The organism is uncultured Streptomyces sp. (assembly GCF_947488945.1).
GTDB lineage: Bacteria > Actinomycetota > Actinomycetes > Streptomycetales > Streptomycetaceae > Streptomyces.
The window spans coordinates 457,038-508,194 of record NZ_CANLBS010000004.1 but is presented as its reverse complement, the minus strand read 5'-3'; the positions used below and the strand labels follow the sequence as shown (position 1 = coordinate 508,194).

At 74.5% G+C, this 51,157-nt stretch carries 46 protein-coding genes (1 of these 46 running past the window's edge); 15 read left to right on the top strand and 31 right to left on the bottom strand.

Annotated features, from left to right (window positions below):
* Positions 1 to 85 (top strand): carbohydrate-binding domain-containing protein (locus tag Q0994_RS08930; RefSeq protein ID WP_299531351.1); only part of this gene is annotated, 85 nt, incomplete at its 5' end.
* 414 nt (positions 86 to 499) lie between these two features.
* Here Q0994_RS08930 and Q0994_RS08925 read toward each other — a convergent pair.
* The 3 genes from Q0994_RS08925 to Q0994_RS08915 form a co-directional block, all read right to left on the bottom strand.
* Positions 500 to 2,188 (bottom strand): DEAD/DEAH box helicase, encoded by a 1,689-nt coding sequence (locus tag Q0994_RS08925; RefSeq protein ID WP_299531282.1) that lies wholly within the window; start codon positions 2,186 to 2,188, stop codon positions 500 to 502.
* Positions 2,189 to 2,389: 201 nt separating this feature from the next.
* Positions 2,390 to 2,593 (bottom strand): cold-shock protein, encoded by a 204-nt coding sequence (locus Q0994_RS08920; RefSeq protein ID WP_003969786.1) that lies wholly within the window; start codon positions 2,591 to 2,593, stop codon positions 2,390 to 2,392.
* A gap of 551 nt (positions 2,594 to 3,144) precedes the next feature.
* The gene (locus tag Q0994_RS08915) at positions 3,145 to 3,882 is read right to left on the bottom strand and encodes a VWA domain-containing protein (protein WP_299531236.1); all 738 of its coding nucleotides are present in this window, start codon (positions 3,880 to 3,882) and stop codon (positions 3,145 to 3,147) included.
* 233 nt (positions 3,883 to 4,115) lie between these two features.
* Between Q0994_RS08915 and Q0994_RS08910 the strand changes: the two genes are divergently transcribed.
* Positions 4,116 to 5,018, top strand: a complete 903-nt coding sequence (locus Q0994_RS08910) for a rhomboid family intramembrane serine protease (protein WP_299531233.1) — start codon at positions 4,116 to 4,118, stop codon at positions 5,016 to 5,018.
* A 157-nt stretch (positions 5,019 to 5,175) separates the two neighbouring features.
* Here the strand turns inward: Q0994_RS08910 and Q0994_RS08905 are convergent, their stop codons facing one another.
* From Q0994_RS08905 to Q0994_RS08895, 3 genes are all read right to left on the bottom strand, one after another.
* Complete coding sequence (locus Q0994_RS08905; RefSeq protein WP_299531230.1) at positions 5,176 to 6,636, bottom strand: glutamate synthase subunit beta; 1,461 nt, start codon at positions 6,634 to 6,636, stop codon at positions 5,176 to 5,178.
* Positions 6,629 to 11,188 (bottom strand): glutamate synthase large subunit, encoded by a 4,560-nt coding sequence (gene gltB, locus Q0994_RS08900; protein ID WP_299531228.1) that lies wholly within the window; start codon positions 11,186 to 11,188, stop codon positions 6,629 to 6,631. The genes Q0994_RS08905 and gltB overlap by 8 nt, the downstream gene beginning before the upstream one ends.
* A 426-nt stretch (positions 11,189 to 11,614) precedes the next feature.
* Positions 11,615 to 12,349 carry a VIT1/CCC1 transporter family protein gene (locus tag Q0994_RS08895; RefSeq protein WP_299531226.1) on the bottom strand — a complete coding sequence of 245 codons (735 nt, stop codon included), beginning with the start codon at positions 12,347 to 12,349 and terminating at the stop codon, positions 11,615 to 11,617.
* 272 nt (positions 12,350 to 12,621) lie between these two features.
* Here Q0994_RS08895 and Q0994_RS08890 point away from each other — a divergent pair, with 272 nt between their 5' ends.
* The 7 genes from Q0994_RS08890 to Q0994_RS08860 all read left to right on the top strand — a co-directional run bounded on the left by Q0994_RS08890 (position 12,622) and on the right by Q0994_RS08860 (position 20,945).
* A complete protein-coding gene (locus Q0994_RS08890; protein ID WP_299531224.1) occupies positions 12,622 to 14,220 on the top strand; it encodes an ADP-ribosylglycohydrolase family protein in 1,599 nt (532 codons plus the stop codon).
* Positions 14,217 to 15,482, top strand: coding sequence for an ADP-ribosylglycohydrolase family protein (locus Q0994_RS08885; protein ID WP_299531221.1), 1,266 nt, complete (start codon positions 14,217 to 14,219; stop codon positions 15,480 to 15,482). The genes Q0994_RS08890 and Q0994_RS08885 overlap by 4 nt, the downstream gene beginning before the upstream one ends.
* On the top strand, positions 15,427 to 16,611 hold the full coding sequence (locus tag Q0994_RS08880; RefSeq protein WP_299531219.1) for an ADP-ribosylglycohydrolase family protein: 1,185 nt from the start codon (positions 15,427 to 15,429) through the stop codon (positions 16,609 to 16,611). The genes Q0994_RS08885 and Q0994_RS08880 overlap by 56 nt, the downstream gene beginning before the upstream one ends.
* Positions 16,608 to 17,975, top strand: a complete 1,368-nt coding sequence (locus tag Q0994_RS08875; RefSeq protein WP_299531217.1) for an ADP-ribosylglycohydrolase family protein — start codon at positions 16,608 to 16,610, stop codon at positions 17,973 to 17,975. The genes Q0994_RS08880 and Q0994_RS08875 overlap by 4 nt, the downstream gene beginning before the upstream one ends.
* The gene (gene rbsK, locus Q0994_RS08870; RefSeq protein WP_299531214.1) at positions 17,972 to 18,856 is read left to right on the top strand and encodes a ribokinase; all 885 of its coding nucleotides are present in this window, start codon (positions 17,972 to 17,974) and stop codon (positions 18,854 to 18,856) included. The genes Q0994_RS08875 and rbsK overlap by 4 nt, the downstream gene beginning before the upstream one ends.
* Positions 18,853 to 20,058 (top strand): CaiB/BaiF CoA-transferase family protein, encoded by a 1,206-nt coding sequence (locus Q0994_RS08865; RefSeq protein WP_299531211.1) that lies wholly within the window; start codon positions 18,853 to 18,855, stop codon positions 20,056 to 20,058. Before rbsK ends, Q0994_RS08865 begins: the two co-directional genes overlap by 4 nt.
* Positions 20,059 to 20,135: 77 nt before the next feature.
* The gene (locus Q0994_RS08860; RefSeq protein ID WP_299531349.1) at positions 20,136 to 20,945 is read left to right on the top strand and encodes a CoA ester lyase; all 810 of its coding nucleotides are present in this window, start codon (positions 20,136 to 20,138) and stop codon (positions 20,943 to 20,945) included.
* A 70-nt stretch (positions 20,946 to 21,015) separates the two neighbouring features.
* On the opposite strand, the gene lgt is transcribed toward Q0994_RS08860, so the two are convergent.
* From lgt to hisI, 11 genes are all read right to left on the bottom strand, one after another.
* Complete coding sequence (lgt, locus tag Q0994_RS08855; RefSeq protein WP_299531209.1) at positions 21,016 to 22,017, bottom strand: prolipoprotein diacylglyceryl transferase; 1,002 nt, start codon at positions 22,015 to 22,017, stop codon at positions 21,016 to 21,018.
* A gap of 99 nt (positions 22,018 to 22,116) precedes the next feature.
* The gene (locus Q0994_RS08850; protein WP_299531206.1) at positions 22,117 to 22,938 is read right to left on the bottom strand and encodes a thioredoxin domain-containing protein; all 822 of its coding nucleotides are present in this window, start codon (positions 22,936 to 22,938) and stop codon (positions 22,117 to 22,119) included.
* Between the two features lie 76 nt (positions 22,939 to 23,014).
* On the bottom strand, positions 23,015 to 23,827 hold the full coding sequence (gene trpA, locus Q0994_RS08845; RefSeq protein WP_299531204.1) for a tryptophan synthase subunit alpha: 813 nt from the start codon (positions 23,825 to 23,827) through the stop codon (positions 23,015 to 23,017).
* On the bottom strand, positions 23,824 to 25,110 hold the full coding sequence (gene trpB / locus Q0994_RS08840; protein WP_299531201.1) for a tryptophan synthase subunit beta: 1,287 nt from the start codon (positions 25,108 to 25,110) through the stop codon (positions 23,824 to 23,826). The genes trpA and trpB overlap by 4 nt, the downstream gene beginning before the upstream one ends.
* A 153-nt stretch (positions 25,111 to 25,263) precedes the next feature.
* Entirely contained in the window at positions 25,264 to 25,449 is a 186-nt protein-coding gene (locus Q0994_RS34145) for a tryptophan biosynthesis modulator TrpM (RefSeq protein WP_363325538.1), read from the bottom strand.
* Positions 25,450 to 25,496: 47 nt separating this feature from the next.
* Positions 25,497 to 26,306, bottom strand: coding sequence for an indole-3-glycerol phosphate synthase TrpC (gene trpC, locus Q0994_RS08835; protein ID WP_299531198.1), 810 nt, complete (start codon positions 26,304 to 26,306; stop codon positions 25,497 to 25,499).
* A 122-nt stretch (positions 26,307 to 26,428) separates the two neighbouring features.
* Positions 26,429 to 26,932, bottom strand: coding sequence for a DUF2752 domain-containing protein (locus Q0994_RS08830; protein WP_299531196.1), 504 nt, complete (start codon positions 26,930 to 26,932; stop codon positions 26,429 to 26,431).
* Between the two features lie 126 nt (positions 26,933 to 27,058).
* On the bottom strand, positions 27,059 to 27,310 hold the full coding sequence (locus tag Q0994_RS08825) for an HGxxPAAW family protein (RefSeq protein WP_299531193.1): 252 nt from the start codon (positions 27,308 to 27,310) through the stop codon (positions 27,059 to 27,061).
* A gap of 105 nt (positions 27,311 to 27,415) precedes the next feature.
* A complete protein-coding gene (locus Q0994_RS08820) occupies positions 27,416 to 28,075 on the bottom strand; it encodes a TIGR02234 family membrane protein (RefSeq protein ID WP_299531191.1) in 660 nt (219 codons plus the stop codon).
* Positions 28,075 to 29,583: an anthranilate synthase component I gene (locus Q0994_RS08815; RefSeq protein WP_299531189.1), complete on the bottom strand. Its 1,509-nt coding sequence runs from the start codon at positions 29,581 to 29,583 to the stop codon at positions 28,075 to 28,077. Before Q0994_RS08815 ends, Q0994_RS08820 begins: the two co-directional genes overlap by 1 nt.
* Positions 29,584 to 29,594: 11 nt before the next feature.
* Positions 29,595 to 30,005, bottom strand: coding sequence for a phosphoribosyl-AMP cyclohydrolase (gene hisI, locus Q0994_RS08810; protein ID WP_299531186.1), 411 nt, complete (start codon positions 30,003 to 30,005; stop codon positions 29,595 to 29,597).
* Positions 30,006 to 30,090: 85 nt separating this feature from the next.
* Between hisI and Q0994_RS08805 the strand changes: the two genes are divergently transcribed.
* Positions 30,091 to 30,723: a TIGR03085 family metal-binding protein gene (locus Q0994_RS08805; RefSeq protein WP_299531184.1), complete on the top strand. Its 633-nt coding sequence runs from the start codon at positions 30,091 to 30,093 to the stop codon at positions 30,721 to 30,723.
* A gap of 175 nt (positions 30,724 to 30,898) precedes the next feature.
* Here Q0994_RS08805 and Q0994_RS08800 read toward each other — a convergent pair whose 3' ends face one another.
* The 3 genes from Q0994_RS08800 to Q0994_RS08790 all read right to left on the bottom strand — a co-directional run bounded on the left by Q0994_RS08800 (position 30,899) and on the right by Q0994_RS08790 (position 37,302).
* Entirely contained in the window at positions 30,899 to 32,548 is a 1,650-nt protein-coding gene (locus Q0994_RS08800; protein WP_299531182.1) for a cation acetate symporter, read from the bottom strand.
* 259 nt (positions 32,549 to 32,807) lie between these two features.
* The gene (locus Q0994_RS08795) at positions 32,808 to 34,136 is read right to left on the bottom strand and encodes a CdaR family transcriptional regulator (RefSeq protein ID WP_299531180.1); all 1,329 of its coding nucleotides are present in this window, start codon (positions 34,134 to 34,136) and stop codon (positions 32,808 to 32,810) included.
* Between the two features lie 280 nt (positions 34,137 to 34,416).
* On the bottom strand, positions 34,417 to 37,302 hold the full coding sequence (locus Q0994_RS08790; RefSeq protein ID WP_299531178.1) for a LuxR family transcriptional regulator: 2,886 nt from the start codon (positions 37,300 to 37,302) through the stop codon (positions 34,417 to 34,419).
* Positions 37,303 to 37,463: 161 nt separating this feature from the next.
* On the opposite strand from Q0994_RS08790, the gene Q0994_RS08785 reads away from it, so the two are divergent.
* Positions 37,464 to 38,237, top strand: coding sequence for an alpha/beta fold hydrolase (locus Q0994_RS08785; protein WP_299531176.1), 774 nt, complete (start codon positions 37,464 to 37,466; stop codon positions 38,235 to 38,237).
* Between the two features lie 96 nt (positions 38,238 to 38,333).
* Here the strand turns inward: Q0994_RS08785 and Q0994_RS08780 are convergent, their stop codons facing one another.
* From Q0994_RS08780 to hisD, 9 genes are all read right to left on the bottom strand, one after another.
* Positions 38,334 to 39,263 (bottom strand): alpha/beta hydrolase, encoded by a 930-nt coding sequence (locus Q0994_RS08780; RefSeq protein WP_299531174.1) that lies wholly within the window; start codon positions 39,261 to 39,263, stop codon positions 38,334 to 38,336.
* Between the two features lie 186 nt (positions 39,264 to 39,449).
* Entirely contained in the window at positions 39,450 to 40,205 is a 756-nt protein-coding gene (gene hisF / locus Q0994_RS08775; RefSeq protein WP_299531172.1) for an imidazole glycerol phosphate synthase subunit HisF, read from the bottom strand.
* Positions 40,202 to 40,579: a RidA family protein gene (locus Q0994_RS08770; protein ID WP_299531347.1), complete on the bottom strand. Its 378-nt coding sequence runs from the start codon at positions 40,577 to 40,579 to the stop codon at positions 40,202 to 40,204. Before Q0994_RS08770 ends, hisF begins: the two co-directional genes overlap by 4 nt.
* Before the next feature lie 131 nt (positions 40,580 to 40,710).
* Complete coding sequence (priA, locus tag Q0994_RS08765; protein ID WP_299531169.1) at positions 40,711 to 41,436, bottom strand: bifunctional 1-(5-phosphoribosyl)-5-((5-phosphoribosylamino)methylideneamino)imidazole-4-carboxamide isomerase/phosphoribosylanthranilate isomerase PriA; 726 nt, start codon at positions 41,434 to 41,436, stop codon at positions 40,711 to 40,713.
* A complete protein-coding gene (gene hisH / locus Q0994_RS08760; RefSeq protein ID WP_299531167.1) occupies positions 41,436 to 42,077 on the bottom strand; it encodes an imidazole glycerol phosphate synthase subunit HisH in 642 nt (213 codons plus the stop codon). Before hisH ends, priA begins: the two co-directional genes overlap by 1 nt.
* 33 nt (positions 42,078 to 42,110) lie before the next feature.
* Positions 42,111 to 42,278 carry a hypothetical protein gene (locus tag Q0994_RS08755; protein ID WP_299531164.1) on the bottom strand — a complete coding sequence of 56 codons (168 nt, stop codon included), beginning with the start codon at positions 42,276 to 42,278 and terminating at the stop codon, positions 42,111 to 42,113.
* Entirely contained in the window at positions 42,275 to 42,877 is a 603-nt protein-coding gene (gene hisB, locus Q0994_RS08750; RefSeq protein ID WP_299531162.1) for an imidazoleglycerol-phosphate dehydratase HisB, read from the bottom strand. The genes Q0994_RS08755 and hisB overlap by 4 nt, the downstream gene beginning before the upstream one ends.
* The gene (locus Q0994_RS08745) at positions 42,874 to 44,037 is read right to left on the bottom strand and encodes a histidinol-phosphate transaminase (RefSeq protein ID WP_299531159.1); all 1,164 of its coding nucleotides are present in this window, start codon (positions 44,035 to 44,037) and stop codon (positions 42,874 to 42,876) included. Before Q0994_RS08745 ends, hisB begins: the two co-directional genes overlap by 4 nt.
* Positions 44,034 to 45,365 (bottom strand): histidinol dehydrogenase, encoded by a 1,332-nt coding sequence (gene hisD, locus Q0994_RS08740; protein WP_299531157.1) that lies wholly within the window; start codon positions 45,363 to 45,365, stop codon positions 44,034 to 44,036. Before hisD ends, Q0994_RS08745 begins: the two co-directional genes overlap by 4 nt.
* 157 nt (positions 45,366 to 45,522) lie before the next feature.
* Here hisD and Q0994_RS08735 point away from each other — a divergent pair, with 157 nt between their 5' ends.
* The 4 genes from Q0994_RS08735 (at position 45,523) to ybaK (ending at position 49,753) form a co-directional block, all read left to right on the top strand.
* On the top strand, positions 45,523 to 47,124 hold the full coding sequence (locus Q0994_RS08735) for an oxidoreductase (protein WP_299531154.1): 1,602 nt from the start codon (positions 45,523 to 45,525) through the stop codon (positions 47,122 to 47,124).
* A gap of 253 nt (positions 47,125 to 47,377) precedes the next feature.
* Entirely contained in the window at positions 47,378 to 48,415 is a 1,038-nt protein-coding gene (locus tag Q0994_RS08730; RefSeq protein ID WP_299531151.1) for a hypothetical protein, read from the top strand.
* A 5-nt stretch (positions 48,416 to 48,420) separates the two neighbouring features.
* On the top strand, positions 48,421 to 49,167 hold the full coding sequence (locus Q0994_RS08725) for an LON peptidase substrate-binding domain-containing protein (RefSeq protein WP_299531149.1): 747 nt from the start codon (positions 48,421 to 48,423) through the stop codon (positions 49,165 to 49,167).
* An 88-nt stretch (positions 49,168 to 49,255) separates the two neighbouring features.
* Positions 49,256 to 49,753, top strand: a complete 498-nt coding sequence (gene ybaK / locus Q0994_RS08720) for a Cys-tRNA(Pro) deacylase (protein ID WP_299531147.1) — start codon at positions 49,256 to 49,258, stop codon at positions 49,751 to 49,753.
* A gap of 123 nt (positions 49,754 to 49,876) precedes the next feature.
* Here ybaK and Q0994_RS08715 read toward each other — a convergent pair whose 3' ends face one another.
* A complete protein-coding gene (locus Q0994_RS08715) occupies positions 49,877 to 50,671 on the bottom strand; it encodes an ABC transporter permease (protein WP_299531144.1) in 795 nt (264 codons plus the stop codon).
* A gap of 121 nt (positions 50,672 to 50,792) precedes the next feature.
* A protein-coding gene (locus Q0994_RS08710) for an ABC transporter permease (RefSeq protein WP_299531142.1) crosses the window boundary here: on the bottom strand, positions 50,793 to 51,157 show its end. Its footprint extends 505 nt past the window's final position; only the last 365 of its 870 coding nucleotides appear in the window; its start codon lies off the right edge, out of view — the gene reads right to left on this strand; its stop codon occupies positions 50,793 to 50,795.

The window sequence follows — 51,157 nt, the reverse complement described above, 5'->3', positions numbered from 1 at the left end:
GTACTGCGTCTCCGGCGCCTCGGACCCCGACGGTGACGGCTGGGGCTGGGAGAACAACCGCTCCTGCGTGGTCCGCGCCGGCTGAGAAGCGGCCCGGAGCTCCCCGCCGGGCCCGGTCGCCCTCCCCCGCTGACGCCGGCCGAGGGGCCGGCTCCCGACCGGTCCCGACGACCGGCCGAGGGCCGGCCCCGGATCCGCGCGTCGATGGACTCGATGGGAGCGGCGGTGCGGACGATCCGGCGGATCGCGGTGCCGAAGCGGGGGATGCACTCCTTTCGGGCGTTCTCCCGGAGCCGGACGATCGCCGGAAAGCATTGCTTCCCGCCAGGGACCGCGTTGGTAGCGCTCCGGCAAACCCGGGCGCAGGAACCGGGCGGTGGCCGGCTGCCCGGTTCGGTGAGAGATTGCCGGTCCGCCGCGAGGGCGACGCCGCCGGGGCCCGGCCGACGCACGTGTCACGGCGTCGACCGGGCCCCAGCCTCTGTGGTGCGGCGGTGGATCAGGCCGTGCGGCGTCCACGGGCGGCGGGGGCGCCGCCGGAGCGGGCCGCCGAGCCGCCGCGCGCGGGTGCGCCTCGGCGGGCGGCGGTGCGTCCGCCGCCCTCGCCGCGCTGCTCACCGGTGCGCTGGCCGCCGCCGGTGCGCTCGCCGGTGCGCTGGGCGCCGACGGTCGCGGCGGGGCCGCCGCTGCCGCTGCCGCCGCGACGGCCGCGACCGCGGCTGCCGGAGCGGGCGGGGGCCGCGCCGGTGCCGGTACCGCGGGTGCGCGGCTTGGGCGGGGTCGGCTGCGGGACCTCGACGACGACCGCGATGCCGGACGGCTCGCGGGCGCCGGTGATGCGGGTCAGTTCCTCGTCGCTGGACTTCACCCGGGTGGTGACGGGGGCGATGCCGGCGTCCTGCATGAGGCGGGTCATCTCCCGCTTCTCCTCGGGCAGGACGAGGGTGACGACGCTGCCGGACTCGCCGGCGCGGGCGGTGCGCCCGCCCCGGTGCAGGTAGTCCTTGTGGTCGGTGGGCGGGTCGACGTTGACGACGAGGTCGAGGTCGTCGACGTGGATGCCGCGGGCGGCGACGTTCGTCGCGACCAGCGCGGTGACCTGCCCGTTCTTGAACTGGTCCAGGGTGCGGTTGCGCTGCGGCTGGGACCGGCCGCCGTGCAGGGCCGCGGCGTGCACACCGGCGGCCAGCAGCCGCTTGGCGAAGCGGTCGGCGGCGCGCTTGGTGTCCACGAACATGATCACGCGTCCGTCGCGGGCGGCGATCCGGGTGGCGACGGCCTTCTTGTCGGTCTCGTCCGCGACGTGCAGCACGTGGTGCTCCATCGTGGTCACGGCGCCGGCCGACGGGTCGACGGAGTGGACGACCGGGTCGGTCAGGAACATCTTGACCAGGCGGTCGATGTTCTTGTCGAGGGTCGCGGAGAAGAGCATCCGCTGGCCGTCCTCCTCGACCTGCTTGAGGAGCGCCACGACCTGCGGCATGAAGCCCATGTCGGCCATCTGGTCGGCCTCGTCGAGGACGGTGATGGAGACCTCGTCCAGGCGGCAGTCGCCGCGCTCGATGAGGTCCTTCAGCCGGCCGGGGGTCGCCACGACGACCTCCGCGCCGCGGCGCAGGGTGGCGGACTGCTTGGTGATCGACATGCCGCCGACGACGGTGGCCATCCGCAGGTTCACGGCGGTGGCGTACGGGGTGAGGGCGTCGGTGACCTGCTGGGCCAGCTCACGGGTGGGGACCAGGACGAGCGCCAGCGGGGCGCGGGGCTCGCTGCGGCGGCCGGCGGTGCGGGCCAGCAGGGCGAGGCCGAAGGCGAGGGTCTTGCCGGAGCCGGTGCGTCCGCGGCCGAGGATGTCGCGGCCGGCGAGCGAGTTCGGCAGCGTGGCGCCCTGGATGGGGAACGGGGCGGTGACGCCCTGCGCGGCGAGGGTCTTCAGCAGCGCCGCGGGCACGTCGAGCGCGTCGAACGCGTCGACGGACGGCAGCGCGGGGGTGAGCGTCTCGGGCAGCGCGAACTCGCCGGTCTGGGCGGGCTTGCGACGGGCCGGGGCCTTGGCGGCGCCTCGGCCGCCGCCCCGGGACTGGCCGCCGCCGGCCGGAGCCTGGGCCTGGCCGCGTCCGCGGACGGGGCGGGTGCGTGCGGGGCGGTCCTGGCGATCGGACCGGTCCTGGCGTTCGAAGCGGGTCATACGGAGTGCCCTCCTGGAAATGTCCTGGGGGGATTGCCGTGTGATGCGTCGGACTGCTTGACGTGCGCCCCAGGATGCGGCACGAAGCGGGAAGGGTCCGAAGAAAGGGTGTCGTCCGGACGGCGGTGTCCGCAGACAACACAAACCGGGGCCCGCACCTTCACGGTGCGGGCCCCGGTTGCGAGGTACGCGTCCGGGCGATTAGGCCGGGACGATGTTCTCCGCCTGCGGGCCCTTCTGGCCCTGCGTGACGTCGAAGGAGACCTTCTGGCCCTCCTGGAGCTCACGGAAGCCCGAGGTGGCGATGTTGGAGTAGTGGGCGAAGACGTCGGCGCCGCCGCCGTCCTGCTCGATGAAGCCGAAGCCCTTTTCCGAGTTGAACCACTTCACGGTTCCAGTAGCCATGTCGTTCTCCTTAAGAGGTGCAGTGCCGGAAATCCGCACTTTACGAATTCCAAGTCGCCGCATTGAGCCCCACCCGGAGAAAGCCGGCAAAACAATAATGCGCCTGAGGAAGCATTCCCGTCAGGCGCACATAAAGTTCATGGGTACCAAAACTGCAACGCCACTACCGTAGCACGTCGTCCCGGCCCGTGGCGGGATCGGACGCGCCGGGATGTCGAAGATTTTTCGCGGCGCGCGCCGGGTGGCCGGACGGAGGGCGGCGCGACCCAGGCGTACGGGGCCGGGGCGGGGCCGCGCAGGTGGGAGCCATGGCGGGGCGGGACCGGTCGGCGGTGCGGGCGGCGGCCGGGTGGTGCGGGCGGTGCCCGGTCTCACCCGCACGGGCGGTGCCGCGCTCCGGCGCACGCCCTGCCCGCGCCCTGCCCCGCGATGCCCGGAACCACGGAATCCGCCGAGGGGACTGGGCCGTACGGGTGGCCCGCCCGTCACGGCCCCTCCCCCGCGGCGTCCCGGCCCCGCGCCGCCCGTCACCGCCGTCGGCGCGCGTGGGGTCAGCGGACGATCCCGCGGGCGCGGGCGGCGGTGAGCCAGTGCGGGAACACGGACACCAGCCGGTCGTAGAACTCCGCGTCCGGGACGGCGCGCGGGTCGGCGCCGGCGTGGAAGAAGCCGGCGTTGTCGACGGCGCGGCGGGCGGGGACGGGGAGTTCGTCCAGCTTGCGCAGGAAGTCGAACTGGGTGCTGCGGGTGTTGCCGAAGCCGACGAACTGCCAGAAGAGGGGGAGTTCGGCCGCCTTGCAGAGGTAGCGCTCGGCGGCGGGTTTGTCGGTCGGGCCGCCGTCCGTCTGGAAGACCACGAGGGCGGGATCGGTGGAACCGCTGTCGAGGTAGTGGTCGATGACGGTGTCCATGGCGAGGTGGTAGCTGGTCCTGCCCATGTGGCCGAGGCCGGCCACGACGCGGTCGATCCGGCCGCGGTGGTCGTCGAGGGAGATGTCGGTGACGGCGTCCACGTCGGTGGAGAAGAAGACCACCGGGACGCGGCCGTCGTCGTCGAGGTGTGCGGACAGGCCGAGCACCCGGTCGGCGAAGGCCTGGACGCTGCCGTCCTTGTAGTAGTCCCGCATGGAGCCGGAGTGGTCGAGCACGAGGTAGACCGCCGCCCGGTGGCCGGTCAGCCCGTGCTTGTCCAGGGAGATCCGGGCGCGCTCGTAGTGCTCCACGAGGGCGGGCGCGGTGTCGCGCACCTTCTCCAGGCTGATGGCGGGGGCGGCCGGTACGACGGTCATGCTCTCTCCGTTCCCGGCGTCGGCCGGGTCCTGGGCGGCAACCGGTCCCGCGCGAGGGGGCGTCGGCCGCGGCGACGGGGTGTGCGGTGCGAGCGTAGGCGCCGGGGGCGGGCCGGGGGAACCGGGGACCGACGCCCCGGTGGGTCCGGCGCTCCCCCGTCCTCGCTATCTTGATCGCCGTCGGGCCGTGTTCCGCGCCGACCGCACCGCCACGCCCAGCGAAGGAGCCGGCCATGGAGGCCGCCGCGTGTTATCGCCATCCGTCCCACGAGACGTATGTGAGCTGTGTCCGCTGCGAGCGGCCCATATGCACCGACTGCATGACGGTGGCCTCGGTCGGCCACCAGTGCCCCGGGTGCGTGAAGGAGGGGCGGCAGTCGGTGCGCCGGGCGCGCACCGTGTTCGGCGGGGCGGTGACCTCCGCCGTCACGCCGGTGGTGACGTACGCGCTGATCGCGCTGAACGTGGTCGCGTACGTCATGGAGGTGGTGCGCCCCGAGGTGGTCGAGCGGTTCGGGATGCTCGGGGCGGTGCTGACCGGGCCGGACGGGGCGCTCTACTACTACGAGGGCGTGAGCGCGCCGGGGTTCGAGCTGACCGGGGTGGCGGGCGGTGAGTGGTACCGGCTGCTGACCGGCGCGTTCCTGCACCTGGAGCCCGACCAGTCGTTCGGCGTGATGCATCTGGTCTTCAACATGCTGGCGCTGTGGAACCTCGGCCGGATGGTGGAGGGCCGGCTCGGCCGGTCCCGGTTCCTGGGGCTGTACCTGCTGTCGGCGGTGGGCGGTTCGGTGCTGGTGTACGCGCTGGCGCCGGAGACGCTGACGGTCGGCGCGTCCGGGGCGGTCTTCGGACTGGCTGCGGCGTTCTGGGTGATCAGTCGGCGGCTGAACCACGACATGGGGCCGGTCAACCGGTTCCTGGCGGGGCTCCTGCTGTGGATGGTGGTCTCGGCCCTGTTCACCTCGTGGCAGGGGCACCTGGGCGGGCTGCTGACCGGGGCGCTGGTGACGGCGGGCCTGGCGTACGCGCCGCCGCGACTGCGCACCGGGCCGGTGCAGGCGCTGGGCGGGGTGCTGCTGCTGGGGCTGCTGGCGCTCGTGGTGGTGGCGCGGACGGCCGCGCTGACCGGCTGACGCGGCGCGGCGGCCCCGCCGGACCGTGTTCGGCCCCGGACGCGCCACGGCGCCCACCGTCCGGTCGGGGACTGGGTGGGCGCCGCGTTCAGTTCCGTACGCCGTTGTACGGGACGTCTGCCCCGGGGCCGGCGGACCGGCCCCGGAAGGTGAGGGGTCAGACCATCAGGGAGCGGTCCGTGGGGCGGACCGGGGCCGGCAGGGCGCTGGTCCCGGTGAGGAAGCGGTCGACGCCGCGGGCCGCGGACCGGCCTTCGGCGATCGCCCAGACGATGAGCGACTGGCCGCGGCCGGCGTCGCCGGCGACGTAGACGCCGGGGACGTTGGTGGCGTACTGGGCGTCGCGGGCGATGTTGCCGCGCTCGTCCAGGCCGAGGCCGAACTGGGAGACGAGGCCGTTGGCCTGGTCGGTGCCGGTGAAGCCCATGGCGAGGGTGACGAGCTGTGCCGGGACGACCCGCTCGGTGCCGGTCTTCTGCTCCAGCTTGCCGTCCTTGAACTCCACCTCGATGAGGTGCAGGGACTGGACGTTGCCGTCCTCGTCGCCCTCGAAGTGGGTGGTGGAGACGGAGTAGAGCCGCTCGCCGCCCTCCTCGTGCGCGGAGGTGACCTTGTAGAGCATGGGGAAGGTCGGCCAGGGCTGGTTGGCGTTCCGCTCCTCGCCGGGCCGGGGCATGATCTCCAGCTGGGTGACCGAGAGGGCGCCCTGGCGGTGGGCGGTGCCGACGCAGTCGGCGCCGGTGTCGCCGCCGCCGATGACGACGACGTGCTTGCCCGCGGCGGTGATCGGGGAGACGGTGAGGTCGCCCTCCTGCACCTTGTTGGCGAGCGGCAGGTACTCCATGGCGAAGTGGACGCCGCGCAGCTCGCGGCCGGGGACGGGCAGGTCGCGGGAGACGGTGGCTCCGGCGGCGACGACGACCGCGTCGTAGCGGCGGCGCAGCGCGGCGGCGTCTATGTCGCGGCCGACCTCGACGCCGGTGCGGAACTTGGTGCCCTCCGCGCGCATCTGCTCGATGCGGCGGTTGATGTGCGACTTCTCCATCTTGAACTCGGGGATGCCGTAGCGCAGCAGTCCGCCGATGCGGTCGGCGCGCTCGTACACGACCACGGTGTGGCCGGCCCGGGTGAGCTGCTGGGCGGCGGCGAGTCCGGCGGGGCCGGAGCCGATGACGGCGACGGTCTTGCCGGACAGGCGCTCGGGCGGCTGCGGGGTGACGTCGCCGCTGTCCCACGCCTTGTCGATGATGGAGACTTCGACGTTCTTGATGGTGACGGCCGGCTGGTTGATGCCGAGGACGCACGCCGACTCGCACGGGGCGGGGCAGAGCCGCCCGGTGAACTCGGGGAAGTTGTTGGTGGCGTGCAGGCGCTCGGACGCGGCGGTCCAGTCCTCGCGGTAGGCGAAGTCGTTCCACTCGGGGATGAGGTTGCCGAGCGGACAGCCCTGGTGGCAGAACGGGATGCCGCAGTCCATGCAGCGGCCCGCCTGCTTGCTGATGATGGGGAGCAGCGAACCGGGAACGTAGACCTCGTTCCAGTCCTTGACGCGCTCCGCCACGGGGCGGGTCTCGGCGACCTCGCGGCCGGTGGTCAGGAAGCCCTTGGGGTCAGCCATTGGTCGCCGCCTCCATCATCTTCTCGGTGGTCTCCTGCTCGGAGAGACCGGCGAGCTCAGCGGCGTCCTTGGCGGCGAGCACTGCCTTGTAGGTGGACGGGATGATCTTGCTGAAGCGGGTGACCGCGGTGTCCCACTCGGCCAGGAGCTTCTCGGCGACGGTGGAGCCGGTCTCCTCCTGGTGGCGGCGCACCACGTCGTGCAGCCACCGTACGTCGGTCTCGTCGAGCTGCTCGACGGCGCCGAGGTTGCCGGCGTTGACGTTGTCGGGGTCGAGGTCGATGACGTACGCGACGCCGCCGGACATGCCGGCCGCGAAGTTGCGGCCGGTCTCGCCGAGGACGACGGCGTGGCCGCCGGTCATGTACTCGCAGCCGTGGTCGCCGACGCCTTCGGAGACGACGGTGGCGCCGGAGTTGCGGACGCAGAAGCGTTCGCCGGTCCGGCCGCGGAGGAACAGCTCGCCGCCGGTGGCGCCGTAGCCGATGGTGTTGCCCGCGATGGTGGAGTACTCGGCGAGGTGGTCGGCGCCGCGGTCGGGGCGGACCACGACGCGGCCGCCGGAGAGGCCCTTGCCGACGTAGTCGTTGGCGTCGCCCTCCAGGCGGAGCGTGACGCCGGCCGGGAGGAAGGCGCCGAAGGACTGGCCGGCCGAGCCGGTGAAGGTGATGTCGATGGTGTTCTCGGGCAGGCCCGCACCGCCGAACTTCTTGGTCACCTCGTGGCCGAGCATGGTGCCGACGGTCCGGTTGATGTTGCGGATCGGGACCTGGGCGCGGACCGGCTGGGCCGCTTCGGCGCTCTCGGCGCCGAGGGCGTCGGCGGCGAGCTTGATCAGCTCGTTGTCGAGCGCCTTGGCGAGGCCGTGGTCCTGGGTGTGGATCTGGTGGCGGACCGCGCCCTCGGGCAGCTCGGGCACGTGGAAGAGCGGGGCGAGATCGAGGCCCTGGGCCTTCCAGTGGGTGATCGCGCGGTCCGTGTCGAGGAGTTCGGCGTGGCCGACGGCCTCCTCGATGGTGCGGAAGCCCAGCTCGGCGAGGATCTCGCGGACCTCTTCGGCGATGAACTCGAAGAAGTTGACGATGTACTCGGCCTTGCCGGAGAACCGCTCGCGGAGCACCGGGTTCTGGGTGGCGATGCCGACCGGACAGGTGTCGAGGTGGCAGACGCGCATCATGACGCAGCCGGAGACGACCAGGGGCGCGGTGGCGAAGCCGAACTCCTCGGCGCCGAGGAGCGCGGCGATGACGACGTCGCGGCCGGTCTTCAGCTGGCCGTCGGTCTGGACGACGATGCGGTCGCGCAGGCCGTTGAGGAGCAGGGTCTGCTGGGTCTCGGCGAGGCCGAGTTCCCAGGGGCCGCCCGCGTGCTTCAGGGAGGTGAGCGGGGAGGCTCCGGTGCCGCCGTCGTGGCCGGAGACGAGGACGACGTCCGCGTGGGCCTTGGAGACGCCGGCCGCGACCGTGCCGACGCCGACCTCGGAGACCAGCTTCACGTGGATGCGGGCCGCCGGGTTGGCGTTCTTGAGGTCGTGGATGAGCTGGGCGAGGTCTTCGATGGAGTAGATGTCGTGGTGCGGGGGCGGCGAGATGAGGCCGACGCCCGGGGTGGAGTGGCGGGTCTTGGCGACCCACGGGTAGACCTTGTGGCCGGGGAGCTGACCGCCCTCGCCGGGCTTGGCGCCCTGCGCCATCTTGATCTGGATGTCGTCCGCGTTGACCAGGTACTCGCTGGTGACGCCGAAGCGGCCGGAGGCGACCTGCTTGATGGACGAGCGGCGCGCCGGGTCGTGGAGCCGGTCGGCGTCCTCGCCGCCCTCACCGGTGTTCGACTTGCCGCCGAGCTGGTTCATGGCGATGGCGAGCGTCTCGTGGGCCTCGCCGGAGATGGAGCCGTAGCTCATCGCGCCGGTGGAGAACCGCTTGACGATCTCCGAGACGGGCTCGACCTCGTCGATCGCGATCGGGGTCCGGCCGGAGGCGAAGCCGAAGAGGCCGCGGAGCGTCATGAGGCGCTCGGACTGCTCGTTGACCCGGCCGGTGTACTTCTTGAAGATGTCGTAGCGCCGGTTGCGGGTGGCGTGCTGGAGGCGGAAGACGGTCTCCGGGTCGAACAGGTGCGGTTCGCCCTCGCGGCGCCACTGGTACTCGCCGCCGATCTCCAGCGCGCGGTGCGAGGCGGCGATGCCGGAGGCGGGGTAGGCCTTGGTGTGGCGCTCCGCTACCTCCTTGGCGACGATGTCGAGGCCGGCGCCGCCGATCTTGGTGGCGGTGCCGTTGAAGTACTTCGCGACGAACGCCTCGTCGAGGCCGACGGCCTCGAAGACCTGGGCGCCGCGGTAGGAGGCGACGGTGGAGATGCCCATCTTGGACATGACCTTGAGGACGCCCTTGCCGAGGCCGTAGATCAGGTTGCGGATGGCCTGCTCGGGCTCGATGCCCTCGATGAAGGTGCCGGCCCGCACGAGGTCCTCGACGGACTCCATGGCGAGGTAGGGGTTGACCGCGGCGGCGCCGTAGCCGATCAGCAGCGCGACGTGGTGAACCTCGCGGACGTCCCCGGCCTCGACCAGCAGCCCGACCTGGGTGCGCTGCTTGGTGCGGATGAGGTGGTGGTGGACGGCGGAGGTGAGCAGCAGCGACGGGATCGGGGCGTGCTCGGCGTCGGAGTGCCGGTCGGACAGCACGATGAGGCGGGCGCCGTCCTCTATGGCGTCGTCGACCTCGGTGCAGATGGCCTCGATGCGGGCGGCGAGCGCGTCGCCGCCGCCGCTGACGCGGTAGAGGCCGGCGAGCGTGGCGGACTTGAGGCCCGGCATGTCGCCGTCGGCGTTGATGTGTATCAGCTTGGCGAGCTCGTCGTTGTCGATCACCGGGAACGGCAGCGTGACGCTGCGGCACGTCGCGGCGGTCGGCTCCAGGATGTTGCCCTGCGGGCCGAGCGAGGAGCGCAGCGAGGTGACGAGCTCCTCGCGGATGGCGTCCAGCGGCGGGTTGGTGACCTGGGCGAAGAGCTGGGTGAAGTAGTCGAAGAGCAGCCGCGGACGGGCGGAGAGCGCGGCGATGGGCGAGTCGGTGCCCATGGAGCCGAGCGGCTCGCCGCCGGTGCGGGCCATCGGCGCGAGGATGACGCGGAGTTCTTCCTCGGTGTAGCCGAAGGTCTGCTGGCGGCGGGTGACGGAGGCGTGGGTGTGGACGATGTGCTCGCGCTCGGGCAGGTCGCCGAGCTCGATCTCGCCGGTCTCCAGCCACTCCTCGTACGGCTGCTGGGCGGCCAGGCCGGCCTTGATCTCGTCGTCCTCGACGATGCGGTGCTCGGCGGTGTCGACGAGGAACATCTTGCCGGGCTGGAGGCGGCCCTTGCGGACGACCTTCGCGGGGTCGATGTCGAGGACGCCGACCTCGGAGGAGAGGACGACGAGGCCGTCGTCGGTGACCCAGTAGCGGCCGGGGCGCAGACCGTTGCGGTCGAGGACCGCGCCGACCTGGACGCCGTCGGTGAAGGTGACGCAGGCGGGGCCGTCCCAGGGCTCCATCATCGTCGCGTGGTACTGGTAGAACGCCCGGCGGGCGGGGTCCATGGAGTCGTGGTTCTCCCACGCCTCGGGGACCATCATCAGCACCGAGTGGGGCAGTGACCGGCCGGCGAGGTGGAGCAGCTCCAGGACCTCGTCGAAGGAGGCGGAGTCGGAGGCGTCCGGGGTGCAGACGGGGAAGATCCGGTCGAGGTCCGCGTCGCCGAAGAGGCGTGAGGCGAGCTGGGACTCGCGGGCCTTCATCCAGTTGCGGTTGCCCTTGACCGTGTTGATCTCGCCGTTGTGCGCGACGAAGCGGTACGGGTGTGCGAGCGGCCAGCTGGGGAAGGTGTTGGTGGAGAAGCGCGAGTGGACCAGGGCGACGGCGGTGGCGAACCGGCGGTCGGAGAGGTCGGGGAAGAACGGCTCCAGCTGGCCGGTGGTGAGCATGCCCTTGTAGACGAGGGTGCGCGAGGAGAGCGAGGGGAAGTACACCCCGGCCTCCCGCTCGGCGCGCTTGCGCAGCACGAACGCCTTGCGGTCGAGCACGATGCCGGTGCTGTGGCCGTCGGCGACAAAGACCTGCCGGAATTCCGGCATGGTGGCGCGGGCGCCGTTGCCGAGGAGAGCGGGGGCCACCGGGACCTCGCGCCAGCCGAGGACGTCGAGGTGCTCCTCGGCGGCGAGCTTCTCGATCTTCCGCACGGCCGCGGCGGGGTCGTCGGCGGGGAGGAAGGCGATGCCGACCGCGTAGCCGCCGGCCTCGGGGAGGTCGAAGGCGGTCTCGTCGCGCAGGAAGGCGTCGGGGACCTGGAGCAGGATGCCGGCGCCGTCGCCCGAGTCGGGCTCGGATCCGGTGGCGCCGCGGTGTTCGAGGTTGCGCAGTACGGTCAACGCCTGCTCGACCAGCTCATGGCTGGCCACACCCGTCAGAGTGGCCACGAACCCGACACCGCAGGCGTCGTGTTCGTTACGGGGGTCGTACATACCCTGCTGGGCGGGGCGACCGTCCATGGGCGACCAGGCGTCGGAACGCATGGGCTCTCCCGTCGTCGTCGTGGCATATGCAAGTGCCGAGGGACGACGTTGGCCCTCTGCGAAATTTCGTGCAGGTTACATAATGAAGGCGCTTCTCGGGAAGCGGATAGCCCATTCCAACATGCGGACATCGACTGCGACAGTCGGCAGTTGGGGGGTCACCGACCGGCGGATCGGCGCCTCGGAGCACAGAGAGCAGGCGTCGTTGCCCGCGTGTCTACGGCTCATGCCCAACGGCAAAGGAATCGAAACCGTCGGGTAACGATTACTTATGTAGTGCCCTGCATACAGTCTCATTTTACGTCCGCGCGACGGTTTCCGCCCAGAGGCGACCGCCAGGATGAACGTCACACACGTTTCAGGACTGTTGCGCCTTGCTTTCTGCGCCTTCTGCTGTCACGCGCCCGACCGCCCGCACGACCGGCGTCAGCCGCCCACCGCCACGCCGAACAGCGCGCCCAGGCCGTAGGTGAGCGCCGCGGCGGTGCCGCCGAGCAGGAGCTGCCGCAGACCGCTGAACCACCAGCTCCGAGCGGTGACCCGGGCGACCACCGCGCCGCAGCCGAACAGCCCGAGAAGCGCCAGCAGCACCGCCGGCCACAGGGCCGTCGCGCCCAGCAGGAAGGGCAGCACCGGCAGCAGCGCGCCCAGGGCGAACGCCCCGAACGAGGAGGCGGCGGCGACCAGCGGCGACGGCAGGTCGCCGGGATCGATGCCCAGCTCCTCGCGGGCGTGGATCTCCAGCGCCTGCTCCGGGTCGGCCGACAGCTGCCGGGCGACCTCCGTGGCCAGGGCGGGCTCGACGCCCCGGGAGACGTACAAGTCGGCCAGTTCGCGCATCTCGTCCTTGGGGTGCTTGCGCAACTCACGGCGCTCGACGTCGAGTTCCGCCTCCACCAGCTCGCGCTGCGAGGCCACCGAGGTGTACTCCCCCGCCGCCATCGAGAAGGCGCCCGCGGCCAGGCCCGCGAGACCGGTGATCACGATCGTCCGGTGCGAGACGTCGCCGCCCGCCACGCCCGTCATCAGGGCGAGGTTGGAGACCAGGCCGTCCATCGCGCCGAACACCGCCGGACGCAGCCAGCCGCCGTTGACGTCGCGGTGGGTGTGGTTGTCGCGGTGCGCCTCGTGCAGGACGGCGTCGGTCTCGATGATGGACATGGCTCTCCCGTGTGTATCCGGCGGTGGGAGCAGGCGTTCCACCACCGTCCGACGAGTTCGAAAGTACGCGCGAAAAACGGCCCCCGCCAGCAAGGCAGGCCGTCCTTACCTGCCCTCTGACCAGGTAAGGAACGCCTTGCCGAAGTGCCGGGACACGCGGTCGCCGCCGTCATCCGACTGGCCCTTTTATGCGACCGGACGGCCTTGCCCGGCAGCTCGCGTGGGACAAATCCGACGGGGGGCGAATCGTGTACGAACGAAGGATCTGATCCATGGAACCGATCGCGGGCAAGGACCGGGGCAGGGGCGCGCTGCTCGGGCTCGCCGTGGGGGACGCGCTCGGCGCGCCGGCGGAGAATCTGCGGCCCTCGGAGATCCGCCGGCGGTGGGGGCGGATCGAGGGGTTCGTCAGCGACGACCCCGCGGGCACCGACGACACGGAGTACGCGATCTTCTCGGGCCTGCTGCTGGCCCGGCACGGTTCGGACCTCACCGTGGCGGACGTCGACCGTGCCTGGCACCACTGGATCGCGGATCTGGACGAGGGGCCGTTCCGGGGCGCCGGGTTCAGCGAGCGCGGCACGCTGGAGAACCTGCGGCGGGGGCTGGCCGCACCGATCTCGGCGCAGCACCGGCACGCCTGGAGCGACGGCCTCGCCATGCGGGCGGCCCCGTTCGGGGTGTTCGCGGCGGGCCGGCCCGCGGAGGCGGCGCGGCTGGTCGCGGTCGACGGGCAGGTCAGCCACGACGGCGAGGGCATCTACGGCGGGCAGGCGGTCGCGGCGGGGGTGGCGGCGGCGATGGTGGGGGCCGGACCCGCCTCGGTGATCGCGGCCGCGCTGTCGGTGGTGCCGATGGACTCCTGGACCGCCCGGTCGCTGCGCCGGGCGGTGACGGCCGCCCAGCGGCCCCACCCGGACCGGCTGACCGCGGAGCGCGCGGTCCGGTCGGCGGTGGTGATCGGCGGCTACCCCTGGACGGACCTGGCGCCGGAGGCGGTGGGGCTGGCCTTCGGGGCGTTCACCGCGGCGCGCGGCGACTTCCGCGCGGCGGTGCTGATGGCGGTGAACATGGGCCGCGACGCGGACACCACGGCGGCGGTCGCCGGGGCGCTGGCGGGCGCGGCGCAGGGCGTCGGCGCCATCCCCGAGGAGTGGGCGTCGGCGATCGGCCCGGTCCGGGGCAGCTGCCTGCCGTCGATGCGCGGGTACCACGTGCTCGACGTGGCGGACCTGCTGACGGAGGCGGGCGAGCACGGCACGGGCCCGGACGCGGCGGACGGGCGGACGGCCGGGGCGGACGGGACGGACCCGCTGCCGGACGGGCGGACGGTCGGGGCGGGGCGCGGGGCGGCGGCGGTCGCGGCGGACGGGACGGCGGGGCGGCCCGGAGCGGCGGGCGGCGGGGGCTCGGGCGCGTCCGGGGTTCCGGTCGGCCCGAGGGCCTCGGGGGACGTCGGCGCTCCGGCCGTTTCGGGGGCCTCGGTCGCTTCGAGGGCCTCGGTCGTTTCGAGGGCCGTGGCAACTTCGGGTACCGGGGCCGTTGCGCGCACCACGGCCGCTTCGGGTACCACGGCCACCGCCTCCGGCGCTCCGGTCGCGTCGCCGGGGACCACGGCCGCTACGGAGACTCCGGCCGCTGCGGGGACCGCGGCGACGGGGGCCGGCCGGGGCGGGGAGCGGCGGGTGCGGGCGCGGGCGGCGATGCGGCGGGCCGAGGGCGGGGACGCGCCGGATCCGGATGCCGAACGTCCCGAGGGCCCGCGGGACGCGACGGAGGACAGCGGTCAGGGACACCCGGAGCAGCCGGAACCGGCACCCGCCGGCCCGGCGCGCACCGGCCTCGGCTCCCGCGAGGGGGCGTTGCGATGAGCACGGCACGCACCGGGACCGGGGAGCGCGCCGCCACCGCCCGCCCCCGCACCGCCGCGCGGACCGCCCCCTCGACGCGGGCCCGGATCGAGGGGCTGCTGCTCGGCCTGGCGTCCGGGGACGCGGCCGGCTGGCCCGCCGCCCGCCACCGGGCGGCCCGGATGCCGGAGTGGACCCGCCGGCTCACCCGCGAACTGGACACCTTCGCCGAGCTGAACGCGACCACCACGCTGCCGGTCCCGATCGCGCTGAACCAGCCGCCGGAACCGCTGCGGCTCGGCCCCTCCGACGACGCCGAATGGGCCGCGTTCGCCGCCGGGACGGTGCTGGCGGCCGCCGCGGACGAGGCGCACGGCCTCTCCCCCGCGCGGCGCACCCGCGACGCGGTGGACCGGGCGTGGAACGCGCTGGCCGCGAAGGTCGCGGCCGCCAGCGACCGGGCGCCCGAGGTGGAGGCGGCGGTACTGCCGCTGCGCGCGCGGATCTCCGTACGCGCGGGGCTCGGGAATCTGGCGGCAGGGCTGCGGCCGCCCGCCACCGGTCACGACAATCCGCACTACTTCGACGACGCGGCCTGCGTGCGGGCGGCGGTGCTCGCGGTGGTGCACATCGGTGACCCGGACCGGGCGGCCTCGCTCGCCGAGTTCGACGCGCGCTACACCCAGGACGGCGACGGGGTGCACGGGGCGCGGGCGATCGCCGCCGCCGTGGCCATGGCGCTGGCGGGCGGCGATGTGACCGCGGCGGTGGACGCGGCGCTCGCGCAGCTCCCCGAGGGGACCGAGATCGCCCGCAACGCCGTCCACGCGGTCCGCCTGGCACGGGACTTCGCCGGTGAGCCCGCCGGGGCGTTCTCGCTCGTCCCGGTGCTGGAGCACCAGATCGTCGACCACGTCTACAGCTACGGGATCGCCGCCGCCGAGACCGTGCCGGTGGCCCTCGCCCTGGCCACGGCGGCCCGCGGCGAGATCGCCCAGGCGGTGCCCGCCGCCGCCTGCCTGTCGCGGGTCGCCGACTCCGCGCCCGCCCTGGCCGGGGCGCTGACCGGTGCGCTCGGCGGGATCGGCACCGTGCCCTCGGGCTGGCGGGAGGCGTGCCGCATCCTCGCGGGGTGCGCGCTGCCCCGGTTCGCGGGGACGGATCTGATCGAACTCGCCGGGCTGCTCGCAGCCACGGAACCGGCCGCCGCTGGGGGACAATTCGCCCATGACGTCCACAACGGTTACTCCTCGTCCCGCGGTCGGCACGCTCACCCTCGATGACCGCATCACCGGCGCCCTCGTCGGCGCCGCCGTCGGCGACGCCCTCGGGGGCCCGGTCGAAGGCTGGACCCCCGAGCAGATCGTGGAGCGCCACGGCGGCCGGGTGAACGGGATCGTCGGCCCGTGGCACGGCGACGAGTGGCGCACCGCGCGCCCGATCGCGCCGTACCACAAGGGCGACGGCCACGTCACCGACGACACCTTGATGACCCATGCGCTGGTGCGGGTGTACGGCACGGTCCGCGACCACCTCGACGCGTACGCCGTGGCCCGGCACCTCGTCCCCGACCTGCTGTCGAACCCCCGCTGGATCCCGGAGCTGGAGGCCGAGGCGCTGCCGCTGCAACGGATCTTCCTCGCCGAGAAGTGGCTGGTCGCCCGGTTGCACTACGGGCACGTCGACCCGCGCGAGGCCGGGTCGGGCAACATCGTCAACTGCGGTGCGGCGATGTACATGGCGCCGGTGGGCCTGGTGAACGCGGGCCATCCGGAGGCCGCGTACGCCGAGGCGCTGGAGATCGCGGCGCCGCACCAGTCGAGCTACGGGCGGGAGGCGGCCGGGGTGTTCGCCGCGGCGGTCGCCGCCGCCTGCGCCCCGGGGGCGACGCCCGACCGGGTGGTGGAGGCGTGCCTGGCGCTGGCGAAGGACGGCACCCGGTCCGCGATCGACGCGGTGTGCGAAGTGGCCGTGCGGTACGACGACTTCGAGGCGGCGCTGGCGCCGCTGCGGGAGGCGGTGGAACCGTTCGACACGGTGGGACCCGACTACCGGGCGCCCTCGCTGGGGGCCCGGCGGCCGTCCCGGCTGCACGCCATCGAGGAGCTGCCGGTGGCGCTCGGGATGCTGCTGGTCGGGGACGGCGACTTCCGCCGGACGGTGCTCGGTTCGGTGAACTACGGCCGGGACTGCGACTCGATCGCCACCATGGGCGGGGCGATCGCCGGCGCCCTGCGCGGGGAGGCGGACGTACCCGCCGAGTGGGCCGACGCGGTCGCCGAGGGCAGCCGGCTCGACCTGCGCGCACCGGCCCGGACGCTGGCGCAGGTGGCCCGGGAGGTCTTCGCCCGCGACTGCGCCCGCCGCCGCACCCACGAGGCGGCGTTCGAGGCCCTGGCGGGTGGCCGGTGAACGTCCGGCTGACCTGGGCCCAGCCCGAGGACCTGGTCGGACACGAGTTGCGGCAGGCCGCGCAGGACGGCCGGGACGCCGCGGACGTCGCGCGCCGGTGGTACGCCGCCGGGGGCAGGGACGCGCCGGAACGCGCGGGCGCTTCCACTCCCTGGGCCTCCCCGGCGCTGCGGGCGCTGGCCGGGGAGCTGCTGGACGAGCTGGCGTTGCTGCCCGCCCCTTCGGAGGTCGACGAGCCGACCGGGCTGGCGGAGATCCGGGCCGCCTGCCCCGACTGGCCAGCGCCGCGCAACGGAGCGAAGGCCGCCGACCCCGACCGGCTGCACGCCGCGTGGCTCGGGCGGGCGGCGGGATGCCTGCTCGGGAAGCCGGTGGAGAAGCTGCCGCTGGAGGGCATCCGGGCGCTGGGCCGGGCCACCGGCAACTGGCCGGTGGCCGACTGGTTCACCGCCCGCGGGGTGGACCCGGCGCTGCTGGCCGCCCACCCGTGGAACCGGCGCTCGGGCCCCACCTCGCTGGCCGAGAACATCGACGGGATGCCGGAGGACGACGACCTCAACTTCCCGCTGCTGGCGCTGCTGCTGCTGCGCCGTCACGGGCGGGGCTTCACCACCGGCGACGTGGCCTCGCTCTGGCTGGACGAACTGCCGGCCGGCCGCGTCTTCACCGCCGAACGGGTCGCGTACCGCAATCTGCTGGCGGGCGTCGAACCGCCGGACACGGCCCGGCTGCGCAACCCGTTCCGGGAGTGGATCGGCGCGCAGATCCGGGCCGACGTGCACGGCTGGACCCACCCCGGCGACCCGGCGGCGGCCGCCGCCCAGGTGCACCGGGACGCGGTCCTCACCCACACCGCGAACGGCGTCTACGGGGCGATGTTCACCGCCGCGGCGCTCGCCGAGGCGGCCGGCGGCGGGGCCGACGTGCACGCCGCGCTGGCCGCCGGGCTCCGCGTGGTGCCGCCGCGTTCGCGGTACGCCGCCGCCGTCCGGCTCGGCATCGCCGCCGCCCGCGAGGAGACCGGCTTCGACGCGGTCGTCGACCGGCTGCACGCCGCCTACGCGGCCACCCATCACTGGGTGCACGTGCTGCCCAACGCGGCGCTGCTGGCCGCCGCCCTCACCCGCGCCGACGGTGACTTCACGCGCTCCGTCGGGTATGCGGTCTCCGGCGGCTGGGACACCGACTCCAACGGGGCGACGGCGGGTTCGCTCGCCGGGCTGCTGGCCGGCCGGGCCTCGGCGCTGCCGGAGCGCTGGACCGCCCCGCTGAAGAACCGCCTCGCCACGTCCGTCACCGGGTTCGACGGCACGGGCTTCGACACGCTCGCCGAACAGACCTATCAGGAGGCTCTCCGCCCATGACCGGCATCGCGGTGCTCGGCAGCACCAATATGGACCTGGTCGCCTACGTCCCCCGGGCCCCCGCCCTCGGCGAGACGGTCACCGGGAGGGAGTTCCGCACGGTCCCCGGCGGCAAGGGCGCCAACCAGGCGATGGCCGCCGCCCGTGCGGGCGGCGAGGTGGTGATGATCGGCGCGGTCGGCGCCGACGCCTTCGGCGCCGAACTGCGGGCCGGCCTGGAGCACGCGGGCATCGACACCGACCTGCTGCACACCGCCGACGGGCCGAGCGGGACCGCGCACATCACGGTGGACGACGAGGGCGCCAACGCGATCGTGGTGATCCCCGGCGCGAACGGCACGGTCACCTCGCTCGGCGCGGGCGAGATCGCCGCCGTCGCCGCCGCCGACCTGCTGCTGCTCCAGCTCGAACTGCCGCTGTCCGCGGTGGTGGAGGGTGCCCGGGCGGCCCACGCGCAGGGCGTCCGGACGCTGCTGACGCCGTCTCCGGTGCAGCCCCTGCCGGACGAACTCCTGGACCACGTGGACCTGTTGATCCCCAACGAGCACGAGGCGGCCGCACTGTCCGGGTACGACGACCCGCACGCCGCCGCCGAGATCCTGTTGCGGCAGGTCCCCGAGATCATCATCACCCTCGGCTCCAAGGGCTGCCTCTACGCGGCCCGCGGCGGCGAGCCCGTCCTGTTCCCCGCCCCCGAGGTGACCGCCGTCGACACCACCGGCGCCGGCGACACCTTCGTCGGCACCCTCGCCGTGGCGCTGGGCGAGGGCCGGCCCGTCGCCGAGGCGGTGGCCTGGGCCTCGTCGGCCGCCGCGCTCTGCGTGCAGAAGCACGGCGCGTCCACCTCCATGCCGTTCCGAAGCGAGATCGATGCCTCATGACGCCTCCCCCGCCCCGCACCCCTCCCCTGTCCGGCCTGCGGGTCCTGGACCTCGCCACCCTCTTCGCCGGGCCGCTCGCGGCCACCATGCTCGGTGACTTCGGCGCGGAGGTCATCAAGGTCGAGCACCCGCGCAAGCCCGATCCCTCGCGCGGCCACGGCCCCGCCAAGGACGGGGTCGGCCTGTGGTGGAAACTGCTGGGCCGCAACAAGCGCAATCTGACCCTCGACCTGTCGAGCCCCGGCGGCCGGGAGGTGCTGCTGCGACTGGTCGCCGGGACCGACGTGGTGATCGAGAACTTCCGTCCCGGCACGCTGGAGCGCTGGGGCCTCGGATGGGAGGAGCTGCGGGCCGTCAACCCGCGTCTCGTCCTCACCCGGGTCACCGCCTTCGGCCAGTTCGGCCCGTACGCCCACCGCCCCGGCTTCGGCACCCTCGCGGAGGCGATGAGCGGCTTCGCCGCGATCACCGGGGAGCCGGACGGGCCGCCGACCCTGCCGCCGTTCGGCCTCGCCGACTCCATCGCCGCGCTCGCCACCGCGTACGCCGTGATGACGGCGCTGGCGGGACGGGACCGCACCGGGCAGGGGCAGGTGGTCGACATGGCGATCATCGAACCGATCCTGACGGTGCTGGGGCCGCAGCCGACCTGGTACGACCAGCTCGGGTACGTGCAGCCGCGCACCGGCAACCGGTCGCGCAACAACGCGCCGCGCAACACCTACCGCACCCGGGACGGCCACTGGGTGGCCGTCTCCACCTCGGCGCAGTCGGTCGCGGAGCGGGTGATGCGGCTCGTGGGGCGGCCGGAGCTGATCGAGGAGCCGTGGTTCGCGGCCGGCTCGACGCGGGCCGAGCACGCCGAGGAACTGGACCGGGCGGTCGGCGACTGGATCGCGCGGCACAGCCGGGAGGACGCGCTCGCCGCGTTCGAGAAGGCGGAGGCGGCGATCGCGCCCATCCACGACGTGCGGGACGTGATGGAGGACCCGCAGTACCGGGCGCTGGACTCGGTGACCAAGGTGGACGACCCGGAGCTCGGACCGCTGCGCATGCAGAACGTGCTGTTCCGGCTCTCCGGGACGCCGGGATCCATCCGCTGGGCGGGCCGGCCGCACGGCGCGGACACCGAGGAGATCCTGGCCGGCCTCGGCTACGACGGGGACCGGGTCGCGGCGCTGCGCGAGCAGGGCGCCCTGTGACGGCGTCCGCGGACCGCCCGGCCGCCCCGCCGCACACCGCCCCGCCGCACACCCCGGCCACACCGGCGGCCACCCCGCTGACCTGGCTGTACGTGCCCGGGGACCGTCCGGAGGTGGTCCGCAAGGCGCTGGCGGCGGGGGCGGACGTGGTGATCGTCGACCTGGAGGACGCGGTCGCCCAGGACCGCAAGGAGTACGCCCGCGCGGCGACCGCGGAGCTTCTGACGGACCCGGCGCCGGCCGGCGGCGGGACGCCGGTCCATGTCCGGGTGCACGGCGAGGACGACGTGCGGGCCCTGGCCGGACTGCCGGGGCTGGCGGGGCTTCGGCTGCCCAAGATCACCCATGCGGTGACCGTGCACCACGTGGCGGCCCTCGCGCCGGGCGTGCCGCTCCATCCGCTGCTGGAGTCGGCGATGGCGGTGGAGCACGCCTACTCCATCGCGACCGCCCACCCGGACGTGCGGGGCATCGCGCTCGGCGAGGCGGACCTGCGGGCCGATCTGGGGGTGCGGGAGGACGTGGGGCTGGACTGGTCGCGCAGCCGGATCGTGGTCGCCGCGCGGGCCGCCGGGCTGGCGCCGCCGGCCCAGTCGGTCTTCCCGGACGTGCGCGACCTGGACGGGCTGTGGGCGTCGTGCGTGCGGGGCCGGGGGCTCGGGATGCTGGGGCGGGCGGCGATCCACCCCCGGCAGCTCCCGGTGATCGAGCGGGCGTTCCGGCCGACCGGGGCGGAGCTGGCGGCGGCCGAGGAGATCGTGTCGGCGGCCCGTACGGACGAGGGGGCGCTCGCCCTGCCGGACGGGCGGTTCGTGGACGCGGCGGTGGTCGCCTCGGCCCGGCGCACCCTGGAACTGGGCCGCCGGGCGGCCGTGACGGCGGAGTAGCGGGCGGATACGGCGAAGACCGCCGCACCCCGTGGGTGCGGCGGCCTCCGTCGGGTCCGCAACGGCCGGATCAGCGCTCGTGGGCCTTCTTCAGCGGGTCGTCCGCGTCGGATGCCGGGGCGGCCGACCGTTCGTCGGTCGCGTCGGGCCGCTCGTCGGTCGCAGGCTCGGTCGCGGGCGCGTCGTCGGCGTCGGTGCCGGCCGCCGCGTCGGTCGTGTCCGCGTCGGTCGCGTCCCCGTCCGCTTCGGCGTCGTTCGGTGCGGCGGGCTCGACGATCTCCTCGCGGCCGGGGCGCAGCTTCGCCGAGACGACGAAGTAGGTGACGGCGAGCAGGAAGACGATGATCGCGGTCCACACGTTGAGCCGCAGGCCGAGCACGTGGTGGGCCTCGTCGACCCGCAGGTACTCGATCCAGGCGCGTCCGGTGCAGTACGCCGCGACGTAGAGCGCGAAGGCGCGTCCGTGGCCGAGCTTGAAACGGCGGTCGGCCCAGATCACCAGGAGGGCCACGCCGACGCACCACAGCGACTCGTAGAGGAAGGTCGGGTGGTAGGTGCCGGCGTCGCGGTTGGCCGCGGCGCTGATCTTCACGGCCCAGGGCAGGTCGGTCGGCTTGCCGTACAGCTCCTGGTTGAACCAGTTGCCCCAGCGGCCGATGGCCTGGGCGACGGCGATGCCGGGGGCGAGCGCGTCGGCCCAGGCGGGCAGCGGGATGGCGCGGCGCCGGCAGCCGATCCAGGCGCCGAGGGCTCCGAGCGCGATGGCGCCCCAGATGCCGAGGCCGCCCTGCCAGATCTTGAAGGCGTCGACCCAGTTCTCACCGTCGCCGAAGTAGAGCTGGTAGTCGGTGATCACGTGGTAGAGGCGGCCGCCCACGAGTCCGAAGGGCACCGCCCAGACCGCGATGTCCGCGACGGTGCCGGCGGTGCCGCCCCGGGCGATCCAGCGCCTGTTGCCGATCCAGACGGCGACGAAGACACCGATGATGATGCAGAACGCGTAGCCGCGGAGCGGGATCGGTCCGAGATCGATCACGCCGGTCGACGGGCTGGGAATGAAGGCAAGGTTCATGACGGGGTCGACGCTACCCTGCCGGGCGGCGGGTGCGGCAAGCCGCCCGGCAACGTCTGGGTAACGGGAAGGGGTGGTCCGGCCCGCGGGACCGGCCGGTCAGGAGCCGGCGGGCGACGGGCTGAGCGTCCCGGCCTTCTTGCCCTTGTTGGCCTCCGCCACCCACTTCTTGAGGTTGTCGACGGAGATCTGTTCGTTCCCCTTCTTCGGGAAGATCGACTCGCCGTTGAGCAGGGCGGTGGGGGTGCCCTGGAAGCCGCCCTCGCCGAACGCCTTGTTGGAGGCGGCGACCCAGGCGTCGTGCTTGCCGTCCTCGACGCAGGAGCGGAACTCCGGCGTGTCCAGCCCGTCGACCTCGCCGGCCAGTTCGATCAGCTTGCTGTTCTTGCCGAAGGCGTCGTCGGTCTCGGCGGGCTGGTTGCGGTAGAGGACGTCGTGGTACGCGGGGAACGCGCCGGCGTCCTGGGCGCAGGCGGCGGCGTTGGCGGCGCGGGCCGATCCGCTGCCGCCCATGTTGCCGTCGATGATCGTGGCGAGGTGGTACTCGACCTTGAGCTGCCCGTCCTTCTCCAGCTCCGCGATCGTGTCGCGGAAGGCGTTCTCGAACTGGGCGCAGACCGGGCAGCGGAAGTCCTCCCAGATCGTGAGCGTGGACGGGGCGTCCGTCGCTCCGACGGGGATGGTCAGGCTCTGCTCGCCGGTGGCGCCGGAGGGGGCGACCACCGGGCCCGCGGTGTCGCCGTCGTCGTCGCCGGCGTTGGCCGCGATCAGGCCGATCACCGCCGCCAGCGCGAGGACGCCGACCACGGCCGCCGACACGATCAGCGTGCGGCGGCGGCGCTCGCGCGCCTTCTCCCGCTCACGCTGCTGGACGAGCCGGTCACGCGCGGCCCTGCTGCTTCCGTCTTGGTTCTCGCTCACACCCGCAGCAACGAACCGGGGAGGCACACGCGTGCCTCCCCGGTCCCAGGTCCACCCTTACGGATGACGCGCGCCGTCAGCGCTTTCGAACACCTGCGGCGAGATCGGCCGCGAGGCCGCGCACCGCTTCGAGGGCGGCGCTCTCGTCGGGGGCGTCGAGGATCGCCTTGACGAAGGCCGAGCCGACGATGACCCCGTCGGCGAAGCCGGCGACCTCGGCGGCCTGGACCGCGTTGGAGACGCCGAGGCCGACGCAGACCGGCAGTCCGGTGGTGGCGCGGGTGCGCCGCACCAGGTCCTGGGCCTGCTCACCGACCGACGCGCGGGTGCCGGTGACGCCCATCAGGGAGGCGGCGTAGACGAAGCCGCTGCCGGCCGCCGTGATGGTGGCCAGCCGCTCGTCGCGGCTGCTGGGCGCGACCACGAACACGGTGGCCAGGCCCTGCTTCTCGGCGTGCTCGCGCCACAGCGCGGACTCCTGGACGGGCAGGTCGGGCAGGATGCACCCGGCGCCGCCCGCCTCGGCGAGCTCGGCGGTGAACCGCTCGACGCCGTACCGGTCGATCGGGTTCCAGTACGTCATCACGAGGATCGGCGCGCCGGTGGCCGCGTGGGCCTCGCGCACGGTCCGCATCACGTCGGCGATGCGGACGCCGCCGCGCAGGGCGATGTCGTCGGCGGTCTGGATCACCGGGCCGTCGAGGACCGGGTCGCTGTGCGGCAGCCCGATCTCCACGACGTCGGCGCCGCCCGCGACGACGGCCTTGACGGCCTCGATGGCCGTGTCGACCGTGGGGAAGCCGGCCGGCAGGTACGCGATGAGCGCGGCCCGGTCCTCGGCCTTCGTGGCGGCGAGGGTGGTGTTCAACAGCTCGATGTTGCCGCTCACTTGGCGTCCCCCTCGATCTCCGCGCCGGTGCCCGCGGCGTCGGCCTCGACGGCCGCGTCCGTGTCGTACAGCCCGAAGTAGCGGGCTGCGGTGTCCATGTCCTTGTCGCCGCGGCCGGACAGGTTGACCAGGATCAGCCCGTCCTCGCCCAGTTCCTTGCCGAGCTCCAGCGCGCCGGCCAGGGCGTGGGCGCTCTCGATGGCCGGGATGATGCCCTCGGTGCGGGAGAGCAGCAGCAGCGCCCGCATGGCGTCCTCGTCGGTGACCGCCCGGTACTCGCCGCGGCCGGTGTCCTTGAGGTAGGAGTGCTCCGGGCCGATGCCGGGGTAGTCCAGACCGGCCGAGATGGAGTAGGGCTCGGTGATCTGGCCCTCGTCGTCCTGGAGCACGTAGCTGCGCGAGCCGTGCAGGATGCCGGGCTCGCCCGCGCTCAGGGTGGCGGCGTGCTCGCCGGTGGCGATCCCGTGCCCGGCGGGCTCGCAGCCGACGAGCCGGACCGACTCGTCCGGGATGAAGGCGTGGAAGAGGCCGATGGCGTTGGAGCCGCCGCCGACGCAGGCGACCGCGGCGTCCGGCAGCCGGCCGGCGCGCTCCACGATCTGGCGGCGGGCCTCGACGCCGATGACCCGGTGGAAGTCGCGGACCATCGCGGGGAACGGGTGCGGTCCGGCGACGGTGCCGAAGAGGTAGTGGGTCCGGTCCACGTTGGCGACCCAGTCGCGGAACGCCTCGTTGATGGCGTCCTTGAGGGTCCGGGAGCCGGACTTCACGGCGATGACCTCGGCGCCGAGCATCCGCATGCGGGCGACGTTGAGCGCCTGCCGCTGGGTGTCGATCTCGCCCATGTAGATGGTGCATTCGAGGCCGAACAGGGCGCAGGCCGTCGCGGTGGCGACGCCGTGCTGGCCCGCGCCGGTCTCCGCGATGACGCGGGTCTTGCCCATGCGCCTGGTCAGCAGGGCCTGGCCCAGCACGTTGTTGATCTTGTGCGAGCCGGTGTGGTTCAGGTCCTCGCGCTTGAGGAAGATCCGGGCGCCGCCCGCGTGTCCGGCGAACCGCGCGACCTCGGTGAGGGCGCTGGGGCGGCCGGTGTAGTCGGCCATGAGCGCGTTCAGCTCGGCCGCGAAGGCCGGATCGGCCTTCGCCTTGTCGTACTCGACGGCGACCTCGTCCACGGCGGCGACGAGCGCCTCCGGGATGAACTTGCCGCCGTAGGCGCCGAAATACCCTTCGGCGCTGGGGACGAGACCCTCGGGGTCCGGAATGAAGAAGTCAGACGACATCCGACGTGCTCCTCGGCATGGCAACGGGTGGGTTCACCGTATGCGCGGCGGCCGGCCCGGACCGTCACCGCCCGGCCGTGGACACGGCGGGCTCGCGCCGCCGCGCGGGCAGCGTGGTGCCCGGTGCGGCGGCGTCGGTGGACGGGGGGCTCGCTACGGCGCGGTCCCCCGGGGCCATCGCATGCCGTTGACCTGGCCGGGCTCGTCGCCGATGACGTACCGCACGCGCCGCCCGTGCACCCGGCGGGCCGGGGCGCGGCAGCCGCGCGGGCGGCAGCCGCGGGCCAGCGCCGCGTGCGGGACGCGGGCCGGCACGGCTCCGCACCCGGCGGGGCGCAGGCCCGGACGGGTACGGGGGGCGGGGCGGACGGCGGACACGGGACGGGTCAGCCCCGTCCGTGCCGGAGCGCGGGGTGGGCGCCGGCCGCGACGAGGTCGGCCACGGACGCCTTCGGGTCGCGGCCGGTGACCAGCGACTCGCCGACCAGGACGGCGTCGGCACCGGCGTTGGCGTACGCGATCAGGTCGTGCGGGCCGCGGACGCCGGACTCGGCGACCTTGACGATGTGGGCCGGGATCTCGGGGGCGACGCGCTCGAAGACGGAGCGGTCGACCTTGAGGTCCTTGAGGTTGCGGGCGTTCACGCCGATGACGCGGGCGCCGGCGTCGACCGCGCGCTCGGCCTCCTCCTCGTCGTGCACCTCGACGAGCGGCGTCAGGCCGATGGACTCGGCGCGCTCGATCAGCGAGACCAGCGCCTCCTGGTCGAGGGCGGCGACGATCAGCAGGGCGAGGTCGGCGCCGTGCGCGCGGGCCTCCCACAGTTGGTAGGAGGTGACGATGAAGTCCTTGCGCAGGACCGGGATGCCGACCTTGGCGCGGACGGAGTCGAGGTCGGCCAGCGAGCCGCCGAAGCGGCGCTGCTCGGTGAGGACCGAGATGACGGCCGCGCCGCCCGCCTCGTAGTCCGCGGCGAGCGCGGCCGGGTCGGCGATGGCCGCGAGGGCGCCCTTGGAGGGGCTGGAGCGCTTGACCTCGCAGATGACGGTGACGCCCTCGCCGCGCAGTGCGGCGGCCCCGTCCTGGGCCGCGGGAGCGCGCGACACGCGTTCCTTGAGCTCGTCGAGGCTGACGCGCGCCTGCCGTTCCGCGAGGTCGGCACGTACGCCGTCAATGATCTCGTCGAGCACACTCACGCGAGCGGCCCCCTTCCGGAACGATGATGGAACAGGATCAGCCATCCCGATGGTATCCGCAGGAGGCGCGAGGACCCGCATCCGCCCGCCGTGCGTCCCAGCAGTTGGGCACCGGCCGCGGGTCAGGGAGCGAGCGCGGAGCCGAAGGGCAGGTTTCGGACAACGGTGAAGAGCAGCAGCACCGCCCCGACCCCCCACCACCAGCCGGACGGCACGGCGAGCCGCACGGGCCGGCCGCGGGCGGCCCGGACCGACCACACCACCCAGAACACCGCGAAGGCGACGTAGAGGGCGACGCCGACGGCGTTGGAGCCGAGCGCGGCCGGCAGGTCGCCGTGGGCGAAGGCGTGGGCGCTGCGCAGCCCACCGCAGCCGGGGCAGAGCAGGCCGGTGAGGCGCAGCATCGGGCAGACCGGGTAGTGGCCGGGTTCGTTCGGGTCGACGGCGGCCACGTAGGCGAAGGCGCCGGCGACCGCGGCCAGCGCGCCGAGCGGGGCGGCCAGCCGCCGTGCGAGCGGGCCGGACGGGCCGGGCGGCCGTGACCCGGCGGGGTACGGCTCCGAGGGGGGTCCGGCGCCCGGGGCGGCGTCGGGGGGCTGGGCGGCGGGGGCAGGCGTGGCGTCCACCCGGCGATTGTGCCCCCGCGACGCGGAGAGGCGCAGCCCGGGGGCCGCGCCTCGTGTCGTGTCGCGTGTCGTGCTGTGCGGGGGCCGGGCCGGCGGAACCGGCCGCGGGCCTCCGGCCGCTCCGGCTCAGTGGGAGAGCTGGGCCTGACCGGCGCGGGAGCGGGCCGCGGCCTGCTCGGCGGACTCCTTCGGCATGCCGAGACCGGCGAGCTTCATGGCGTAACCGACGATCCCGCCGGCGAAGACCACCACGAGCCCGAGCCAGAACCCGAGCGGGTTCGCGGCGACCATGAAGACGCCTGCGACGCAGAAGCCGATGAACGAGATGATGACGCCGGTCCAGGCGGCCGGGGTGTGTCCGTGGCTCGTGCCCGCCATGAGTTGCTCCTCGTTGGTGTTGTGCCGGGGGTGTCGCGTGGTGGTGCGGTGGGAAAGTCCGGCTCCATTGTCCCGTACGTTCCGCCGGGACGTGAGCTGGGGGGGTCAGCTCTCGCGCGTCGGGTCCTCGCCGCGGTCCAGGGCCTTCCAGAGGTCCTCGGGCCGGTCGGGATCCGGGGCGGCCTTCGGGGCGGTCCGGGGGCGGGGCGTGCCGTCGCGCTCGTACCGCCCCGACATGGTCGGCCAGCGGCTGCCGTGGCGCAGGGCGAGCAGTCCGGCGAGCAGGAGCAGCAGGCCGCCGACGGCGGTGACGTAGGGCCAGGCGGTGTGGGTGAGGGCCGCGACGGTGGCGGCGGTGTCGCCGGTGGTGTCGGCGGCCTTCTCGTCGAGGGCGGAGCTGTCCGAGGCGCCGAGCCAGGCGCTGAGTCCCGCGCCGAGGCCGCTGAGGGCGAGCAGCGCGGAGACGAGGTAGCGGCCGGCGCCCCGGACGGCGAAGACGGCGACCAGGGCGGCGAGGCCGACGACGGCGAGCGCCGCGGGCAGGCCGGTGACGTCCTGCCCGTCGGCGGTCAGCGGGAGCGTGCCACCGCCGACCGCGGCCTTGCCGGAGGCCCATTCCTGCCCGGAGGCGAGCAGGACGACGGTCGCGCCCGCCGCCCCCAGCAGCAGGGCGAGGGCCAGACTTCGGCGGCTCGCGGACGCGGCGGAGGAGGCGGTGGTACGGGCACGGGGCTGGGGTACGGGGACGGCGCTCACGCCTTCCACTATCCCCTACCGGTTTCCTGGTCGCGGAGCCGGTTGGCGGTGTGCACCGCCCGGAGCACCGCGGCGGCCTTGTTGCGGCACTCGTCGTCCTCGGCGACCGGGTCGGAGTCGGCGACGACGCCCGCGCCGGCCTGGACGTAGGCGGTGCCGTCGCGCAGCAGCGCGGTGCGGATGGCGATGGCGGTGTCGGAGTCCCCGGCGAAGTCGAGGTAGCCGACGCAGCCGCCGTAGAGCCCCCGGCGGTTGGGTTCCAGTTCCTCGATGATCTGCATCGCGCGGGGCTTGGGGGCGCCGGAGAGGGTGCCGGCCGGGAAGCAGGCGGTGAGCACGTCGAAGGCGGTGCGGTCGGGCGAGACCCGGCCGGTGACGGTGGAGACGATGTGCATGACGTGGGAGTACCGCTCGACCGACATGAAGTCGACGACCTCGACGCTGCCCGGTTCGCAGACCCGGCCGAGGTCGTTGCGGCCGAGGTCGACCAGCATCAGGTGCTCGGCGCGCTCCTTGGGGTCGGCGAGCAGTTCCTCGGCGAGGGCCTGGTCCTCCTGCGGGGTCGCGCCGCGGTGCCGGGTGCCGGCGATGGGGTGGACCATGGCCCGGCCGTCCTCGACCTTGACCAGCGCCTCCGGGCTGGAGCCGACGACGTCGAAGCCGTCGAACCGGAAGAGGTACATGTAAGGCGAGGGGTTGGTGGCGCGCAGCACCCGGTAGACGTCGAGGGCGCCGGCGGTGCAGGGGGTCTCGAAGCGCTGGGAGGGGACGACCTGGAAGGCCTCGCCCGCCCGGATGCGCTCCTTGATGTCCTCGACCGCCTCCTGGTAGGCGGCGCCGCCCCAGAGCGCGGTGTACTCGGGCAGCTCGGAGGGCGGGAGGACGGCGGGGGCGTTGACGACGGGGCGGCGCAGGTCCTGCTCCATGACGTCGAGCCGGGCGACGGCGTCGGCGTACGCCTCGTCCACCCCGGTCTCCAGGTCGTTGTGGTTGATCGCGTTGGCGATCAGCAGGACGGAGGCGTCCCGGTGGTCGAGGACGGCGAGGTCCGAGGTGAGCAGCATGGTCAGCTCGGGGAGGCCGAGGTCGTCGCCGCCGTGCTCGCCGATCTTCTCCAGCCGGCGCACCACGTCGTAGCCGAGGTAGCCGACCATGCCGCCGGTGAACGGCGGCAGCCCCTCGGCGCCGGCCAGGTCGCGCGGGGTGTGCAGCGCCTCGGTGGTGGCGCGCAGGGCTTCGAGCGGGTCGCCGTCGACGGGGACGCCGACCGGCGGGGTGCCGAGCCAGTGCGCCTGCCCGTCGCGGGAGGTGAGGGTGGCGTGGCTGCGTACGCCGACGAAGGAGTAGCGGGACCAGCTCCGGCCGTTCTCGGCGGACTCCAGCAGGAAGGTGCCGGGGCGTTCGGCGGCGAGCTTGCGGTAGAGGCCGACGGGGGTGTCGCCGTCCGCGAGCAGCTTGCGGACGACGGGGATGACGCGGCGGTCCACGGCGAGCTTGCGGAAGGTGTCGAGATCCATCACGGGGGGCCTCACTGATCGCCGGTGCTGAGCAGGACGTCCCTGTCGAAGCAGGTGCGGTCGCCGGTGTGGCAGGCGGCGCCGGTCTGGTCGACCCGGACGAGCACGGTGTCGGCGTCGCAGTCGAGGGCGACGCCGACGACGCGCTGGACGTGGCCGGAGGTGTCGCCCTTGACCCAGTACTCCTGGCGGCTGCGGGACCAGTAGGTGCAGCGGCCGGTGGTGAGGGTGCGGTGCAGGGCCTCGTCGTCCATCCAGCCGAGCATGAGCACCTCACCGGTGTCGTACTGCTGGGCGATGGCGGGGACCAGTCCGTCGGGGCCGCGCTTGAGACGGGCGGCGACGGCGGGGTCGAGATTGCCTGCGGGCGGGGTTCCGGGGGCGCCGGTGGCCGGGGTGCCGGGCGGGGGCGTGCTGCTCATGGTGCCCATTGTGCCGCGCCGGTCCGCCCGTCCCGGCCGCCCGTCCACTGGGCGGACGGTGTGCACCGGTCGTAGGCTGGCGGTCATGACGACCCATGCGAAGCGTGAACGTCTTCTGTTCGCGGACTTGTTGGAGGCGGCCGGCGCCGAGGCCCCCACCCTCTGCGACGGCTGGAAGACCCGCGACCTGGCCGCCCATGTGGTGGTACGCGAGCGTCGTGCCGACGCGGCGGCCGGGATCATGATCGGAGCCCTGAAGAGCCGACTGGAGCGGGTGCAGGCGGAATTCGCCGCGAAGCCGTACGAGGAGCTGGTCCAGCTCGTCCGTACGGGGCCGCCCAAGCTGTCGCCGTTCGGGCTGAAGCAGGTGGACGAGGCGGCCAACACGGTGGAGTTCTACGTGCACGCCGAGGACGTGCGGCGGGCGCAGCCCGACTGGTCGAGGCGGGAGCTGGACCCGGTCTTCGCCGACGTGCTGTGGTCGCGGATGGAGCGGACGGCGAAGATGCTGGGCCGCCGCTCGCAGGTGGGCCTGGTGCTGCGCCGCCCCGACGGCCGCACGGTGGTCGCCCGCAAGGGGGCGCCGGTGGTGACCGTGACCGGCGAACCGGGCGAGCTGCTGCTGTTCGCGTTCGGGCGGCAGGACGTGGCGGACGTGGAACTGGCGGGCGACAAGGACGCGGTGGAGCGCCTCCAGCTTTCGCGGCTCGGCATGTGACGGCGCGGGTCCCGGGGAGCCGGGACCGTGCGCGAGGACGGCCGTGGGCCGGGCGGGAGCGTGCTTCCCGCCCGGCCCGCGTGCGTTCCCTGGCGGGGCGTGTGACGGGGGCGGGGCGGGTGACCGGGCGGGGTGCGACCGGGCCGGGGCGGGGTGCGGCCGGGGCGGCTCCGGGTCAGGCCGCGTCCGGGCCGTTCCACGGGGCGCCGGCCGGGGCGGTCTCGGCGCCGGCCGGGGCGGCCTCGGCGCGGTGGCGGGCGTGCGGGGCGGCCGTCCTTCCGGCGCGCGGGCGGCCGGAGCGGCGGGAGCCGAGCCGGCCGAGCACGAACCCGACGGGGATGGAGATCAGCCCCGGTGTCTGGAGCGGGTACACGTGGAAGTCGCGGTCCGGGAAGATCGAGACGGGGGTGCCGGAGAAGGCCGGGGACAACACCATCAGGCCGACGATGAGCGGCACGGTCCCGTATACGGTCCACCGGACCCCGCGCGCGTCGAAGCCCGGCAGGAAGAACGTGTGGAACAGGATCGACGGGAGCGTCGAGGCGGCGACCGCGAAGGAGAGCGAGAGCATCACCTGCGGGTTGCGGTCGTGGGTGTACGCCGAGCCGAGGACGGCGAGGGCGCCGAGCACGACGATCGCCCAGCGGGCCCGCCGGATCTCCCGGGAGGACGCCTTGCCGGCGCCCCGCGCCCCGGCGGTGCGGGCGAAGTCGCGGGCCAGGCTGGAGGCGGCGGCGAGGGTGATCCCGGCGACGGCGGCGAGCGTGGTGGCGAAGGCGGCGCAGGCGACGAGGGCGAACAGCAGGCTGTCGCGGGGTCCGGCCGCGCCGGGGTCGAGGGCGCCGGTGACCATGAGCAGCGAGGTGCCGCCCGCGGGGTCGGCGGCGCGCAGGGCCTCGTGGCCGATGAGGGCGGAGGCGCCGAGCCCGACGACGAGGATGCCCGCGCAGAGCAGCGCGACCGGGGCGACGGCCCAGACGCCGGTGCGGCGGGCGGTCTCGGCGTCGGGCAGCGGGTGCAGGCGCATGGTGATGTGCGGCATGCAGGCGGCGCCGAGGACGAGGGTCGCCTGGAAACCGATCAGGTCGAGGGCGCCGAGCGCGCCGTGGCCGAACTGGAGGCCGGGTCTGGTGTAGGCGGAGCCCTCGCCGCTGCCCTGCCGGGCCGCGTCGAAGAGGGCGAACGGCGACCAGCCGTAGTGGGCGAGGACCAGGCCGGCCAGCAGGGTGACGGCCGCCAGGACGACGGCGACCTTGAGGATCTGGACGTATCCAGTGCCGCGCATCCCGCCGAAGGCGGAGTAGCAGACCATCAGGGCGCCGCTGGCGACGGTGCAGCCGGTGACCGCGCCCTCGGGGAGGCCGAACATGGCGGCCATCACCGTGCCGGCGGTGGTCAGTTGGACCAGCAGCAGGGGGACCAGGACGACCAGGGTGGTGACGCCGAGGGCCCGCCGGACGGACGGGTCCTGGAGCCGTTCGGTGAGGAAGTCGCCGAGCGTGAACACCCCCTGGGCCCGTAGCCGGTTCGCCAGAAGCCGCATCACCAGGAAGAGCGAGGCGACGGTGGCGAGCAGGAACAGCAGTCCGTCGAATCCGGCGAGGGCGACGGACCCGGTGGTGGAGAGCAGGGTGGCGGCGGAGATGTAGTCGCCCGCGACGGCGAGTCCGCCGCCCACCGGACCGAGCGCGGCGTTGCCGCCCGCGTAGAAGTGTTCGGGGTCGTCCTGGTCCGCGGCGGCCAGTCCGCAGAGCAGCAGCGACAGTGCGACGAACCCGAGGAAGATCACCACGGCGAGCGACCGTGCGTCGGCGAAAGATGACATGCGGGTCACGGCACCATTCGGGCGGAACGCCGTACAGACACCGGGGTCGGGACGATGCGTCCGTACAGCGGGCGGCGGGAGCGCTTGTGCCGGTTCACATCGAGCGGGACGCCGGTGCCGTCAACCAGGCCTTACGTCAGTGCACTTGGGCTCCAGAGCGACGAACGCGGCCGTTCCGGGGCCCGGTTGCGCCGAGGGTGCACGCGGGAGGGGGGCGGCCGGTCGTCCGGCCGCCCCCGCCCGCTCCTCCCACCCGCCCTCAACTCCCCAGCAGGCGACGGGCCGTCAGTGCGAGGGAGACTTCTACGGCGTCGGTCGGGCGGGTCAGGCAGCGTCCGGTGAGCTGCTCGAAGCGGCGCAGCCGGTTGAGGACGGTGTTGCGGTGGCAGTAGAGCCGGGCGCCGGCCCGCTGGGCGGAGCCGTCGGCGTCGAACCACGCGGTCAGCGTCTCGATGAGGATGTCCCGGTCGGCCAGGTCGATGGCGTCCAGCGGCCCCAGCACCCGGTCGGCCAGCGCGGCGCCGAGTCCCGGCGAGGAGACGACGAGGGCGGCCGGCAGGTGCGCGTCGAGCAGCACCACGCCGCCGGAGGCCGCGCACGCCTTCTGCGCGGTCTCCGCGAGCCGGCGCGCCTCCCCCAGTGCGGCCAGTCCGCGCACCTCGGAGGAGATGCCCACCCGGGCGCCGGACGGCGGGTCCAACGCCGAAGCCAGTTCCGCGAGTGCGAGGGCCGTGCCGCTCTCCGCCGGGGCGGGCGGCGCCTCGTCGGCGGCGTCGGGGGCCTCGGGCGGGTCCAGGGACAGGATCGCCAGCTCCCCGTCCGGGCCCTGGTGCCAGAGCGCCCGGACGCCCTCGGGCAGCGGCAGCGGAGGGTGCCCGGCGGCGTGCGGGGTGCGCAGCGGGGCGGCGACCGCGAGGACCGCGTACCGGCCGTGCTCGGGCAGCCCGAGCATCTCGGCGGCGTCGGGCAGGTCGGCGATGCGGGCGGTGCCGTCGAGCAGCGCGGACGTCATCAGCCGCTGCCGGTTCTCGCGGCGCCAGGCCAGCCGCCGCTCGGACTGCCGGTAGGCGTCGGTGACCACGCCGCAGTGCTCGTCGACGAAGTTCCACACGTCGGCGGCGACGTGGACGAGCAGTCGCACGTCGTCCGGGTCGCGGCGGGCGGTCTCGTCGACGAGCCCCTGCCAGACCATCGCCCCGCCCATCCGGAACGCGTGCAGCACCGCGTCCAGCGGGACGCCCTGTTCGGCCCGGATCGCGCCGATCCAGCGGGTGGTGCGCTGCGCGGGTTCGCGGAACTCGCGGGGCTGGATCAACGAGCCGACGTTGTGGCGCAGGGAGTGGTGGACCTCCTGCCAGATCTCGGCGCGCCCGGACTCGATGGCGTCCCGATAGCCGGGCTCCTGCTCGTACAGGGCGTCCACCAGGCGTTCGGTGAGCTCGGGCAGCGCGTCGAGCAGCACCCGGGCGGCCCGGTGCAGCACCTCCACGGCCTCGGTGTCCGCCAGCGAGCGGAAGCGCTGGGGCAGCGGTGTGACGGCGGGCGCTCCGTGCAGCGCCCTGATCCGCGGACGTACGACCTGTGGCATGGCAGCCTCCACCGGGAATCGGCCGGCGCCCGGGGGCACCGGCCCGGGCGCCCGGCCCGTCCTTGGGCGCGAGCACAACCGAACGATCCTGACGCCCGCAGAATGACATACCGGCCGGTCGGTACCTAGGGGTGTGCAGGGTTCTTATCATCACGGTCCGGCAACCTGCCGGACACATTCCGGCGCGCGGGCCGCCCCACGGTGCCGCCGCCGCGCACCGGCGGCCGGCCCGGCTCCCCCGTGAACTGCGGGAACGCGCCGCCGGGCCCTGCCGGCTCCGCTACCGGCCCATCAACCGGGCCAGTTCGGTGCGGGAGCGGACGCCCAACGCCGCGAAGACGTTGCGCAGATGGTGGTCCACGGTACGCGGACTGAGCGAGAGCCGCAGCGCCACCTCGCGATTGGTGGCGCCCTCGGCCACGCACCGGGCGATCCGCTGCTGCTGCGGGGTCAGGCCCGACAACGGGCGGCATCCGGGGGCCTCCGGCGCGTCCACCGACTCGCCCGCCGCGCGCAGTTCGCCGCTCGCCCGGTCCGCCCAGGCACGCGCCGAACAGCCCTCGAAGACGACCAGGGCGTCCCGCAGCGGGCCACGGGCCTCGCGGGTGCGCCGGCGGCGGCGGAGCCACTGGCCGTAGAGCAGTTGGGTGCGGGCGCGCTCGAAGTCGCCGCCGGCCCGGTCGTGGTGGGCGAGGGCTTCCTCGTACCGGGCGGCGGCCTCCTGCGGGGGCGCCAGCAGCGCCTGGCAGCGGGCGAGCTGGGCCGGTGCGTGCGGGTCGGTGGTGCAGGCGGTCCAGAGCGCGAACTCGTCGAGCGCCGCTTCGAGCTCGACCGCCCACTCCTGCGCGTAGCCGCCGAGGACGGCGGCCTCGACGAAGCACGGCAGCACGAGCATGCGGATCGCGAAGTGGGCGTGCCGGGGACCGGTGCTGACCAGCGGGGCGAGCCGGGTGGCGGCCTCGCCGGCCCGGCCGGCCGCGAGGTCGGCGCGGGCGACGGCCCAGGTGGCGAGGGTCGCGGCCTGGACGAGTCCGTGCGGTCCGGCCCCGGCGAGAGCGGCGTCCGCGTGGGCGGCGCAGGCCTCGGCGGGGCCTTCGACGGAGGCGGTGAGGGCGAGCACGGCGTGCAGATGGGTGGAGGCGTTGGACTGGCCGGTGCGGCGGGCCGCGTGCAGTCCCTCCAGGGCGTGGGCGCGGGCCCGCGCGTGCCGGCCGGCCCGGAGTTCGGCGTAGGCCAGCTGCTCCAGGGCGTGCGGCAGCAGCACCTGGGGCCCGCTGGTCCGTACGGCGGCCAGCGCGCGGGCGCCCGCCCGGCAGGCGGCCTCGATGTCGCCGAGGACCAGCGCCGAGACCCCGGTGCGCAGCAGGGCCTCGGGGTCCTCGGTGCGGCCGATGTCGTCGAGGCAGCGGCGCAGCAGCGCCTGTCCCTCGGCGATGTGCCCGCCGAGCAGCGCACACACGCCGGAGGCGTAGCGGGACACCGAGCGGTCGGTGGCGGGGCCGGTGAGGCGGTGCAGGGCGTCGAGGTAGGCGACGGCGTCGCCCGCCGCCCAGGCGGCCCCGGCGGCGGCGAGCAGCGCGTCGACGGCCAGCCGGGGATGGTGGGCGGCGAGCGGGACGGCGGCCGCGAGCAGCGTCTCGCGGGCGTCGGCCACCGGCCCGTCGTGCAGCGCCAGCATCCCGCGCACGTACGGCACCAGGGCGTCGGCGGGCAGCGGACCGCCGACGGGGACGGGCCCCGGGATGCCGAGCGGCTCGGAGTCCGTGCGGTCGGCGGCGCTCACCGGCAGCATCACCGGGGGGGCGTACGTCCAGGGGCCGGCGCCGGTGACGGACGGGTGCGGCCGGACGGTGTCGACCCGGGCCAGCAGCGCGCGGGCCCGGCCGGTGTCGCCGGCCAGCCGGGCCTGGTCGGCGGCGGCGGCGAACCGGGCGGCCCGCAACGGGCCTTCGCAGGAGAGCGTCGCGGCCCTGGTGAGCGCCGCGGACCTCTCGCCGCGCGGGCCCGCGGCAGCGGCGGCGCGTTCCAGGGCGGCGGCGAGCAGGGCGTCCGGGGCCGCGGCGGCGCAGGCCCGCTGGACGAGCGCCGGCAGCGGGGGCGCGCCGGTTCCGCCGAGCAGGGTGGCGAGCAGTTCGTGGGCGGCCCTGCGGTGGGCGGGCGGGGCGTGCCGCAGGACGGCGCGGCGCAGCAGCGGGTGGCTGAAGTGGACGCGGCTGCCGGTGCGTTCGAGGACGCCGGGGATGCCGGTGGGGCCGAAGAGGGCGCGGTCCAGGAGGGCGGAGGGGAGTGCGGCCCGGTTGCCGGCGCGCAGCAGCAGTCCGGCGTCCGCGCCGGCGCCCTCGGGTTCGTGTTCCTGGGCGGCGGCGGCGAGCAGCAGGAGCGTCCGGGTGTCCTGCGGGAGTCCGTCGAGCGCGGCGGCGTGGGCGTCCAGCACGGCCTCGCCGCCGGGCAGCGGGAACGGCAGCACGGCGCGGCCGGCCAGCTGGTCGGCGGTGAGCCGGCCCACGAGGCCGGCGAGCATCCGGGGGTTGCCCGCGGCCTCCCGCAGCAGTTCGCCCCGGACCACCGGGTCGAGGTCGGTGACCCGGCCGGTGAGGCGCTCCAGCAGGGCGGCCGCGGCCTCGTCGTCGAGGGGGCCGAGCCGGAGCGCGGGCAGCCCGGCGAAGGCGGTCTCGTCGATCGCGGCGATCAGCACGGCCACCCGGGCGCCCGCGCCGAGCCGGCGGGCGGCGAAGCCGAGGGCGGCGCGTGATTCGGGGTCCCAGGCGTGCGCGTCGTCCACGCAGACCAGGACCGGCCTTTCGGCGCCCGCCTCGCGCAGCAGGGCCAGCAGCCCGTCCCGGGAGAGGCCGGTGCGCAGCACCCGGTCGGCGGGCAGCGCGAGCGGGGCGGGGGCGGAGCAGAGCAGGGCGTGCAGGCCGCTGCGGGGCAGGCACTGTTCGGCCGGGGCGGCGGTCGCGTGGAGCACGGGTCCGCCACAGCGGGCGCGGTGCGCGGCGGCGGCCTGTTCCAGCAGTGCGCTGCGGCCGAGACCGGGGGGCCCGGACAGCACCAGCGCACCGCCGTCACCCTGCGCCAGACGCTCCAACAGGGTTTCCAGGATGGCGAGTTCACCGCTGCGGCCGTACAGCCGGAGCGGACTGTGCACGGTCGTCGATGGAGTCACACGGGCACGTTACTTCCGCGTAAACAGCTCGCGGAAGGTGCGCGTCCGCCCCTTCCCCGCGTGGGGCCGGGCGCGGTGCGGGCTCCCAGGGTGACGGGCCGTCGGCTGTGCGGCCGCACAGCCCTCGGGGACCTCCGCACCTCGGGCCCTAGGTTCACGGTATGACACATGAATTCACCGCCCCCGACGGTCTGACGCTGCGCTACCACTCCTGGTCCCGCACCCCGGACCCGGCGCTGCCGCCCGTCCTGCTGCTGCACGGCTTCTCCGCGAGCGCCCTGCTGAACTGGGAGGCGCCGGGCGTCGTGGAGGCCCTGGTGGCGGCCGGGCGCACGGTGTACGCGACCGACGCGCGCGGCCACGGGGCGTCGGACAAACCGCACGACGAGGAGCGGTACGGCGAGGTCCTCATGGCCGAGGACGTGCGCCGGTTCATCGACCACGTGGGCGCGTCCGAGATGCACGTCGCGGGCTACTCGATGGGCGCGATCGTGACGCTGCTGGCTGCGGCCGGCGACACGCGCATCACCCGTCTGGTGGCGGGCGGCGTCGGGGCGGGCGTGGTGGAGGTCGGCGGGCTGGACACCCGCCGGATGCCGCCGGAGCTGGTGTCGGCGGCACTGACCGCCGACGACCTGGACGAGGTCCCCGAACAGGCCCGCGGATTCCGGGTACTGGCCGAGGCGTCGGGTGCGGACCGGCTGGCCCTGGCCGCCCAGATCCGGGCGATGTTCCGCGGCCCGATGCCGCTGGACCGGATCACCGTCCCGGCGCTCGTACTGGCCGGCGAGGACGACCCGCTGGCGGTCCGCCCCGAGGTGCTGGCCTCGGCGCTCCCGGACGCGGAGGTCACCGTGGTCTCCGGCGACCACCTGGGCGCCGTGCGCGACCCGCGCTTCGCCGCCGCGATCACGGAGTTCCTCGGCCGGGGGTGACCACGCCCGGAAGGGGGCCGCGGGCGGCCCGGGGGCGCACGCACGCGAGAGGGGGCCGGACCGCCGTGGTGCGCGGTCCGGCCCCCTCTCCCCCCGTCAGGAGCCGTGCGGGCAGGTTCCCCGGTACTCGGCGATCGTCAGGCTCGCCGCGGGGATCGGGCAGAGGAACTGCTCGTAGCGGGTGTCGTTGTCGATGAACCGCTTCAGCCACGAGATGGAGTACTTCGCGATCGTGGTGTTCGACGTGTTCGGGGTGAAGTGCGTGGCGCCGCGCAGCTCCAGGTACGCCTTGTCCAGGGTGCTGGGCAGGTTGTTGTAGAACGGCTTGGAGTGGGTCAGGACCGGGGCGATGGTGTCGCCGTCGGCGCCGATCACCAGGGTGGGCGTGCGCACCTCGGGCCAGGTGGTGTCGGTGTTCCAGCCGGTCAGCGGGATGGCCGCCTTCAGCGAGGTGCGGTCCTTCGCGGCCTCCAGGGTGCCGCCGCCGCCCATCGAGTGGCCCATCACGCCGAGCCGGGAGGCGTCGACGCGGGTGCGGACCGAGCTGCGCTGGGTCAGGTAGTCGAGCGCGGCGAGCAGCTGGTCGCCGCGGCTGGAGGGCTGGTCCAGCGTGGTGTTGGTGTCGATGGTGAAGACCACGAAGCCCTGGGAGGCGAGCCGCGGGCCGAGCCAGGCGATGCTGGACTCGTAGGCGGTGAAGCCCGGCGAGATGGCGATCGCGCCGAAGGTGCCGTCGGCCGTGGAGGTCGGGTAGTAGATCGTGCCGCCGCCGAAGCCGGTGACCCCGAGCGAGGAGACCGAGGTCTGCGAGGTGGCGTACGAGCCGCGGCTCGCCTCGATGGAGGAGTTGCTCGGCGCCGGGCCGCGCTGGTACGGGTTGTCGGCGGCCTGGGCGCCGCCCGGGACCAGTCCGGTCAGCAGGGCGGCGGACGCCGCGGCGGCGACCAGCATGCCCTTGATGGTGCGGGAGCGGCTCGGGGTCCGGTGGCGCGGGGAGGTGTCACCGGACGGGAGGAGGGTCTGCACGGGGGGATCCTCTCGGTGGGAGCGGGCCACGCCGCACACCCCGCCGGCCCGTCGTCCGGGGGCCGGGAGGTGCGCCGCGTGCGGTCGCCGTCGTTCCGGCGATGGCCACACTCTGGCGGCGCGCCTCCCGGCCGCGCATCGGCAATACCACCGGTCTTCGCGACCGGGACCCCGCGCCGGCCCGGCTCAGCGGACCGGGTGCCCGGTCTCCCGCAGAGCGCCCTTGACCTCGGAGATCCGCAGGTCACCGAAGTGGAAGACGGACGCGGCCAGCACCGCGTCGGCACCCGCGTCGACGGCCGGGGCGAAGTCCGCCAGTCGGCCGGCGCCGCCGGAGGCGATGACGGGCACCGACACGTGGCGGCGCACCGCCGTGATCATCTCCGTGTCGTAGCCGTCCTTGGTGCCGTCCGCGTCCATCGAGTTGAGCAGGATCTCGCCCGCGCCGAGCCCGGCCGCGCGGTGCGCCCACTCGACGGCGTCGATGCCGGTGCCCCGGCGCCCGCCGTGGGTGGTCACCTCGAAGGTGCCCTGAGGGGTGCGGCGCGCGTCCACCGAGAGGACCAGCACCTGGCTGCCGAACCGCTCCGCGATCTCCCGTATCAACTCCGGGCGGGCGATCGCCGCGGTGTTGACGCCCACCTTGTCGGCGCCCGCCCGCAGCAGCTTGTCCACGTCCTCGGGGGTGCGCACCCCGCCGCCGACGGTCAGCGGGATGAAGACCTGTTCGGCGGTGCGCCGCACTACGTCGTAGGTGGTCTCCCGGTCGCCGCTGGAGGCGGTGATGTCGAGGAAGGTCAGCTCGTCGGCGCCCTCGGCGTCGTACAGCTTCGCCATCTCGACGGGGTCGCCCGCGTCGCGCAGGTTCTGGAAGTTGACGCCCTTGACGACGCGGCCGTTGTCCACGTCCAGGCAGGGGATCACCCGTACGGCGAGGCTCATCGGTCGCCTCCGCGGTACGCCTCGACCTCTACCTCGACGACCAGGCTGGGGTCGACGAGGCCGGAGACGATGACCATGGTCGCCACCGGGCGCACGTCGTCGAAGAGTTCCCGGTGGGCGCGGCCCACGTCCTCCACGTCGCGGGCGTGCGTGACGTACATCCGGGTGCGGACGACGTCCTCGCGGCCGAGGCCGAGCCGGCCGAGCCCGTCGAACGCCGCGCCGAAGGCGTTGCGGGTCTGTTCGTACGGACTGCCCGCGACGATCGCGCCGTCCACGACGGAGGTGCAGCCGGCCACCAGGACCAGGCCGCCGGGGAGTTCGACGGCGCGGGCGTAGCCGAACCGGTCCTCCCAGGGGGCGCCGGTCTGCACGCGGCGGACACCGCCGACGGAGGTGACGGGCGCGCCGGCGGGGGCGCCGGCGGTGTCGGCGGGGACGTATCCGTCGCCCACGGAGGCATCCGGGGAGGCGCCGCCGAAGGGCGCGTCGGGTGCGGAGTCCGTCATTCCGCGACCGCCTTGAGGGCCTCTTCCAGGGTGAACGCCTCGGCGTACAGGGCCTTTCCGACGATCGCGCCCTCGACGCCGGCCGGGACGAGCGAGGCGATGGCCCGCAGGTCGTCCAGCGAGGAGACGCCGCCGGAGGCGACGACGGGCTTGTCGGTGGCGGCGCAGACGTTCTTCAGCAGCTCCAGGTTGGGGCCCTGGAGGGTGCCGTCCTTGGCGATGTCGGTGACGACGTAGCGGGCGCAGCCCTCGGAGTCGAGGCGGGCGAGCGTCTCGTAGAGGTCGCCGCCGTCGCGGGTCCAGCCGCGGCCGCGCAGCGTGGTGCCGCGGACGTCGAGGCCGACCGCGATCTTGTCGCCGTGCTCGGCGATGACCTTGGCGACCCACTCCGGGGTCTCCAGGGCTGCGGTGCCGAGGTTGACGCGGCGGCAGCCGGTGGCGAGGGCGGCGGCGAGCGAGGCGTCGTCGCGGATGCCGCCGGACAGCTCGACCTTGATGTCCATGGCGCCGGCGACCTCGGCGATCAGCGTGCGGTTGTCGCCGGTGCCGAAGGCGGCGTCCAGGTCGACCAGGTGCAGCCACTCGGCGCCGGACCGCTGCCAGGCGAGGGCGGCTTCCAGCGGGGAGCCGTAGGAGGTCTCGGAGCCGGACTCGCCGTGCACGAGGCGGACGGCCTGCCCGTCCCGGACGTCGACGGCGGGAAGGAGTTCAAGCTTCGGCATTACAGCGTCTCGATCCAGTTGGTCAGCAGCTCTGCGCCGGCGTCGCCGGACTTCTCGGGGTGGAACTGGGTGGCCCACAGCGCGCCGTTCTCCACGGCGGCCACGAACCGTTCGCCGTGCGTGGCCCAGGTGACCTTGGGGGCACGGATCTTGGCGTTGGTGACTTCGAGGGTCCAGTCGTGCGCCGCGTACGAGTGCACGAAGTAGAACCGGGCCTCGGGGTCGAGTCCGGCGAACAGCCGGGAGTCCTCGGGGGCCTCGACGGTGTTCCAGCCCATGTGCGGGACGACGTCGGCCTTGAGCGGGCCGACGGTGCCGGGCCACTCGTCGAGGCCCTCCGTCTCCACGCCGTGCTCGATGCCGCGCTCGAACAGGATCTGCATCCCGACGCAGATGCCCATGACCGGTCGGCCGCCGGAGAGCCTGCGGCCGACGATCCAGTCGCCGCGGGCGGCGCGCAGGCCGGTCATGCAGGCGGAGAAGGCTCCGACGCCGGGGACCAGAAGTCCTTCGGCGTTCATCGCCCGGTCGTAGTCACGCGTGATCTCGACGTCCGCCCCGACCCGGGCCAGCGCCCGCTCGGCGGACCGGACGTTCCCGAAGCCGTAGTCGAAGACGACGACCTTCTTCTTGTCGCTCACAGCTCGTTCCTCCATGCCGCAGGGTTCGCGGCGTCAGTCCCACAGTCCCTGGATCCGCAGCACGCCGGCCAGCAGGCACATCACGGCGCCGATCCCGAGGAGCACGACGACGCCCTTGGGCATCCCCTGCTTCGCGAAGGAGTAGACACCCCCGGCCAGGAAGAGGCCGAGGACGATCAGGATCGTGTTGAGGCCGGTCACAGGGCGCCCTTGGTCGACGGGAGGATGCCCTCGGCGCGCGGGTCGCGCTCGCTGGCGTACCGCAGGGCCCGTGCCAGCGCCTTGAACTGGCACTCCACGATGTGGTGGGCGTTGCGGCCGTAGGGGACGTGCACGTGCAGGGCGATCTGCGCCTGCGCGACGAAGGACTCCAGGATGTGCCGGGTCATCGTCGTGTCGTACTCGCCGATCATCGGCGCCATCTTCTCGGGCTCGGTGTGCACGAGGTAGGGGCGGCCGGAGAGGTCGACGGTCACCTGGGCCAGCGACTCGTCCAGCGGGACGGTGCAGTTGCCGAAGCGGTAGATGCCGACCTTGTCGCCGAGCGCCTGCCGGAAGGCGGCGCCGAGGGCGAGCGCGGTGTCCTCGATGGTGTGGTGGGAGTCGATGTGCAGGTCGCCGTCGGTCTTGACGGTGAGGTCGAACAGACCGTGCCGGCCGAGCTGGTCGAGCATGTGGTCGTAGAAGCCGACGCCCGTGGCGACGTCGACCTTGCCGGTGCCGTCGAGGTTGATCTCGACCAGCACGGACGTTTCCTTGGTGGTGCGCTCCACGCGGCCGGTGCGGCTCTCGCGAGTCATGCGTCGTGCTCCTTCTGGGCGGGTTCGTTGTCGAGGGTGCGGACCGCGTCGAGGAACGCGTCGTTCTCCTGCGGTGTCCCCACGGAGACCCGCAGCCGCCCGGGTACGCCGTTGTCGCGGATCAGGACCCCCTGGTCGAGGAGGGCCCGCCAGGTGGCGCGGACGTCCTCGAAGACGCCGAACTGGACGAAGTTGGCGTCCGACTCGGTGACCTCGTGGCCGAGCGCGCGCAGTTCGCGCACGATCCGGTCGCGTTCCTTCTTGAGCTGCTCGACGTAGCCGAGGAGAGTGTCCGTGTGCTCCAGGGCGGCCAGCGCCGTCGCCTGGGTGACGGAGGAGAGGTGGTAGGGCAGCCGTACGAGCTGCACGGCGTCGACCACGGCCGGTGCGGCGGCGAGGTAGCCCAGGCGCAGTCCGGCGGCGCCGAACGCCTTGGACATGGTGCGCGAGAGCACCAGGTGCGGGCGGCCCTCGATGAGCGGCAGCAGCGACGCGCCGTGGCTGAACTCGCCGTACGCCTCGTCCACGACGACGAGGCTGGGGCGGGCGGCCTGCGCGGCGTCGTACAGGGCGAGGACGGTCTCGGCCGCGACGGCGGTGCCGGTGGGGTTGTTGGGCGAGGTGATGAAGACGACGTGCGGGCGGTGCTCGGCGATCGCCGCGCGGGCCGCGTCCACATCGATGGTGAAGTCCGCGTTGCGCGGGCCGGAGAGCCAGCCGGTGCCGGTGCCGCGCGCGATGAGGGCGTGCATCGAGTAGGACGGCTCGAAGCCGATGGCGGTGCGGCCGGGTCCGCCGAAGGCCTGGAGCAGTTGCTGGAGGACCTCGTTGGAGCCGTTGGCGGCCCAGACGTTCTCGGTGCCGACCCGGTGTCCGGCGGTCCGGGTGAGGTAGCGGGCCAGCTCGGTGCGGAGCTCGACGGCGTCCCGGTCGGGGTAGCGGTTGAGGTCGCGGGCGGCCTCGCGGACGCGCTCGGCGATCCGGTCGACCAGCGCCGCGGGCAGCGGGTAGGGGTTCTCGTTGGTGTTGAGCCGGACCGGCACGTCGAGCTGCGGCGCGCCGTACGGGGACTGGCCGCGGAGCTCGTCGCGCAGCGGCAGGGCGTCCAGCGCGGCGGCGCGGTCGGCGGCGCCGGCGGTGCTGGTGCTGGGGTTCGTCACTGCTGCGGAACCTTCCACCCGAAGCGGGCCTTGAGCGCGGCGCCGTGGGCGGGGAGGTCCTCCGCCTCGGCGAGCGTCACCACGTGGTGGGCGACCTCGGCCAGCGCGTCGCGGGTGTAGTCGACGATGTGGATGCCGCGCAGGAAGGACTGCACCGACAGGCCCGAGGAGTGGCAGGCGCAGCCGCCGGTGGGCAGCACGTGGTTGGAGCCGGCGCAGTAGTCGCCGAGCGAGACCGGGGACCAGGGCCCGACGAAGACCGCGCCGGCGTTGCGGACGCGGTCGGCGACGGCGGCGGCGTCGGCGGTCTGGATCTCCAGGTGCTCGGCGCCGTACGCGTCGACGACCGTGAGGCCGTCGGCGAGGTCGCGGACCAGCACGATCGCGGACTGCCGGCCGGCCAGCGCGGGTGCGATGCGGTCGGTGACGTGCTTGGAGGCGGCGACCTGCGGGGCCAGCTCCGCCTCGGTCGCGGCGGCCAGCTCCTCGGAGTCGGTGACGAGCACCGCGGCGGCCATCGGGTCGTGCTCGGCCTGGCTGATCAGGTCGGCGGCGACGTGCACCGGGTCGGCGGTGGAGTCCGCGAGGATCGCGATCTCGGTCGGGCCGGCCTCGGCGTCGATGCCGATGCGGCCCTTGAGCAGGCGCTTGGCGGCGGCGACGTAGATGTTGCCGGGGCCGGTGACCAGGTTCACCGGGCGGCAGCCGTCCTCGCCGTCGGTGCCGTACGCGAACATCGCGACGGCCTGGGCGCCGCCCGCCGCGTACACCTCGTCGACGCCGAGCAGGGCGCAGGCGGCCAGGATCGTCGGGTGCGGGAGGCCGCCGAACTCCTTCTGCGGGGGCGAGGAGACGGCGACGCCCTCGACTCCGGCCTCCTGGGCGGGGACGACGTTCATCACGACGGAGGAGGGGTAGACCGAGCGGCCGCCGGGGACGTAGAGCCCGACCCGCTCGACCGGCACCCACTTCTCGGTGACCGTGCCGCCGGGGACGACCTGGGTGGTGCGGGTGGTGCGGCGCTGCTCGCGGTGGACGATGCGGGCGCGGCGGATCGACTCCTCCAGGGCGGCGCGGACGGCCGGGTCGAGCGTGTCCAGGGCGGCCCGGATCTCGGCGACCGGCACCCGCAGGCTCTCCGGGCGCACCCCGTCGAACTTCTCTCCCCACTCGACGACCGCCGCGGAGCCACGATGGCGCACGTCCTCGCAGATGGGCCGCACCGTCTCCAGGGCGGCTTCCACGTCGAACTCGGCACGGGGCAGCAGGTCGCGCAGGGCGGCACCCTCGGGGAGGGCCTCGCCGCGCAGGTCGATTCGAGAGATCACCCGGCAATTCTCTCAGACCGGCCGAGCCCTCCGGTCGTCCGTATCACTGGGTGATATCCGCCGTAAGCGCCCGCGGACGGACCGGTGCCCGGATGAACGTTCAGGCAGTCACGCAGTGGGCACAACCGGTGTACGGGGTGTGCACAGGGAGGCGTCAGTGACGGAACCGGACGAGGGCGCGATCCCGGACGGGCTGAGCGCCGCGGAGCTCGGCATGTGGCAGTCCTTCCGCAACGGCACCACCTTCGACCTGCGGACCCACGATCCGGAGCGCGACGATCCGTTCGCTCCGAACCCCTGGGGCCCGGAGCGCAGCGTCGGGGCGCGGACGGTGGCGCGGCTGCTGCTGAGCGGGCCGCCGGCCCGGCCGGGGCGGGTGGCGGCGCTGAAGCTCCGGGGGGTGCGGATCACCGGGAAGCTGGACCTGGCGGGCGGCCGGGTGGCGCCGTACGTCGAGCTGACCGGGTGCCGCTTCGAGCAGGAGGTGGTGCTCCCGGAGTGCCGCTTCACGACGCTGCGGCTGGTGGGCTGCGCGATGCCCCGGCTGGAGGCGGCCCGGCTGCACACCGAGGGGGACCTGCATCTGCCGCGGTGCCGGGTCGACCGGGGCATCCGGCTCACGGACGCGCAGATCGGCACCGACCTGCTGCTCAACCAGCTCAGCGTGGGGTGCGACCTGCGGGGGCGGGCGCTGGCGGCCGACGGGCTGACGGTGGCGCAGGACCTGCAGGCGGAGATGATCGAGACGTACGGCGAGGTGAGTCTGAGCGGGGCGACCGTCGGCGGCTCGCTGAGTCTGCGCGGCAGCCGGCTGCGGGCGGCGGAGGACCGGCGGGCGCTGAACGCCCCGCAGCTCTCGGTGGAGCGGTCGCTGTACCTGACGGAGGCGTGGGTCAGCCTCGACACGGGCAACCAGGGCACCACTCCCCCGTACGGCATCGTGCACGGCCCGACCCCCTCCCGGGACACGGTGTCGCAGGTCTTCGAGGCGAAGGGCGGGGTCCGGCTGGACGACGGGCGGTTCGGCGACGCGGTGGACCTGCACCATGCGCGGTTCCTGCTGGAGCCGCACGAGGAGCTGTCGCTGCGCCGGATCGCCACGCCGGAGCTGCGGTTCAACGCGGAACGGCCCGAGGAGGGCCGGGTGGTGCTGAACGGCGCCAAGGTGGTGACGCTGATCGACGTGTGGGACAGCTGGCCGGGCCCCGGCGGTCTGGCGATGGGCGGGTTCGTCTACGAGAACCTGGTGCCCTACGGCCACTTCCCGCTGTCCTGGCGGCTGGAGTGGCTGCTGGCGGCGACCCCGGAGTACGTGCCCGAGCCGTACGAGCGGCTGGCCGCGGTGCTGCGGGCCAGCGGGGAGGACGCGGACGCGCGGGAGGTGCTGCTGGCCAAGCAGCGCAGGCGCCGGGAGACGCTGCCGCCGGCGACGAAGTTCTGGGGGTTCCTCCAGGACTGGACGGTGGCGTACGGCTACCGGCCTGGGCGGGCCGCGCTGTGGATGGCGGTGCTGTGGGCGGCGGGCACCCTGGCCTTCGCGGGGCACGCGCCGCCGCCGCTGAAGCGGGCGGAGGCGCCGGAGTGGAATCCGGCGCTCTACTCGCTGGATCTGCTGGTGCCGGTGATCAACCTCGGCCAGGACGGCTACTGGCGGATGGAGGGCGGCTGGCAGTGGGCCGCGGCCGGCCTGGTGCTGGTGGGGTGGATACTGGCCACGACGGTCGCCGCCGGGGCCTCCCGGATGCTGCGCCGGGGGTGATCCGCCCGCACCCCGCGGGCCGCTCCGGTCGCGGCCCGCGACCGCAACACCCCCGCCCCCGCACGGATCGGGCCCGTCGGCTCCCGGTCGCGCGGAGCCGGTCAGGATGCCGCGGGGGCGCACGGAAGGGCCGTTTTCCGGCCACCCAACGCCCCTTCTTTTACTCTTTCTTGACCCCCGTCGGGGCAACCCCGACACTCGCCACCAAAGCTTCACAGCGCCTCCCTGGCGCCCTGTTCACCAGCGCTTTTCAATGGTCTGCACCATGCCATTGCTTCGCGCTCTGCTCCGTACCGCGCGCAGGGTCCGGCACAGCCCACCACTGTGCGCGGCGCTCCCTCCGGCCGACGCGGTGATGCTCGACGTCCCCGACGCGCGCCTGTCGCCCGCGCTGGTGGCCGCGGCGCTCGGCGAGTACGGACCGGCCGCCAAGCTGCTGGCCACCACCCGCGACGCCGCCGAGTGGGAGCTGCGGGACCGCTACCTGGACCGGCTGGCCACCTTCGCCCGCAACCGCGACGGCTGGCTCGTCTCCTGGCTGGCCGCCGCCCCGCGCGACCCCGACGCGCTGCTGGTCAAGGCCGAGCTGGCGGTGCGCCGGGCCTGGGACTCGCCCGCCTCGGCGGAGCAGTTGCGGGAGGTTGCCCCGCTGATCGCGGCCGCCACCGAGGCCGACCCGCGCGACCCGGTGCCCTGGCGGCTCGCCCTCGACCACGCGCGCGGCACCCACGCCACGCACACCGCGTTCGAGACGGTCTGGGAACAGGCGGTACGCCGCAGTGCCCATCACTACGGCTGCCACGTGGCGGCGCTGCGCTACCTCTCGGCCGGCTGGTACGGCTCGCACCGCGAGTGCTTCGACTTCGCCGAACGGGCCGCCGAGGACGTGGACCCGCACTCCCTCGTCCGGGGGCTGCCGGTGCGCGCCGCGTTCGCGCTGCTGACCGACGGGAGCGCCGGGCGCCCTTCGCCGGTGCTGGAGGACCGGATCGACGCCGCCGCCGACCAGGCGATCGGCCTGTCGGCCGGTTTCGGCCCCGGCGACCCCTGGCCCGCCGAGGTCCGCAACCTCCTCGCGTACGTACTGGTGGTGCGGGGCCGCTGGGCGGAGGCGCTGGAGCAGTTCCGGCTGATCGGCCCCTACGCGCTGTCCTTCCCGTGGTCCGCCGTGTCCGACGACGCGCTGGGCCGGTTCCTCGACGCGCGGGAGACCGCGCGGCTCCACGTGGCGGCCCAGACCCCGCTGAGGGACCGGGCCGGACACGGCGGGGCGCGCGGCCATTACGCTTGAGCGTTGTGACCACCGCTCGCCTGCCCCTCTTCCCGCTGAACGCGGTGCTGTTCCCCGGCCTCGTGCTGCCGCTCAACGTCTTCGAGGAGCGTTATCGCGCCATGCTGCGCGAGCTGCTGAAGACCGACGAGGACGAACCGCGCAGGTTCGTCGTGGTCGCCGTGCGCGACGGGCGCGAGGTCGCCGTCACCGGCACCGGCATGCCCGGATCGGGGGAATCGCTGCCCGAGCGCGCCGCCGCCGACGGGTTCGGCCCGGACCCGGTGCAGACCTTCCACCGGGTGGGCTGCGTCGCGGACGCCGCCACCATCCGCGAGCGCTCCGACGGCAGCTTCGAGGTCCTCGCCACCGGCACCACCCGGGTGCGGCTGCTGTCGGTGGACGCGAGCGGCCCGTTCCTGACGGCGGAGGTCGAGGAGATCGCCGAGGACCCCGACGCGGATGACGCCCGGACCCTGTCCGAGGGCGTCCTGCGGGCCTTTCGCGCCTACCAGAAGCAGCTCGCCGGAGCGAGCGAGCGCTCGCTGGCCACCGGCGCCGAGCTGCCCGACGCGCCCTCGGTGGTGTCCTACCTGGTCGCCGCCGCGACGGTGCTGGACATCCCCACCAAGCAGCGGCTGCTCCAGGCGCCGGACACCGCGACCCGGCTGCGCGAGGAGCTGGCACTGCTGCGCCGGGAGACGGCCGTCATCCGCGAGCTGCCCTCGCTGCCCGCGGGCGACCTGACCCGCGCCCCGACCCACCTGAACTGACGCCGCGCCCGCCCCGGTCCGGTACCCGGGCGGGCCGGGCCCTTCCCGCACGGCACCCCCGACGGACCCGCGAACCGAGGACCCGCACGTGGCCAAGAAGACGAAGAAGCAGTCCGGCGGCACCCCGGCGACGGTCGCCCTGACCGCGGCCGGCACCGCCTTCACCGTGCACGCCTACGACCACGACCCGGCGTCCGCCTCGTACGGCGAGGAGGCGGCCGAGGCGCTGGGGGTGTCGCCGGACCGGGTGTTCAAGACCCTGGTCGCCGACGTGGACGGGGAGCTGACGGTGGCGGTGGTGCCGGTGGCCGGCTCGCTCGACCTCAAGGCGCTCGCGTCGGCCGTCGGCGGCAAGCGGGCGGCGATGGCGGACCCGGCGGCGGCCGAGCGCACCACCGGGTACGTCCGGGGCGGGATCTCCCCGCTGGGTCAGCGCAAGCGGCTGCGCACGGTGCTGGACGCCTCGGCGCGCGCACACGCCACCATCTGCGTCTCGGCGGGCCGGCGCGGGCTGGAAGTGGAACTGGCGGCGGACGATCTCGCGACACTCACCGGCGCGGTCTTCGCGCCGATCGGGCGGGGGTAGCCGGGCGCGGACGTCCAGCACGGGAACGCCCGCGCGTCCCGCACGGAGACGCCCGCGCCCGGTCGGTGAGGCGTGCCTCCGCGCGCGGTCCCGCCGGCGGGGCGCCCCGCCTTCGCGCCGGCTTCAGTCCTTCGGCCGCGGGGCGGCGGGGTCCGCGCCCTTCTCCGGCCGTCCGCCGGCCTCCGCGGCCGACCCGCCCGGCGCGTCCGGCCCCGGCCACGCCCGCGTCGCCGGGTCCGGGGCGTCCGCGCCGGAGTCCGCCGCTGCGACCGGGGGCGCCGCGCCCGGCATCGTCCAGTGCCCCGGCCATTCCGGCTCCGGCTCCGGGTCGCGCGGCCCGAAGGCCGCCGTCAGCGCCAGGTGCACCGCCATGGCGACGATCGGCCAGACCAGCACGGCCCCCTTCGCGTTCAGCTCCAGCGGGGCGTCGAAGGTGACGCCCTCCCCCACCTGCTTCGCGTGCGCGACCACGTCCGAGGTGGGGCCGAACCAGACGCCGACGCCCCAGCCCAGCAGCGAGCCGAGCAGCGCGCCGAGCGCCAGCCCCGCCACCAGCCAGATCCCGCCCCGCCTGCGCCACAGGAAGACGGCGACGGCCGAGACCACGCCGAGCCCGAGGGCGATCAGGGCGTAGGTGCCGTCGGCTCCGATCGCCTCCTCACCCTCGCTGTCCTTGAGGTAGACGGCGGTGTCGTCGGAGACCAGCGGGATGCGCGGGGCGAGCCAGAGCCACAGCAGGCCGAGCACCAGGCCCGCGACGGTCAGCACCACGGCGGTCAGCAGGGCCTGGCGGACCTCCGCGCGGGTCTCCACGTGCGCCGCGGGGACGTCCCCGGCGGCGAGGTGCGAGCCCTCCGGCGGGCTCCGCCAGGGATCGGAGGGCTGCGGCCGGTCGGGGGGCGTCAGGGGTGCGGTCACCGTGCCATCGTGCCAGGCCGCCCGGCCGGACGCCGCACCGGACCGCCCGACCGCCCGCGCGCCCCGGGCGTGCGCCGCCACGGGGCCGGGTGCGCCCCGGACGCCCCGTACGGGTACCGGTTCAGCGCACCGCGGCCCGGCGGTACGCCCAGGTGGCGAGAGCCAGCGAGAGCACACCGACGGCCGCGCAGACCGCCAGGTCGAGCAGGACCACCGGCCAGTCGGGGTGGGCGTCGAAGGAGCGGGCCAGCGCCTCGACGCCGTAGGTGGAGGGCAGCAGGTCGCGGGCCCAGCCGACCGGCTCGGGCAGCCGCTCGGCGGGCAGCACGCCCAGCAGCAGCGCGGCGGACATGCCGAGCTGGCCGAGCAGGGTGGCCAGCTCCTGGCGCGGGGCCAGCAGCCCGCAGGCCGCGCCGAGGCCGGCCAGCGCGGCGCCGGAGAGCGGGATCACCGCTACCAGGATCCACAGATGGGTCAGCGGGAGCT

What these genes read in the sequence shown, in the direction of transcription:
- Q0994_RS08815 (WP_299531189.1), bottom strand. Translation starts at nt 29,583, where the DNA reads ATGGATCTCGACACCTTCCGCAAGCTCGCCGTGGACCGCCGCGTCATC.
- Q0994_RS08890 (WP_299531224.1), top strand. Translation starts at nt 12,622, where the DNA reads ATGGAACCGATCGCGGGCAAGGACCGGGGCAGGGGCGCGCTGCTCGGG.
- Q0994_RS08865 (WP_299531211.1), top strand. Translation starts at nt 18,853, where the DNA reads ATGACGCCTCCCCCGCCCCGCACCCCTCCCCTGTCCGGCCTGCGGGTC.
- hisB (WP_299531162.1), bottom strand. Translation starts at nt 42,877, where the DNA reads ATGACTCGCGAGAGCCGCACCGGCCGCGTGGAGCGCACCACCAAGGAA.
- Q0994_RS08795 (WP_299531180.1), bottom strand. Translation starts at nt 34,136, where the DNA reads ATGCCACAGGTCGTACGTCCGCGGATCAGGGCGCTGCACGGAGCGCCC.
- Q0994_RS08805 (WP_299531184.1), top strand. Translation starts at nt 30,091, where the DNA reads ATGACGACCCATGCGAAGCGTGAACGTCTTCTGTTCGCGGACTTGTTG.
- Q0994_RS08880 (WP_299531219.1), top strand. Translation starts at nt 15,427, where the DNA reads ATGACGTCCACAACGGTTACTCCTCGTCCCGCGGTCGGCACGCTCACC.
- Q0994_RS08785 (WP_299531176.1), top strand. Translation starts at nt 37,464, where the DNA reads ATGACACATGAATTCACCGCCCCCGACGGTCTGACGCTGCGCTACCAC.
- Q0994_RS08920 (WP_003969786.1), bottom strand. Translation starts at nt 2,593, where the DNA reads ATGGCTACTGGAACCGTGAAGTGGTTCAACTCGGAAAAGGGCTTCGGC.
- rbsK (WP_299531214.1), top strand. Translation starts at nt 17,972, where the DNA reads ATGACCGGCATCGCGGTGCTCGGCAGCACCAATATGGACCTGGTCGCC.
- Q0994_RS08800 (WP_299531182.1), bottom strand. Translation starts at nt 32,548, where the DNA reads ATGTCATCTTTCGCCGACGCACGGTCGCTCGCCGTGGTGATCTTCCTC.
- gltB (WP_299531228.1), bottom strand. Translation starts at nt 11,188, where the DNA reads ATGCGTTCCGACGCCTGGTCGCCCATGGACGGTCGCCCCGCCCAGCAG.
- hisI (WP_299531186.1), bottom strand. Translation starts at nt 30,005, where the DNA reads ATGAGCAGCACGCCCCCGCCCGGCACCCCGGCCACCGGCGCCCCCGGA.
- Q0994_RS08910 (WP_299531233.1), top strand. Translation starts at nt 4,116, where the DNA reads ATGGAGGCCGCCGCGTGTTATCGCCATCCGTCCCACGAGACGTATGTG.
- Q0994_RS08905 (WP_299531230.1), bottom strand. Translation starts at nt 6,636, where the DNA reads ATGGCTGACCCCAAGGGCTTCCTGACCACCGGCCGCGAGGTCGCCGAG.
- Q0994_RS08925 (WP_299531282.1), bottom strand. Translation starts at nt 2,188, where the DNA reads ATGACCCGCTTCGAACGCCAGGACCGGTCCGATCGCCAGGACCGCCCC.
- Q0994_RS08825 (WP_299531193.1), bottom strand. Translation starts at nt 27,310, where the DNA reads ATGGCGGGCACGAGCCACGGACACACCCCGGCCGCCTGGACCGGCGTC.
- priA (WP_299531169.1), bottom strand. Translation starts at nt 41,436, where the DNA reads ATGCCGAAGCTTGAACTCCTTCCCGCCGTCGACGTCCGGGACGGGCAG.
- trpB (WP_299531201.1), bottom strand. Translation starts at nt 25,110, where the DNA reads ATGTCGTCTGACTTCTTCATTCCGGACCCCGAGGGTCTCGTCCCCAGC.
- Q0994_RS08730 (WP_299531151.1), top strand. Translation starts at nt 47,378, where the DNA reads ATGGTCTGCACCATGCCATTGCTTCGCGCTCTGCTCCGTACCGCGCGC.
- lgt (WP_299531209.1), bottom strand. Translation starts at nt 22,017, where the DNA reads ATGAACCTTGCCTTCATTCCCAGCCCGTCGACCGGCGTGATCGATCTC.
- hisF (WP_299531172.1), bottom strand. Translation starts at nt 40,205, where the DNA reads ATGAGCCTCGCCGTACGGGTGATCCCCTGCCTGGACGTGGACAACGGC.
- Q0994_RS08895 (WP_299531226.1), bottom strand. Translation starts at nt 12,349, where the DNA reads ATGTCCATCATCGAGACCGACGCCGTCCTGCACGAGGCGCACCGCGAC.
- Q0994_RS08915 (WP_299531236.1), bottom strand. Translation starts at nt 3,882, where the DNA reads ATGACCGTCGTACCGGCCGCCCCCGCCATCAGCCTGGAGAAGGTGCGC.
- Q0994_RS08885 (WP_299531221.1), top strand. Translation starts at nt 14,217, where the DNA reads ATGAGCACGGCACGCACCGGGACCGGGGAGCGCGCCGCCACCGCCCGC.